General features: G+C 70.8%; 45 protein-coding genes (1 of these 45 running past the window's edge). 12 read left to right on the plus strand and 33 right to left on the minus strand.

What is annotated here, in order from left to right; translation table 11 throughout:
* Positions 1-181: 181 nt before the first annotated feature.
* The gene (locus QSK26_RS21985; protein ID WP_285777102.1) at positions 182-550 is read right to left on the minus strand and encodes a nuclear transport factor 2 family protein; all 369 of its coding nucleotides are present in this window, start codon (positions 548-550) and stop codon (positions 182-184) included.
* A gap of 332 nt (positions 551-882) precedes the next feature.
* Here QSK26_RS21985 and QSK26_RS21990 point away from each other — a divergent pair, with 332 nt between their 5' ends.
* Positions 883-1,254, plus strand: a complete 372-nt coding sequence (locus QSK26_RS21990) for a RidA family protein (RefSeq protein WP_285777103.1) — start codon at positions 883-885, stop codon at positions 1,252-1,254.
* A gap of 114 nt (positions 1,255-1,368) precedes the next feature.
* On the opposite strand, the gene QSK26_RS21995 is transcribed toward QSK26_RS21990, so the two are convergent.
* The 8 genes from QSK26_RS21995 to QSK26_RS22030 form a co-directional block, all read right to left on the minus strand.
* Positions 1,369-1,965, minus strand: a complete 597-nt coding sequence (locus tag QSK26_RS21995) for a hypothetical protein (protein WP_285777104.1) — start codon at positions 1,963-1,965, stop codon at positions 1,369-1,371.
* 67 nt (positions 1,966-2,032) lie between these two features.
* Positions 2,033-2,449: a hypothetical protein gene (locus QSK26_RS22000; RefSeq protein ID WP_285777105.1), complete on the minus strand. Its 417-nt coding sequence runs from the start codon at positions 2,447-2,449 to the stop codon at positions 2,033-2,035.
* 59 nt (positions 2,450-2,508) lie between these two features.
* Positions 2,509-3,486 carry a phosphotransferase gene (locus QSK26_RS22005; RefSeq protein WP_285777106.1) on the minus strand — a complete coding sequence of 326 codons (978 nt, stop codon included), beginning with the start codon at positions 3,484-3,486 and terminating at the stop codon, positions 2,509-2,511.
* 330 nt (positions 3,487-3,816) lie between these two features.
* Positions 3,817-4,608 carry an SDR family NAD(P)-dependent oxidoreductase gene (locus QSK26_RS22010; protein ID WP_285777107.1) on the minus strand — a complete coding sequence of 264 codons (792 nt, stop codon included), beginning with the start codon at positions 4,606-4,608 and terminating at the stop codon, positions 3,817-3,819.
* A gap of 121 nt (positions 4,609-4,729) precedes the next feature.
* A complete protein-coding gene (locus QSK26_RS22015) occupies positions 4,730-5,962 on the minus strand; it encodes an MFS transporter (RefSeq protein ID WP_285777108.1) in 1,233 nt (410 codons plus the stop codon).
* A gap of 155 nt (positions 5,963-6,117) precedes the next feature.
* Positions 6,118-6,474, minus strand: a complete 357-nt coding sequence (locus QSK26_RS22020) for an ArsR/SmtB family transcription factor (protein ID WP_285777109.1) — start codon at positions 6,472-6,474, stop codon at positions 6,118-6,120.
* Entirely contained in the window at positions 6,471-6,917 is a 447-nt protein-coding gene (locus tag QSK26_RS22025; protein ID WP_285777110.1) for an SRPBCC domain-containing protein, read from the minus strand. The genes QSK26_RS22020 and QSK26_RS22025 overlap by 4 nt, the downstream gene beginning before the upstream one ends.
* A 147-nt stretch (positions 6,918-7,064) precedes the next feature.
* Positions 7,065-7,679 carry a TetR/AcrR family transcriptional regulator gene (locus QSK26_RS22030; RefSeq protein ID WP_285777111.1) on the minus strand — a complete coding sequence of 205 codons (615 nt, stop codon included), beginning with the start codon at positions 7,677-7,679 and terminating at the stop codon, positions 7,065-7,067.
* 117 nt (positions 7,680-7,796) lie between these two features.
* Between QSK26_RS22030 and QSK26_RS22035 the strand changes: the two genes are divergently transcribed.
* Both QSK26_RS22035 and QSK26_RS22040 read left to right on the plus strand, forming a co-directional pair.
* Entirely contained in the window at positions 7,797-8,711 is a 915-nt protein-coding gene (locus QSK26_RS22035; protein ID WP_285777112.1) for an NmrA/HSCARG family protein, read from the plus strand.
* A complete protein-coding gene (locus QSK26_RS22040; protein WP_285777113.1) occupies positions 8,708-9,028 on the plus strand; it encodes an LLM class oxidoreductase in 321 nt (106 codons plus the stop codon). Before QSK26_RS22035 ends, QSK26_RS22040 begins: the two co-directional genes overlap by 4 nt.
* Positions 9,029-9,348: 320 nt before the next feature.
* Here QSK26_RS22040 and QSK26_RS22045 read toward each other — a convergent pair whose 3' ends face one another.
* The 6 genes from QSK26_RS22045 to QSK26_RS22070 form a co-directional block, all read right to left on the minus strand.
* The gene (locus tag QSK26_RS22045) at positions 9,349-9,978 is read right to left on the minus strand and encodes a GNAT family N-acetyltransferase (protein WP_285777114.1); all 630 of its coding nucleotides are present in this window, start codon (positions 9,976-9,978) and stop codon (positions 9,349-9,351) included.
* Positions 9,975-10,112 (minus strand): DUF664 domain-containing protein, encoded by a 138-nt coding sequence (locus QSK26_RS22050; protein ID WP_285777115.1) that lies wholly within the window; start codon positions 10,110-10,112, stop codon positions 9,975-9,977. Before QSK26_RS22050 ends, QSK26_RS22045 begins: the two co-directional genes overlap by 4 nt.
* Before the next feature lie 1,213 nt (positions 10,113-11,325).
* Positions 11,326-12,522 carry an NAD(P)/FAD-dependent oxidoreductase gene (locus QSK26_RS22055; protein WP_285777116.1) on the minus strand — a complete coding sequence of 399 codons (1,197 nt, stop codon included), beginning with the start codon at positions 12,520-12,522 and terminating at the stop codon, positions 11,326-11,328.
* Positions 12,523-12,615: 93 nt separating this feature from the next.
* Complete coding sequence (locus tag QSK26_RS22060; protein ID WP_285777117.1) at positions 12,616-13,560, minus strand: RNA polymerase sigma-70 factor; 945 nt, start codon at positions 13,558-13,560, stop codon at positions 12,616-12,618.
* 138 nt (positions 13,561-13,698) lie between these two features.
* Entirely contained in the window at positions 13,699-15,714 is a 2,016-nt protein-coding gene (locus QSK26_RS22065; protein ID WP_285777118.1) for a hypothetical protein, read from the minus strand.
* 34 nt (positions 15,715-15,748) lie between these two features.
* Positions 15,749-22,075: a Tc toxin subunit A-related protein gene (locus QSK26_RS22070; RefSeq protein ID WP_285777119.1), complete on the minus strand. Its 6,327-nt coding sequence runs from the start codon at positions 22,073-22,075 to the stop codon at positions 15,749-15,751.
* 181 nt (positions 22,076-22,256) lie between these two features.
* Here QSK26_RS22070 and QSK26_RS22075 point away from each other — a divergent pair, with 181 nt between their 5' ends.
* Entirely contained in the window at positions 22,257-22,817 is a 561-nt protein-coding gene (locus tag QSK26_RS22075) for a hypothetical protein (protein ID WP_285777120.1), read from the plus strand.
* A 107-nt stretch (positions 22,818-22,924) separates the two neighbouring features.
* Here QSK26_RS22075 and QSK26_RS22080 read toward each other — a convergent pair whose 3' ends face one another.
* From QSK26_RS22080 to QSK26_RS22100, 5 genes are all read right to left on the minus strand, one after another.
* Complete coding sequence (locus QSK26_RS22080) at positions 22,925-24,100, minus strand: pentapeptide repeat-containing protein (RefSeq protein ID WP_285777121.1); 1,176 nt, start codon at positions 24,098-24,100, stop codon at positions 22,925-22,927.
* A gap of 308 nt (positions 24,101-24,408) precedes the next feature.
* Positions 24,409-28,293, minus strand: a complete 3,885-nt coding sequence (locus QSK26_RS22085; protein ID WP_285777122.1) for a Tc toxin subunit A — start codon at positions 28,291-28,293, stop codon at positions 24,409-24,411.
* Between the two features lie 372 nt (positions 28,294-28,665).
* Positions 28,666-29,655 carry an alpha/beta fold hydrolase gene (locus tag QSK26_RS22090; protein WP_285777123.1) on the minus strand — a complete coding sequence of 330 codons (990 nt, stop codon included), beginning with the start codon at positions 29,653-29,655 and terminating at the stop codon, positions 28,666-28,668.
* A 258-nt stretch (positions 29,656-29,913) separates the two neighbouring features.
* Positions 29,914-31,167 carry an SGNH/GDSL hydrolase family protein gene (locus QSK26_RS22095; RefSeq protein ID WP_285777124.1) on the minus strand — a complete coding sequence of 418 codons (1,254 nt, stop codon included), beginning with the start codon at positions 31,165-31,167 and terminating at the stop codon, positions 29,914-29,916.
* A 157-nt stretch (positions 31,168-31,324) separates the two neighbouring features.
* A complete protein-coding gene (locus tag QSK26_RS22100; RefSeq protein ID WP_285777125.1) occupies positions 31,325-31,564 on the minus strand; it encodes a hypothetical protein in 240 nt (79 codons plus the stop codon).
* A 465-nt stretch (positions 31,565-32,029) separates the two neighbouring features.
* Between QSK26_RS22100 and QSK26_RS22105 the strand changes: the two genes are divergently transcribed.
* Both QSK26_RS22105 and QSK26_RS22110 read left to right on the plus strand, forming a co-directional pair.
* On the plus strand, positions 32,030-32,944 hold the full coding sequence (locus QSK26_RS22105) for a hypothetical protein (RefSeq protein WP_285777126.1): 915 nt from the start codon (positions 32,030-32,032) through the stop codon (positions 32,942-32,944).
* A complete protein-coding gene (locus tag QSK26_RS22110; protein WP_352244372.1) occupies positions 32,896-33,621 on the plus strand; it encodes an HAD family hydrolase in 726 nt (241 codons plus the stop codon). Before QSK26_RS22105 ends, QSK26_RS22110 begins: the two co-directional genes overlap by 49 nt.
* A 27-nt stretch (positions 33,622-33,648) precedes the next feature.
* Here the strand turns inward: QSK26_RS22110 and QSK26_RS22115 are convergent, their stop codons facing one another.
* Positions 33,649-33,831 (minus strand): hypothetical protein, encoded by a 183-nt coding sequence (locus QSK26_RS22115; protein WP_285777128.1) that lies wholly within the window; start codon positions 33,829-33,831, stop codon positions 33,649-33,651.
* Positions 33,832-33,953: 122 nt separating this feature from the next.
* A complete protein-coding gene (locus tag QSK26_RS22120) occupies positions 33,954-35,204 on the minus strand; it encodes an ROK family protein (protein WP_285777129.1) in 1,251 nt (416 codons plus the stop codon).
* Positions 35,205-35,594: 390 nt separating this feature from the next.
* On the opposite strand from QSK26_RS22120, the gene QSK26_RS22125 reads away from it, so the two are divergent.
* The 3 genes from QSK26_RS22125 (at position 35,595) to QSK26_RS22135 (ending at position 42,197) form a co-directional block, all read left to right on the plus strand.
* Positions 35,595-36,455, plus strand: a complete 861-nt coding sequence (locus QSK26_RS22125) for a copper resistance CopC family protein (RefSeq protein WP_285777130.1) — start codon at positions 35,595-35,597, stop codon at positions 36,453-36,455.
* A gap of 1,262 nt (positions 36,456-37,717) precedes the next feature.
* Positions 37,718-41,584: a ThuA domain-containing protein gene (locus tag QSK26_RS22130; protein ID WP_285777131.1), complete on the plus strand. Its 3,867-nt coding sequence runs from the start codon at positions 37,718-37,720 to the stop codon at positions 41,582-41,584.
* 67 nt (positions 41,585-41,651) lie between these two features.
* Positions 41,652-42,197, plus strand: a complete 546-nt coding sequence (locus tag QSK26_RS22135; protein WP_285777132.1) for a carboxymuconolactone decarboxylase family protein — start codon at positions 41,652-41,654, stop codon at positions 42,195-42,197.
* 28 nt (positions 42,198-42,225) lie between these two features.
* On the opposite strand, the gene QSK26_RS22140 is transcribed toward QSK26_RS22135, so the two are convergent.
* From QSK26_RS22140 to QSK26_RS22175, 8 genes are all read right to left on the minus strand, one after another.
* Entirely contained in the window at positions 42,226-42,897 is a 672-nt protein-coding gene (locus QSK26_RS22140) for a response regulator (protein ID WP_285777133.1), read from the minus strand.
* Positions 42,894-43,433 carry a sensor histidine kinase gene (locus QSK26_RS22145; RefSeq protein ID WP_285777134.1) on the minus strand — a complete coding sequence of 180 codons (540 nt, stop codon included), beginning with the start codon at positions 43,431-43,433 and terminating at the stop codon, positions 42,894-42,896. Before QSK26_RS22145 ends, QSK26_RS22140 begins: the two co-directional genes overlap by 4 nt.
* Positions 43,430-44,053: a hypothetical protein gene (locus tag QSK26_RS22150; RefSeq protein WP_285777135.1), complete on the minus strand. Its 624-nt coding sequence runs from the start codon at positions 44,051-44,053 to the stop codon at positions 43,430-43,432. The genes QSK26_RS22145 and QSK26_RS22150 overlap by 4 nt, the downstream gene beginning before the upstream one ends.
* Complete coding sequence (locus tag QSK26_RS22155; RefSeq protein WP_285777136.1) at positions 44,050-45,168, minus strand: hypothetical protein; 1,119 nt, start codon at positions 45,166-45,168, stop codon at positions 44,050-44,052. The genes QSK26_RS22150 and QSK26_RS22155 overlap by 4 nt, the downstream gene beginning before the upstream one ends.
* A gap of 5 nt (positions 45,169-45,173) precedes the next feature.
* Entirely contained in the window at positions 45,174-45,572 is a 399-nt protein-coding gene (locus QSK26_RS22160; RefSeq protein ID WP_285777137.1) for a hypothetical protein, read from the minus strand.
* On the minus strand, positions 45,569-46,951 hold the full coding sequence (locus tag QSK26_RS22165; protein ID WP_285777138.1) for a DUF8832 domain-containing protein: 1,383 nt from the start codon (positions 46,949-46,951) through the stop codon (positions 45,569-45,571). The genes QSK26_RS22160 and QSK26_RS22165 overlap by 4 nt, the downstream gene beginning before the upstream one ends.
* Before the next feature lie 133 nt (positions 46,952-47,084).
* Positions 47,085-48,284 (minus strand): cytochrome P450, encoded by a 1,200-nt coding sequence (locus QSK26_RS22170; protein ID WP_285777139.1) that lies wholly within the window; start codon positions 48,282-48,284, stop codon positions 47,085-47,087.
* Positions 48,285-48,712: 428 nt separating this feature from the next.
* On the minus strand, positions 48,713-49,795 hold the full coding sequence (locus tag QSK26_RS22175; protein WP_285777140.1) for a hypothetical protein: 1,083 nt from the start codon (positions 49,793-49,795) through the stop codon (positions 48,713-48,715).
* A gap of 151 nt (positions 49,796-49,946) precedes the next feature.
* On the opposite strand from QSK26_RS22175, the gene QSK26_RS22180 reads away from it, so the two are divergent.
* The 3 genes from QSK26_RS22180 (at position 49,947) to QSK26_RS22190 (ending at position 52,457) form a co-directional block, all read left to right on the plus strand.
* Positions 49,947-50,489, plus strand: coding sequence for a sigma-70 family RNA polymerase sigma factor (locus QSK26_RS22180; protein WP_285777141.1), 543 nt, complete (start codon positions 49,947-49,949; stop codon positions 50,487-50,489).
* On the plus strand, positions 50,486-51,127 hold the full coding sequence (locus QSK26_RS22185) for a permease-like cell division protein FtsX (RefSeq protein ID WP_285777142.1): 642 nt from the start codon (positions 50,486-50,488) through the stop codon (positions 51,125-51,127). Before QSK26_RS22180 ends, QSK26_RS22185 begins: the two co-directional genes overlap by 4 nt.
* 367 nt (positions 51,128-51,494) lie before the next feature.
* Positions 51,495-52,457, plus strand: a complete 963-nt coding sequence (locus tag QSK26_RS22190) for a UbiA family prenyltransferase (RefSeq protein ID WP_285777143.1) — start codon at positions 51,495-51,497, stop codon at positions 52,455-52,457.
* A gap of 44 nt (positions 52,458-52,501) precedes the next feature.
* On the opposite strand, the gene QSK26_RS22195 is transcribed toward QSK26_RS22190, so the two are convergent.
* From QSK26_RS22195 to QSK26_RS22205, 3 genes are all read right to left on the minus strand, one after another.
* Positions 52,502-54,790 carry an ATP-binding protein gene (locus QSK26_RS22195; RefSeq protein ID WP_285777144.1) on the minus strand — a complete coding sequence of 763 codons (2,289 nt, stop codon included), beginning with the start codon at positions 54,788-54,790 and terminating at the stop codon, positions 52,502-52,504.
* Between the two features lie 622 nt (positions 54,791-55,412).
* Positions 55,413-56,606 carry a flavodoxin-dependent (E)-4-hydroxy-3-methylbut-2-enyl-diphosphate synthase gene (gene ispG, locus QSK26_RS22200; protein ID WP_285777145.1) on the minus strand — a complete coding sequence of 398 codons (1,194 nt, stop codon included), beginning with the start codon at positions 56,604-56,606 and terminating at the stop codon, positions 55,413-55,415.
* Positions 56,603-57,671, minus strand: the 3' portion of a protein-coding gene (locus tag QSK26_RS22205; protein WP_285777146.1) for a 1-deoxy-D-xylulose-5-phosphate synthase. The gene runs 773 nt beyond the window's last position; 1,069 of the gene's 1,842 nt are visible here — the last part of the coding sequence; its start codon lies beyond the right edge, outside the window; it ends in the stop codon at positions 56,603-56,605. Before QSK26_RS22205 ends, ispG begins: the two co-directional genes overlap by 4 nt.

Below are 57,671 nucleotides of genomic sequence, written 5' to 3' on the forward strand. Positions count from 1 at the left end.
GACCAGTACTCACGCCCCCGGAGGGCGGGCACGACATCCCATTAGTGATCAAGGCCCCTGACCACGAGTGAGGGCACTGTCTGACCCCAGGACTCACGATCGGTCCAGCGGTGGGAAGTGCTCACTCCCTCGCGGCTACCAGGCACCGAGTCTGCCCGATCAGCCGACCCGGTAGCTCCCATTAGCGGTGGTCGTTCTCCTTCAGTTCGATGACCCAGGCCCGGCGCTCGGCGATCTTGCCGTCGCGCATGACGAACACCTCCGCCATGGACATGCGCATCTCGCCGCCCGCGGCTCGCTTCACCGTCCCGGTGAGTTCCGCCATGACGACATCGCCCTGCTCGACCATGCGCACGACCTCCAGGTGAGGAGGGCTGATGAGTTCGGGCGGGCCGTCGATGGCCTTGTCGTAGGCATCTTTGCCGGTCAGGTGGAAGGCGCCGAAAACGGTCCACTCGATGTCGTCGGTCAGGCAGGAGAGGATCTGCTCGTGATCGTTGTTACGGAAACCGTCCAGGTAGGTGTTGACGGTCGCGATATTCCGTGACATGTCTGCTCCTTCAGATCAGGGCCTCGTCCAGGGGGCGCCCGGTTCCTTCGCAGGTAGTCGGAGCGGTCAGAGCGTTCTCGACATCACTCCGACAGTGCCGCAAGACGCCTACCCCGACGTGGTCTCCGGTGGGGTTCACCCACCCGCCTTACCAGGCTGGTCTTGTCGGCGAGAACCAACACCGCTTGTCGATGTGACCCGACAGCGCCTGCCCGCGGCCACCGGTCCTTATCGCTGAGTACCGCCTGACGGCGCCCGTGCAACCGCCCGGCGGGGTCGTCAGGAGGTATATCGGTTGCTACGGATTCGCCCTTGCTGTCACGATCTTGCGCATGATCACTCCTGGCCCGGTCGTCCCTGATGGTGGCGGCTACCGTCATACGTACGAGATCACCGCTCCGGCACGCATGATCCATGTCTCCGGACAGATTCCGGTGGCGCCGGACGGCAGCCTCCCAGACGGATTCGCCGCGCAGTGCCGACAGGTCTGGGCGAACCTGGCGGCTGCGCTGGCTCATCACGGGATGGACCTGTCGAACCTGGTCAAGGTGACCACGTTCCTGTCAGACAGGGCGTATCGGGAGGAGAACTCCGCCATCCGCCGCGAGGTTCTCGGCGACCACGCTCCGGCTCTGACGGTCATCATCACCGGCATCTACGACGAAGCGTGGCTGTTGGAAGTTGAGGCTGTCGCTGCACGATAGGGGCCACTGACCTGCGCTCACGCCCGCCCAGGCACCCAGGCCCGCGCCCGCTCGTCACGGCACCTCACCGCCGTTATCTACCTCCCGGTATGCCGGTACTGTCCCTGGCGCGTGTCAGAACTCGCCCATCTGTGCCTCGATGCGGTGCCCCAGTTGCCTGCTCAGTTCCGCCTGGAAGCTGACGCTGAGAGGTGGCCATCCCCAGAAGTCGAACGCGAGCGCGCCGAGGGCGAAACCGGACCCGAACTGCCACTCGGTGACTGGGACGGAGGCTCCACATGAGGAACAGCTGACACTCCCTGCACCAGTCTCCTTCCAGGTGTCGATGCCGTCGCTGAACGGCTGCCAGACCTTCTGGTCCGCCTCGAACTCCTCCGGGTAGTCGATGATCACGGTTTTCGTGTCACATCGCGGGCAGGTCGCGGAGTCCGCCTCGGCCATCCCCTGTCCCCCGACGTGGTGATCCCGCCCGACGATGACCGCCACCGGGCCCGGTACCCACGACGGGTCCGAGGAGTCAGCCACGGCCCGTTCCCAGTTGGGGCCGGCCTCGTACCCAGCGTCCACTTGCAGGCTGAACACCCCGTCGCCGGACATCTCGCGCGTGATCAGCCCCTCGGCAACCATCCAGCCGACCATACGCTCTGCGAGCGATCCGGCCTCTTCGCCGGTCACCTCGACATCGACGATCCGCTCGAAGTAGTCACCCATCGTCCTTCAACCCCTCCTCGGTTACCGGTGCCCACTGTGCCACCACCTCCGAGAGCCAGTTGGAGCTTCAGCGTCCCGTCGGAGGTTCGCCGTTCTGTACGGGCTCGGCTGTGGCGAGGCGGTCGTAGATCCCGACGGCCCACCCGCCTGGTCGTTCGCCGACCTGGGTCAGTAGACGTTCGCGCACTTCAGGGCGCATCAGCGCGTGGGACTGGGCCGTCTCGTCACACTTTTTCGGCTTCCGGACCGGCTTGCAGTCCGTGACGGCTTTCGCCACCTCCCTGACCGGGGCATCCGCCGGAAAGACCCAGACCTGCAGGGACTGCGGACGCTTCAGCCAGTTGGAGGGCGCCGAAAGCCGGTCGTGGTGTCCGCCCACCGAATCCTCGCACCGTCCGGCCGAACCGCCCGATTCGCCGCTCCTGAGCTGCTGTTGGATGACAACCCAAGCCCGGGGATCGTCGCAGACCACCTTGGGTGTCACGCACCAAGATGAGACGGGAGGATCCGGACGGGAGGGGCGTGTGCGTCCGGGCAGCCAGGTCAGTCCCGACTGGATTCGAGATAGCCGGTGAGATAGGTCAACGACGCGGCGATGTCCTCACCGCTGCCGTGCGGCCGGCGCAGCTCGTCGACGAAGACGGCGATGTCGGCGAGGCGCCACCAGAGAGGATAGAGAGCGAGGCCGGCCGGGGTGACGGTCCGGCCGGTGGCCCGGGTGTAACGAACGAATACGTCGTCGGCGTCGGCAACCGGGTCATCGCCGAGCATGCGGGCGAGGGCGGGAGTGAGCATCCACAGGTCCCGCTCCGGCGGAGCGATCTGCACGGTATCCCAGTCGATGAGCCGCAGACCAGCCGGGGTACGCATGACGTTCCCGGGATGCGGTTCGCCGTGCGTGACCACCCAGGCCGCCGAGGTGTTCCGTACCTGGTCGATCCGCCGGTCGAAGTCGGCGAGCAATCCTTGGACTTGCCCGGCATGGACGGACAGCAGCTTACGGGCCGGCTCGGCATGGGGTCCGCCGGTCCACTCCCGATCGAGGTCCAACAGCGCCTCCTCCAGCTTGTCCCGACCGGGCAGCACCAGGTCAGCCCGCGATGCGGTGTCCGCCACGATCGGGGTTGCCTCGTGCAGCTCGGCCAGCAGGTCGATCACCTCGACGCGGTCCTCGGGCCGGTGCGCGCCGAAGTGTCCGGCGGCCCCCTCCACCATGGGAAACACCGACAGCGCGTACCGCGAGGTCAGCCGCCAGACCGCAGCGTCGGTCACGGTCCGGGTCGGCGCGAGGACGAAGTCGAGCCCCGCGTCCCGGCGCAGCGCCAGGGCGGCACCGAACGATCGGCCGAGCCGGTCGAACGCATCATCACGTCCGGCGTCCTCGATGCCGAGGTCATCGACCTTGACGAACCACGCCGTCTCACGCTGATCCACAACCGACCAGTGGTAGCTGCCTGCGCCCACCGGGAGGTACTCAACCGAGTGAGGCTCGACGCCCCAGCCCTCGGTCAGTGCCGCCACCAGTTCGGCCTCCGCCAGACCCGCCGGTCTATCCCTCATGCGCCGGTATTCTGCCTCACTCGCCGCAGGGCCGCAGGGCCGCAGATCAAGACATGTCTGCGCGATTTTCGGCCAGTTCTACGGCGACTCCGATATCGCCCGCCTGGCTCGCGAGCACCGGTACACGGCCGTCGGGCACGCCCGGGACCTCGCCACCACCGGTGAGACACACCGTTCATGAGATCCCGGCGGCCGGTCTCCGTTTCACGTCGCGCGCCGGCGTCGGCGCAGGCAGACCGTAACGGCCTACGCCGAACACCGGGAGCGGGCGCTGCTCCGGCTCGCGGAGGGTCACACGTTCTTGATCATGCCCCCGTCGATGAGGTACTCGTTGCCGGTGATGTTGCTGGGCGACGCCAGGAACGCGATGAGCCGCGCCACCTCCTCCGGTGTGGTGATGCGGCCGGTGGTCACGCCGAGCCCGCCTATCGCCTGCTCCACGAACGATTCGTGGGAGACGCCCTGCTCCTTGGCGATGCGGCCGACGTAGCCGTCCGGGTCGGCCCACACCCCGGTGCGGACCGGTCCCGGTGACACGGTGACGGCGCGCACGCCCTTCCCGCCGAACTGCTCGGCGATCACCTTGGTGAGGGCGTTGAGCGCGGCCTTGGAGACGTTGTAGTCGGCGGGTCCGGCGGCGACGCTGCGCGCCCCGACCGAGGAGACGTTGATGATCGTGCCCCTGCGCTCGATCAGGCTGGGAAGCGCGGCGCGGCTGACCCGTAGCGCGCTGTAGAAGTGCAGGTTGAAGGTGTGCTCCCAGGCGTCCTCCGGCAGTTCGAGCAGGTTGAGCAGGGCTCCCTTGGCGAAGTCGTCGGTATCGCCGACTCCCACGTTGTTGACGAGCACGTCGATGCCGCCGAGTTCGACGAGGGCCCTTTCGACCAGCTCGACCGGCCCCTCGGCCGTGGAGAGATCGACGGTCACGGGTACGGCTCCGGTCTGACTCAGCTCCGCTGTGATGGTGCGTGATCCGGTGACCACGCGCATTCCCTCGGCGAGCAGGGTGCGGACGAGAGCCAGACCTATTCCCTTGCTGCCGCCGGTGACGACCGCCGTCTTGCCGGTCAGTTGCAGATCCATCGGATGTTCTCCTCTTTCGTTGCCGCAGCGGAACTGCGGTGTAGGTGGGGTGCGGGGGTCCAGCGATCGCCGGGCTGATCACGACGCCTCCGGGACGTCGCGCGTCTGTCCGGCGACGGGCTCAGCCAGAGGACGCGGCCAGGGGCTTGCCCGGCTTCTGCGGCTCGGGTACGGGCGCCGCCGTACGGCCTGGGCGTAGCCCGAACCAGATGACGACCACGCTGACGAGCGTTACGGCCACGTTCACGCTCAGCGCGAGATGGATGCCGGTCAGCTCCACGTTCTGCGTCGCGGCGACCGCGCTCAGGGTCGGGATGCCGACGGTGATGGCCACCTGCTGGGTCATCGAGGTCAGGCCCGTGGCCAGGACATCGCGATAGCCGAAACGCCCGATGAAGCGACCGGCGATCACCCCGGCGGCCACTGCCGCCAGCCCCGGGACGCCGAAGATCAGGCCGGTGACCAGCGGGGAGAAGCCCAAGACCTTCTGCAGGTAGAGCGTCGTGAGGAAGATCATGGCCGTCTCCATGGCGAAGACCACCACCCCCGCGTAGTTGCCCCACTTCACCGTGGGCCGCCGCAGGATGCGCACCGGTGCGAGCGGGGCGGGCGAGCGCAGCTCAATCATCCAGAACGCGGCCAGCAGCAGCACGCCGGCCACGGCCGAGAGAATGTTCTTCTCGACGACCGCGTAACCCACGGCCAGCAGCCCGCCGGTCACGGTCACCGCTCCCGGCAGGTCCGCCTTCGCCCGGCCGGGCAGCCTGCTCTCGCTGATCACGAAGGGTGTGAGCAGCAGGATGGCCACGGCGACCGGGACGTTGATGAAGAACGTGGCCCGCCAGCTCAGCAGGCTGACGAGCGTGCCGCCGACCAGCGCGCCGACGGTGAAGCCGCCGGAGAGCAGCGCGCCGTTGAGACCGAGGGCGCGTTCGCGCATCGCGCCTTCCGCGAACGTGGTGGTGAGCAGGGACAACGTCGCAGGGAGCGCCATCGCGGTGGCGAGGCCCTGCAGCACTCGGGCGGTCAGCAGCACCTCGGGGCTGGAAGCGAGGCCACCGAGCAACGAGGCTCCGGTCAGCAGAACCATGCTGAACATGAACAGTCTGCGGCGGCCGAAGAGGTCCGCGAACCGGCCGAACAGCAAGGCGAAGCCCGCCGAAGGCAGCGCGTAGGCGGCGGTGATCCAGGGCAGTTCGGCCACCTCCATCCCGACGCCCGCACCGGTCTCCGGCAGCGCGACGTTCAGAATCGAGAAGTCGGCGGACACCATGAACCCGGCACCGAGCAGAACGAACAGGATCAACCGCTGCCTGCCGCTCAACCGGGGAGGCGAGATCGCGTCGGCGGTCATACGTACGGGTCCCTTCTTCGAAACGCCGCATCGGCGGCCGTTTCGTGGCATGCCGCGCTGCCCCGGCGCGCCGTCGGGGTGATGCGCGGGGTCGCAAAGATGCCCTGATGAGGGGAAATGGGAATCGCGACGGGGAGCGGTGCGATCCGGGATCGTTAGAGTGAGTCCCGCTCCGCCGCTTCGGCGGCGCGTTTGAGGTCCGCCAGCCGCCGGTCCCAGTCGGCGGCGAGTGCGGCCATCCACTGCGCGGTCGCGTCCAGCGCCGCGGGCAGGACCGCGTATCTCACCTCGCGTCCCACCCGGCCGCCGGAGACCAGCCCGGCGGCTTCGAGGACGGCCAGGTGCTTGACCACCGCCTGCCGTGAGACGGGCAGCCGTCCGGCGAGCGTCGTCGCGGTGGCCTCGCCGTACGCGGCGAGCAGATCGAGCAGCCGGCGTCGGGTCGGGTCGGCCAGCGCGACCAGGACGCTGTCGGCCGCCCCCGCGGCGGCGCCGCTGTGCTCGTTGGTCACACGGGTGACTGCTCGGCGCGTGCCCTGAACGCGTCGAGCGCCTGGGGCCAGCCGACGGTGTTGAACCGCAGTGCCTGGTCGCGCAGTTCCTGCGACGTGCTCAGCGCCGCGAATCCGCTCTCGACCACGCGCAGCCGCGTCTTGCCGGCTTCCGGGCTCAACGTGAACTCCACGAGGGTGCTGTTGTCCTCACGCAGGTCCTCTCCGGGGAAGGCACTCGTCCAGCGGTAGGCCACGTACGTCGGCGGCTCGACCTTCTCCACCCGTACCCGGACCTCCCCGAGGTTGGGGTTCTTCGCGACCAGCGATGCTCCCTCCCTGGCCACGGTGCCCGCCACGCTCGCCTCGTCGGCCACCCAGAACCCGGGCTCGGCCACCAGCGACCATACCCGTTCCGCAGAGGCCGCGATCAGGATTTCCCGTTCGATCCGATCCTCACTCATGAGGACAACTCCTTCACTGCCACCATTGACGTGCAACCCCAGACTTGCACATCGACTCTTCTTTGTGCAACCCGAGAGTTGCGCTTCGATGGCCTGAGTAAGTCGGGCCGATGGCAGCCGTGAGCGGCGAGCTGGGCCAGGTGTGTGTCACATCCTTCGCCGCGCTGTTTCTCCTGCGGGGTGCACTCCGGTCAGCGCGAGGGTGAGCAGCCGGTCGGCCTGGGCGGCGCCGTCGGGTTCCTGCTCGACGGCCAGGCAGATGGCGTTGACGAGTTTGAGCAGGTCCGCGATGGAGACGTCGGGGCGTGCGGCGTTCGCGCGGCGGGCGCGGGCCAGCAGGTCCGCTCCGGCATTGGTGATCATCGTGTGGCAGGTGGCGCCCAGGGTGGGATCGCCGTCGTGGGCGCCCCGCATCAGCGAGGCGGCCAGGCCCCGGTTGGACATGGCGTGCCTGGCGACGGCTCCCAGCCAGGTCGCCAGCGCGTGTCCGGGATCGGGGTCGGCGGCCAGGTCGGCTGCGGTGGCGCACAGGGCCTCGACCTTGTCACGGAAGACCGCCTCCAGCAGCCGCTGCCGGGAGGGGAAGTGCCGGTGCAGCGTGGCCGAGCCCACGCCGGCGCGCCGGGCGATCTCCTCCAGGGATGCCTCGGCCCCGTGTTCGGCGATGGCCTCGGCGGCCGCCGTCACGATGCGGTCGTAGTTGCGGCGTGCGTCCGCGCGCATCGGCCGGGCGGGCGGGGTCGTACGGCTGTGCTGCGGCATGCGATCTCCGGCGGGCTTGCAAAACGGGGTGGCCCTCCATATCGTACTCACCCAGAACCGGAGGGCCACCCCAGTTGTGGGGGCGGCCTCCGCATGCCTACCGTCTGGAGACACATCGTGAAGACCATCGTGGTGGTGGGGGCGACCGGCCTGCAGGGCCGGGCCGTGACGACGCATCTGCTCGCCGACGGCTGGCGGGTACGAGCGGTGACGCGCGATCCGGACTCCCCCGCGGCCCGGACGCTGGCGCAGGCGGGCGCCGAGCTCGTCCGCGCCGAGATGGACGACGTCGCCTCACTCGTCGCCGCGGCCGACGGCGCCCACGGCCTGTTCAGCGTGCAGCCCACCGTCGGCTCCCCGGGCACCCCGGTCGGCTTCTCCGCCGAGGACGAGGTCCGCTGGGGCAGCAACGTCGCCGACGCGGCGCACGCCGCCGGTGTGCGGCACCTGGTCTACGCCTCCCTCGCCGGCGCCGGCCGCCACAACACCGAGAGACTGCCGCAGAACGCGATCGACAAGTGGCGGATCGAACAGCACATCACCCGGCTGGGCCTGCCCGCGACCTTCCTGCGCCCGGTCTCCTTCATGGAGAACTACACCGGCGCCTACCACCTGCACGACGGCACCGTGGCGACCGCGTTCGCCGCCGACGTACCGCAGCAGATCATGGCCGTCGACGACGTCGGCGTCTTCGCCGCACTGGCCTTCGCCCAGCCGGGCGAGTGGATCGGCCGCGCGGTCGACCTGGCCGGGGACGAACTGACCCCGGTGCAGATCGCCGCGGCCGTCTCCGAGGCCATCGACCGGCCGCTGCCGTACGTCCAGATCCCGATCGAGGCGATCGCGCGGATCGGCGAGGAGTTCGCCTACGCCTACACCTGGCTCAACGAACGCGGCTACCGCGCCGACGTCACCTTCAGCCGCGCCCTGCACCCGGGCCTGATGGACCTGCGTACCTGGCTGGAACGGACCGGAGCCGCCCAGATCACCGGCTTCCTGGCCGCACAGGACGCCGCCGAGCAGGACCGATGAGCGCGCTCGCCCTCGGAAGGGTCGGCATCTGGGCGGGCGAGACGGACCGCTATCCCGCCCCCGCCCTGCGCCGGGCGGCCGCCGCCCTGCCCAACCGCCTCACGCTGCTACGCGACCTGGGCTTCGACGACGCCGAATCCCCCGACGACCGGCTGGTCGACGCCCTGGTGGCCACCGGCAGCCCCGAAGACATCGCCCGGCGGGTCGAGCAACATCTCGCCGCCGGCGCCGATCACGTCAGCCTGCACGTGCTCACGACCACACCAGAGGAGCCTCCACTACGCCAATGGCAGGAGCTCGCCACACAGTTGCTGTGAGCGGGCCCGCGTTCCGAGCCGGCACGCGGCGCACGTCCACGACGCCGTCAGCGCCCGCAGACTGCTCGGCCGTCGCCACGCCGGGACGTACCCGTGAGGCCCAGCCCTTTACACAGGACCCGCACCCACGCTCACGCTCGGTCCAGCCTTGCCTGGCAGGCGTCTGAAGCGCCCGGACCGGGGCCATCCGGCCCACCGCGCGTCTCCGAGGCGACCAGGTGAAACTACGAGATGGCGGGTTTGTGTCTCAGGTTGCACTGAGGTCCGGAAGGCGTGTTTTTCGTGTCTACTTCACGCCACCCCGCCCTCCCTAGGGTGGATCAGATTGGCGCGAAATCGATCCGCATCACGACCCGCCGGACGGTGGGGCGGGACACCTCCTCGAATCCCGCGTCCTCGAAGACCTGATGAGCCCCCACGTGCAGTTCACCCCAGGGGATGTTCTTGCCGGGCGGGGTGATCATCGGATACGCCTCGATCGCCCGGGCGCCGCTCCGGCGGGCGAAGTCGATCGCGGCCCGGGCCAGCGGGTAGGTGAGCCCGCGGCCGCGGTAGCCCTTCCTGATCACGAAACAGGTCACCGCCCAGACGTCGCCGTCGTCCTTGTCCTCGTGACGGCCGGTCCACGGGACACGAGAGGTGCGCAGCTTCGGGTACGCCATCCGAGGCTCGACCGCGACCCAGCCCGCCGGCTCCTCGTCGACGTAGGCCACCAGCCCACTCGTGGTCACGGCGTCCGGGTCGCCGCAGGCGGTCTGGGCCTGGAGCATCGCGGTCCGCCCCACCTGCGTGGAGTCACGCCAGATCCAGCCGACGACCTTGAACCTCTGACACATGCACCGGCCCGCGTCGGCGGTACCGAAAATCGCGGCGATGTCGTCCCACGATGCCTCGTTCGCCGGAACGATGGTCACCCGCTCGGCCGGGATCGGAGCCCGCACGACGCTCATCGCGGCCTCGCCGGGTTCTCGCCGACCAGACCGTCGACCGACTCGCGGAGAGCGTGCGCGTGGCCAAGGTGCCGGGCGTGCTCCTCGCTCATGTCGATGTCGCCGTCCCGGTCCAAGTCATAGGTTTCGGTCATGCCCCACACGTTAGGGTCAATCCGGACGTTTGCGGCAGAGCTGTGGGGCTGACGCCGTGAACCCACACCAGCCCGCACTGCTGGCCCTCGAACTACTCCAGGCGGTACGGGAACCACCGCGGGCACGGCGATGTACAGCACCGCGCTCTCGCTGCACGACAAGGTACTCCTTCGGGACACCACGCTTCCGCACGAACCTGGACTCATAGGCTCCTTGCCCCACGGTCGGGTGAAGGTGGTCATCCGCAGACTTCGGCGGGTCCATAATCGCTGATCCGGACTGCGCCTTTCTCCAGATCGACGTTCCTGTGCTTGAGGTTGGTCTCGTGTGCGGCTGTGAGCGGGACGCAGGTTGGGGTGATTGTCGCTATGGTCACGGTTGAAGCCGGCGGGCGGATTCAGCTCATGTCCGGTCTTTGCCGTACAAAGCTTTGCCCCCGGAGTGACGATGTACCGTACCTGAAAGGACCTGGCATGCCCCGCACTTACCGGCGCATACTTGAACGCACCGGTGTGGCCCTTGGTGTTGCGCTTGCGTCGACCGTGTTCGTGGCATCTCCCGCCTCGGCCCACAGCCTGGGCTCCGTCGTCGTTTCGGAGCGGGGGTGCGGTTGGCCGAACGGCGACTATTCGGTGCTTGACTGGGCCGATATCCCCGATGAGAGAAACAACATCACTCTGGCGACCGCCTATCTGTTGTGGAACGGCCAGTATCAGGAAAACTGTGTGGTCACCAGGAGGGTCGGGCAGGCGCATGGCGTCACCGGTTTCACGGAGGCCATATTGGAGCGCCAGGGTAGGGCCACTGTATCTGACAGCGGGCAATACGCCCATTACGCGGCAGCCAGTGGCTACGCTGCGAACACGTGTGTCAGGTGGTGGGCATCAGTCCAAACGCTCGGCGGCGGACCCATCTGGGGTACCGGTCGCTCCACGTGGGGCAACTGCGGCTAGCGAAACTCACCCTGCCTTTCACGAGACCGGGTGACGCGTTCTCGTGAAGTGGCGGACCTGGTGCGGGCCTTCGGGCTGCTGATCGGCGCCGTCATCGCGTTCACGGCGGACGTCGTCCGGCTGGAGTCCCCGGGCGAGCAACCGGAGGTGGACATCGCTCCTCGTCGTCGGTCCTGCGCGCATGGCCGCCGTTCTGTGAGGGGAGGACTTCCGCCTTGGGCGGGCGCCCTCGTGTCGAGGGCGTCCGCTTTTGCGTGCTCTACGCCCGTGCCTTGACCGCCGGGCCCGACACGGCCGGCTCCCAGGTGACGCGGCGGCGGCGGGTCGGCAGCCTGAGCGTCGGGTTGGCGACGCCCCAGGCGGCGCCCTTGCAGACCAGTTCCTTGTAGACGGCGGCGAGCCGTCCGGTCAGGACCGCCTGCACGGCACGGTCGTCGGCGGTGACGTACTGGATCAAGCCCTCCTTGCGGCCCAGGGAGATGCACTGGTTGAAGTAGCGGATCGGCGCGTTCGGGAGCTTTCCGCCGGTCAGGCGCGCCGCGATCGTGCTGGCGGCCTGCCACGCGGTCGGTATCCCCGAGGCGCACGACATGCGCAGCGGCTTGTCCCCGGGGCCCATCACCATGGCCGCGTCGCCGATGGCGTACACGTCCGGGTGTGAGACCGAGCGCATGGTCCCGTCGACCACGATCTGGCCGGTGCCGGTGACCTCCAGGGTGGTCGCCTTCGCGATCGGGTGGACCGCGAAGCCGGCGGTCCACACGGTGACCGCGGCCGGGATGGCCTTGCCGCCGGCGGTGGCGACGTGGTCGGCTTCGACGCCGGTGACCGCGGCGTGCTCGTGCACGGTGATGCCGAGCCCGGCGAAGACCTTCCGCAGGTGCGCGCGGCCCTTGGGGGAGAGCCAGTCGCCGAAGCCGCCGCGGGCGGCGAGGGCGACGTCGAGGTCCGGGCGGGCCTCGGCGATCTCGGTCGCGGCCTCCACGCCGGTGAGGCCGCCGCCGACGACGACCACGGTCTGCCCGGCGTCGAGGCGGGCCAGGCGTTCGCGCAGCCGGAGCGCTCCGGGGCGGCCGGTGATCTCGTAGGCGTGCTCGGCGGTCCCGGGGACGCCCTGGGCGTTCCAGCCGCTGCCGAGGGCGTAGACGAGCGTGTCGTAGGCGAGTTCTCCGGCGCCGTTCGCGTCGGTCACGGCGACGGTCCTGCGGTCGACGTCGACGCCGGTGACCTTCGCGAGCCTCAGTTCGACGCCGGTGCCCGCGAACATCTCGCTGAACGGCCGGGGCACGAGGTCCTGGCCGGCGGCCAACTGGTGCAAGCGGACGCGTTCGACGAAGTCGGGCTCGGCGTTGACGAGGGTGATGGCGACGTCCTCCCGGCGAAGCCGCTTGGCGAGGCGGCCGGCGGCGATGGCTCCGGTGTATCCGGCTCCGAGGACGATGATGCGGTGCTGCATTTCCTCGCTCCTGTCCTGCGCGGGTTTGCCCCTTGAACCGGGCGGCCCGCCGTTTCCTGACAGATACGCGATGTGAAGCACCTCACACAGCGCTCAGAAGGCGTGGAACAGCGGCTCTCCGTGGTCCATGGCCGCCCAGTGCGCGGTCGCGCGTTCGAGCTTGTCCGGGTTGACCTGGTTGCGGAGCGCGGCGATGCCCTCGGCGGTGACCTCCAGGCACATGATGCCGATGACCCGGCCGTTCAGGACGACCACGACGGCGGGTTCGCCGTTGGCGGTCCAGGCTTGGACCTCGGGCGTGCCGCCGACCAGGGCGCGCTTGGCCTCGCCGGGCCGGAACAGGCCGCGCAGGAACTTCGCGACCGCCACGGCGCCCTCGAACGCCTTGGCGCGGGCCGGGACCTTCCCGCCGCCGTCGCCGATCGAGGTGGCGTCCTCGGTGAGCAGGCGTACGAGCTGCTCGGTCCGGCCGCTGGTGGCCGCCGCCAGGAACTCCTCGACGATCCGCCGAGCGGCGGCCTCGTCGATCGCGGCGCGGGCCCTGCCGTCCGCGACATGCTTCTTGGCGCGGTGGAAGATCTGCTGACTGGCGGCCTCGGAGATGTCGAGGATCTCGGCGATCTCCCGATGCGGATAGTCGAAGGCCTCCCGCAGCATGTACACCGCCCGCTCGCTCGGGGAAAGGCGCTCCATGAGGGTGAGGACCGCGTACGAGACCGATTCGCGCTGCTCGGCGGTGTCGGCCGGGCCGAGCATCGGGTCCCCGCCGAGCAACGGCTCGGGAAGCCACTGGCCCACGTACGTCTCGCGGCGCGCCCGCGCCGAGGTGAGCTGGTTGAGGCACAGGTTGGTGAGGACCTTCGTCAGCCATGCCTCGGGCACCTCGACGCGTTCGACGTCGGCGGCCTGCCAGCGCAGGAACGTCTCCTGCACGGCGTCCTCGGCCTCCGCGGAGGAACCGAGAAGGCGGTAGGCGATGGCCTCCAGGCGCGGCCTGGATGCCTCGAACCGGTCGACGTCCTTCGCGGTCAAGGGCATGCCCCGATCCTAAGCGCCGCCTTCGTCGCCTCCCTGGGGGCCACGTCACCGTACACGGGCCGCTGGAGGGGCTCGCGGCGCGGCGGCCGGCCGGACCTGGCCTGACGAGGCCGGACGACCGGCCGCCGGTTCGGGTGCTCAGAGGTTATAGATCTTCACCCATGACGCGAGCTCCTGGTATGCCTGGTCGTTCGCGTCGGCCAGGGCCTTGAGGTAGGCCGGTTCGAGAAGCGCCCTGTAGGAGTCTGCCTGTGGAGAGGTGAGCAGGTCCGCCGTCTTCCGCACGAGCGGGGTCGCCCAGTGGTCCGCCAGGTCCCGGTTCGCGGACTCGACCAGGGTGGTGAGCGGCCGGAGGTCGGTTTCGGTCTTCGCGTCGTCGGCCCGGTTGAGGGCTTTCAGGAGTTCGATCCTGGTCCCGGCACTCAGCCGGCGGTCCTTGACCAGCGCGCCGGCCGTGTCCCGGGTCGCCTTCAGCGTCTTCTCGAAGCCGGTGGCCTCGGCGGGCGCGTCGGCGCCGGGCTGGGGCCCGCAGGCCGTGATGAGGACCTCCCGCGCCTCGTCCGCGTGGCGGTCCTCCAGCAGGGCCGCGTAGGCGTCAAGGCTGAACGGCTCCGCCGGGCTGAACGGCGGGTGGACGGCGGCCTTCGCGACCTGCTCGTAGAGCGGCCGGAGGTCGCCCGTGAAGTAGGCCGCGGCCAGCTGGTCCTCGGTGACGCCCGCGTACCTGACGAGCGCGTCGATCGCCTGGACCTGCGGTTCGTACGCGTCCCGCGGGGGCATCTCCCCGGCTCCGACGAGCTGTGCCACGAGCGGCCTGGTGAAGTACTCGGTCAGGCCCTCGTTGAACGAGGATCCGAAGACGTGCTTCACGGCGGCGTGCGACAGCCGGTGGGTCGCCTCGTGGTACTCCACGCCGGTGCCGCGGCGGGACTTCTTGACGTAGAGGTGGCCCTTGCTGTGGTACCCGTTCGTGTCTACGCCCAGCTCGAACGCGGCGGCGTTCTGCCGCTTCGCCGCCTCGATCTCGACCGGGTCGGTGGTGAACCTCTCCAGGACGAGGGCCGCGCCGAGCTGTTCCTGGGTGACGTAGTGGATCTGGTCGTCGCGCAGCCACTCCGGCCCCGGGAGGTGGGGCCGGAAGCGGGGGGAGGCGGCGAAGAGGTCGATGATCTTCTTCGCGGTCAGCTCGCGGCCGGCGCCCTTCTCCTCGTCCTCGGGGGCGTCGTCGCTCCGGATCGTCCACATCGGATCGGGGGAGATCGCCACGTAGCCGTCCCCGTACTTCACGATCGGGCTGAACGGGGCCAGCTGCCCGACGGCGATCTTGTCATCGAAGAAGCTCCGGCTCTTGAGCAGCGGGTAGTCCCCCGGCGGGACCTTGACGGTTTTCTCCGCCGTGGTGACGCCGTCCGTCGGGTAGGGGATGAGGACGTGCCCCAGCTGCTGGATCTCGTTCTTCCGCTTGTCCCAGAAGTCCGCCTCCCGCTCGTCACCCTTCGCGATCTCCGCGTCTATCGCGTCCTTGGTCTTCGGGTAGGTCGACTCGACGAGGTCGGCGCGGTCGAAGTAGAACAGGGGGCCGGGAGCCTGGCCGGACTCGTCCGGTGCCGCCTGCGGGGTGCGTCCCCTGGCGGCGACCAGCGGCAGGCCCCGGCTGTCGCGGGCCCACGTCGTCTCGTCGACCTGGTAGTTCTCGTACTCGCTCCACATGATCGAGTCCGGGGCGTCCGCGCTGACGGTGCCGTCCTCGTGGCTCCGGTACCGCGTCAGCGTCGCGTCGAGGCCGGTGTCGGGGCGGAGGGTCAGCGTGATCCGCACCGGTGCCGTCCGCGGGCCCGGCCCGACGTCGTCCCGCTGGTGGACGGTCCGCCTCGTCAGGGTGAGGTCCACCGTCTCACCGGGTGCGTCCGGGGCACGCTGTCCGGTGTCCGAGGGTTCCGGCGGGTCGTCCAGGAGGAAGGACAGGTCGTCCAGCCCGGCTCCGATCGTCCCCAGCTCGCTCGTCAGGGACGTCATGTCCAGATCGTCGGCTCCTTCGAGGAAGTCGTCGATGTCGTTGTAGCCGGTCTCGCTGTCATCCGTGTCTGATTGGGCGGTTAAGGGCTCCTTGTTCGGTTTGCGGCGCAACGACTTTCTTCTGCTGCTTTCGCTCATCTCGCCTCCTCCGACTGGACAGCGGCTTCGCGGGTCATCGCACGGCGGCCTGGTACGTGAGCACCAGCGTGACGTTGGCCAGGGCGCTGCGGTCGCCCTCGACGGTGAAGGCCCAGGTGGACGGGCCGCCGCCGTTCAGGCTCAGGCCGGGGGTGGACAGCGGGACGCCGTCGGCGAGCGGGAGCCGCCGCCCGGTCTCCAGCACCAGTCGCGCCGTGCCCTCGCCGGCGTACGCGTACTTCGGGTACAGGCCGGTGATCCGCCGGCTGCTCATCCCGGGGAACAGGCCGGTGGTGAGCGGCAGCACCAGGCGGTCGCCGCCGAGGAACGCCGCCCACTCCTTCGGGAAGTCGCGGGCCACGTCGACCAGGTGGGCCGCCGCGTAGGGACGCAGCATGCCCTTGACCGACTCGGTGAACACGTCGCCGCCGTGCTCGGCGGTGTACCGCACGGTGAGCACCACGTCGGTCAGGGCGTCGGCCGCGGCGGCGCCCCGCGGCCCGCCGCCGAGCTCCAGCCGCCAGGTGGACACCGCGCCGGTGCCCTCGAACGGCAGGTAGCGGTCGTCGTCGTAACGCAGCTCGAACAGGCCGTTGTTCTCCAGCGGGTACTCGACCTGGGACAGCGCGATCCGCTGGCTGGGCCGCCAGTCGCCGCGCAGGGTGGCGGGGGCGTCACCCTGCGGGTCGAGCAGGTACTTGACCGCCTTCGGGTCCGCCTCCAGCACGGTCTTGCTGTTCAGCTGGGTCAGCGTCGCGTTCAGCCCGAGCTGCTCGCCCGCGGCGTCGGCGAAGGTGACCGACACCGTGCGGAGCTGCCGCAGGAAGTGGCCGGGGAAGTCCCGGTCGAACAGGTCCTCCCCCAAGGTGAACTCGCACCGGCCGCCGGAGCGCAGCCTCAGCAGCGCCACCGGGTCCAGCTCCAGCAGGGACACCTTCTTCGTGATCTCCAGCCCGCGCACGTTGCCGGTGGCGTAAGCCTGGCCGAGCCGCTCCAGGTCCATGCCGAGGCTCTCGGCCGCCTGCAGGCCGCTGCGCCGGCTCTCCCAGTACGCCGGCCGGATCAGCTCGGCCTCGCCGTCACGCACGCCGCGCTCGAACCGGTACGCCGCCTCGGCCGACCGCGCCGCGTCGTGGGCGAGCTGGTACGCCTGGAAGCACAGGCCGGACAACCGCGCCGACAACCACCCGTACAGCTCGGCACCGGTGAACTTGTCCCGCATGAACGCCGCCGTGGACGCGTTGTGCGCGATCTCCCGCTCCAGCGTCCTCAGCTCCTGCCTGGCGGACTCCAGCCGGTGCTGCGCGGCGGTGATCCGGTGCCCGATCTGGACCACGTCGCTGTCGGCCATGGCGAGCTGCAGCCGCCAGTCCTCGACGGACCGTTCGTGCTGGGCGCGCACGCCCAGCGCCTCGCCGATCATGCTGAGGCCCTCGGCGGCGGACTCCGACACCTCGCCGGCCTTGTCCAGGCCCTGGCCGACCTGCTCGCCGCCCCACTCGGTGCCCATGATGAACGGCCCGGCCTTGACCTGCGGCGCGGGATAGGCGAACGCCGCGGCGGTCTTGAGGATGGCGGAGATGACGTGCAGGGAAGCGCCGGTGGACATCATCGCGAGCTGGCCGTGCTCCAGCGGCGACAGCCCGGTCTCGATGAGGTCGCCGTAGTGGTCGGAGCGCCGCTGCGCCGACGACAGGCTCTCCCGCAGCTCGGCCAGGTCCTCATCGGCGATCCGCACCTGCGCCTGCCGGACGCCGAGCGTCAGGCCGAGGATCGTCCCCTCCTGCTTGACCTGGAGCACGCTCAGCTCCTCGGCGTCACGCCGCTCCAGCACGCCCAGCAGGTCGGCGCCGAACTGGCGGACCCGGTCGACCAGCTCCTGAGCCCGGCGGAAGGCCACCGGGAAGCGCTGCGGCGGCACCGCCGCGGCCGTCGCCGACGCGGCGGCCTCGCCGAGCGGGGTGCCCGCGGCGGCGGCGCGCACCAGCAGCGTCGGGTCCAGCGGCGGCTCGAACAGCGGCAGCGGCTGGCTGATCCCCAAAATGTTCAGCGACTCGCGGATCTTGCGCAGCCGGTCCGCGACCCGGTCCCAGTACTCGGCGAAGACGCTGTTGTCCGGGATGTGGAAGTAGGAGCGGGCCACGCCCGCGTGCACCTCGCCGGCCTGCTCCAGCAGGGAGCCGCCGCCGGTCAGGTAACGGAGCAGGTCGAGGTCGCCCGTCTCCTCCGCCAGCTCGGTCAAGGTCTGCGCGGCGGACGGCAGCCCGGTGCCCAGCCGCTCCGGAGCCTCGCCGAGCAGGTCGTAGGCGAGGATGTACAGCATCCGCGCCTCGTCGAGGCTTTCCGGCGTGTGCTGCCGGAACAGCATGTCGCCCCAGTCGAGCAGGTTGTCGACGTATCCCATCACCACGGCGCGGCGGTAGGCCACCGGGCGCAGCCGGGCGATGGCGTGCGGGTCGAACGGGTCGTCCCGGTAGGCCCGCAGCAGGTCCGCCCGGCCGCCCAGGTCGCGTAGCTGCTTCTCCAGGTCGGCGAGGACGGCGGTGCGCTCGCCGAGGGCGGCCACGGCGGCGGCCTGCCCGGCGGTCAGCCCCGCCGTGGCGGCCAGCGCGGCGACGGCGTCCGCGACGGCCTCGTGGGTGTCTTCGGAGGTGACCGTGAGCAGGTCGGCCTGGCGGGGCCGGCCGTCGCCGAGGTCGGCGGCGGCGAGCCGGCGCAGCGCGGGCAGCACCTCCGACAGCCCGGCGTCCTCGACGGTGGTGACGCTGACGCCGACTTCGCGCAGCACGTCCAGGTCACGCGCGCAGCCGTCGGCGAGCGCCTGGAGGTCCGCGCCGAGGAACGGCAGGAACCGCCAGTGCCCGTGCGGGTGCGTCGGGTCGAAGACGTACTCGTACCACCGCTTGGCGTCCTCGAACCGCTGCGCCTCGTTGAGCGCCTGCGCGATGAGCAGCGGCGCGTGGAAGAAGATCTCCCAGTAGTAGATGCCGTTGGCGCTCCGGAAGTCCAGGTGCGAGCCGGTCGGCAGCCGTCCCTCGTCTACGGTGCCCTCACTGACCCGGACCGCCGACGTGGCCTCGGCGTCCGTGGTGACCGGCACCTCGTCGGTCTCCTGGGTGGCGGTGTCCAGCAGCGCGGCCACGCCGCCCGACAGCAGCCGCTGGTTGAGCACGGCGGCGGTGCCCGTGGTCAGCCGGATGATCTCGAAGGGCAGCGTGGTGCGCTCGTACGGGCGGGGCACGTCCGCGGTCTTGGCGCGGCGCAGGTAGGAGCCGCCGACGAACAGGAACAGGCCCTCGTCCGCGTCCATCGCGGCGTCGAACGGGGTGGGCGACTCGCGGGGCAGCCCGCCCCAGGCGCCGGCGACCGGCAGGTACTCACCGGCCTCGTCGGGCCCCCGGCCGGTCGTGCCGCGGGCGTAGGCGGCGCCGGAGAACAGGTAGACATGGCCGTCCCGGGTGAACGCGGTGTCGATCTCCCTGGTCAGCGGCCTGGGGTAGCCCGCGTCCACGAGGCGGCCGGGCAGGCCGTCGCCGCCCAGGGTGTAGCGGACGTACTCGGTGCCGCTGGTCAGGTACAGCTCGTCGTCGCTGACATAGGCCGCGCCGACCTTCCCGGTCGAGGCCAGCACGGTGGTGGCGCTGATCCGGTGCTCGGTGGTGGCCCCGTTGGGCATGATCTTGCGGTAATGGCCGCTGCCGGTGCCGCCGGTGGTGCCGTTGTCGCCGTTGTCGAAGAAGTAGGTGACGTTGTCGCGCCACGCCGCGGCGTTGACCCGGGTCTCCGGCAGGCCCGTCCTGTTGCCGGCGAGGGGCCGCGGGTACTTGCCGTCCCTGCCGAGATCGTCGAGGACGAACCTGCTCTCCTTCCGTCCGCCGTGCCCGTTCGACTCGGTCGTCCAGGTGAAGCGGGCGTACCACTCCCCGGCGAAGGCGACGGCGAAGCGGTCGTCGACCAGCACCGCGTCCAGCGGCTTGAAGCTGTCCGGCAGTTGCCTGAGTACCCACAGGTCATCCAGCGGGTGGTCGGCCGGGGGCTCGGGAGGGTTCCCGGCCGCCGCCGCGGCGATGTCCCTGGACGTCATGTAACGCCCCAGGCTGTGGGAGACGAAGTACTCGACGCCGTCGGGTGTGGTGAACGCGACGTCCACCTTCGTCCACGGCGGGAGACCCTCCTTGTTGGTCTTGATGTTCTTCGGGTAGCCCTCGTCGATGACCTGGAACGGGGTGCCGGTGAACCGGACGTAGCGCTGGCTGGAGAAGACGTACGTGTACTGGCCGCGGCTGAGCACCGTGTCGACCTTGTCGGCCTTGGGCAGGACCGTCGGCACCAGGCCCCACCGGGAGGCGGTGGTCAGCCGTCCGCTCAGCGCTCCCCCGGATGTTCCGGCCGGCGCCCCGACGGGGACCTTCCCCGGCACCGACTCCGCGTACTGGCCCGCGGTGTTGTCGAAGAAGTACCGGGCGCCGCCGGGCAGTTCGACCGCGGCGTCCACCTTGCCCCACGCCGGCAGCCGGTCGTCGTTGCCGGCCAGCGGCAGCGGCGTCGCCGACTCGTCCGGCCCGGCCTCGGTCGGACGGCACAGGAAGCTGCCGCCCTTGACGTCCACGCTGAACCACGACCCGGACTCGGCCGCCACCGGGGTGTCGAACCGGACGACGTCCGCCGGCCGTACCGGGTCGACGAAAACCTCGGCGACCCGCTCGGCCGCCGCGGCGAGGGCCTGGGCGACCTTGTCGTCGGTCTCGCCGGCCACCCACGCCCCGGCCAGCACCTCAAGGACGGGGCCGTGGAAGATCCCGAAGGGCAGGTCGGAGATGCCGGGGATGTCGGCCAGGGCCCGCTCGGTGAGGTCCTCGGCGACCAGTTCGGGGCTGAGCGAGAACATCAGCCCGGTGCGCCGCACGGTCGGCGCCTGTGGCCCGCCGTCCTCGGCCGGCGGGTTCGGCGTGGTCACCGTGTAGGCGCAGGCGACCACGATGGAGGTGCCCTCGTCGGCGGCCACCGGCTGGATGAACAGGGTGACGCCGTCGACGGTGCCGCTGCGCGGGGCGCCCACGCCGAGCGTCTGCGCCGCCACCCACTCCTTGTTCAGGTTCTCGAACGAGTAGAAGATCTTGATCTGCCGGGTCGGCGGCTTGCCGCTGACCTGCTGCCCGTCGCCGCTGGACTCGGTCACCACGGTGGTCGTCGCCCCGTCGTCGGCGACCGGTTCCACCGCCGCCCAGAACACGAACATCCGGCCGAAGGCGTGCACCGGGTGCACCTCGTCGGCGTCGATCTGCAGGTTGACCTTCTGCCACGGCTCCCAGGACGCCGACAGCCGGTCCCGGCCGGCGAACTCCGCCCGGCGGTGGTAGTAGCGCCGCGGGTCGGTCTTGGTGCGCCCGAACAGCGCCAGCCGGTACGGGCCGCCGGTCGTCCGGTCCTTGGTGTAGACGTACCCGCCGGCGATGGTGAGCCGGGAGACCTCGGTGTACTCGTCGAGGTAGCGCTTGTATGCCTGCTCCACCGCCGCGGGGGTGATCTCGTTCTGCAGCAGGTCGCCCTCCAGCGCGCGGAAGGCGGGGGTGCGGTCGGCCCGCAGCTCCGGCCGGATGTAGTTCTCCGGGTAGAGGAAGACCTTGCGGTTGGCCTCCCACAGCCGGTAGCCGCGCATCCACTGCCACCAGTCGAGGATCCGGCGGCGGACGTCCTCGGCGGACTCGGCGGCGGCCCGGGGGGACTCCAGGCCGAGCAGGTAACGGTGCACGTAGAGCTGGACGGCGGCGACGGCCTCCCGGACCCGGGAGGTGTTGCCGCGGGGGCCCATCTCGACATCGATCAGGAACCGGTCGAACAGGTCCCTGGGGGTGCGCAGCCCGTCGCCGGGACTGCGCGTGAGCAGGGCCCCGACCAGCGCGTCACGCCGCAGCACGTTCAGCTCGTCGTGCAGGGTGCGCTTCAGCGCCGGCCGGTCCGCCGGGTCGTTGCGGCGGATCAGCAGCTCCTGCAGCGCCTCGGCGGCGGCGTCCAGCGCCGGGTCCGCGCCGTCGGCGTGCAGCCGGGACCACACGTCGGCGTGCAGCGCGGACGGCACGGTGCCCAGCCGAGCGGTGAACGCGAACAGCCCGGCGATCCGGATCAGGAACTCCAGCTCGAACAGCGACTCGTCGGCCGCGCCGTCGGTCAGCAGGCCGACCCGCCGCCGGCACCACCGGATCTCGTCCGCGTCCCAGCCGAACAGGTCGGCCAGGTACCGGTACGGGTCCTCGACGGCGGCCTCGCCGGGCAGCAGGAAGGCGGCCAGGTCGCGCCGCCGACGCCGGAAGCCCCTGGAGCCGCTACGCACCAGGCGACGACCACGGCCAGTGACACTCATGGGGCCTGCAACAGCGCCTACACAGCAGCTGACTACACGTGATCCCCAGCGTCACATCCCTTGAGACGAAAATGGCGTTATGACAGCATCCTGCGGGCCACGCTCCTCTACCGAGATTCGCGACTACCTCGTTGGCCAGCTCAACTCGGCACTTCGCCGTCCTGGGATGTTCGGCGGAGAGATGGCTTTGCGACTGCTATTCGACCACCTCGTTTATGCCGAACACCAGGATGAGGCGTGGGCGCAGGAGCGTCGAGCGATGGAGTCACGCGGGGCCTTCACCTCGATCGGCGTGAAAGGAGCGTTCAGAGCCCTGGTGCCAGGTGATTACGAAGGGGGCGTGGCCTCGGTTTATGCAGAGTTCGCCCATGGTCGCGGGTGGCTGGAAGCAGACAGAGTCCTTACGGCCGAGGAACATGAATCCATGCGCCAGGAGCTGAGGACCTGGGCCGCCCAGGACCGCGTGCTCAGCGAGGTACTTGAGACCTTCGGCCCGCCTTCCGTGCTCTTCGGCGGCAGCAACCCCCTTTACGGGAAGACTCTCGGTTACCTGGCCGAGCAGGTGAAAGAACCGATGATCTTCTTCCATCTCTGGAACGGGACCGATCCCGACGCCGAGTCGACCTGGCCGCCGATCTACGGCGAGCCCGTCCTCCTCGCCGTCCGCTGCGGGACGGGACCGTTCAGGGACACCTTCACCTTCACTCCGGAAGGCAAGAAGCGCCGCCCCGACACGGAATGACTCACGGCCAAAAGCCCGTCGACGGCTACATTCGGTGATGTCAGCAGGCCTCACGGCATCGAATACGCGAGGGTTGATTACGCGAGGTCGCCACTGTGGCACCCTTATCAGTCAAACTTCGTGGCCTGATCGACTTCGGCCGACTTCCGCACTTCTTGCTCGGTCATGCCACGGATTTCGCGCAGGTCCGCGCCTTGCAGGTACGTGCCGCGCAAGTCCGCGCCTTGCAGGTCCGCGCCGCGCAAGTCCGCGCCTTGCAGGTCCGCGCCGCGCAAGGTTGCGCCGCTAAAGGTCGCGGCGCGCAGGTCCGCGCCGCGCAGGTACGCGCCGCGCAGGTACGCGCCTACCAGCCACGTGCTGCGTAGGTCCGCGCCTTTCAGCTCCGCGTCTTTCAGACGTGCGCCTTCCAGACGTGCGCCTTCCAGACGCGCGCCTTCCAGCCACGCGCCGCGTAGGTCCGCGCCGCCCAGGTACGTGCTGTCCAGACGCGCGTCGAGCAGGTACGCGCCGCGTAGGTTCGCGCCGCCCAGGTACGCGCCGCGCAAGTCCGGGCCGCGCAAGTCCGGGCCGCGCAGGTCCGTTTTGGGGAAACGCACTTGGGAAAAGTCCAGTGGAGAGGTGATGTCCCCGTTGGCGTTGCGGGTGACCAGAGTGGGTGCGATGGTCAAGGCGGCGAGCACATCGGCGCCAGCCCGGACGCCCGGGATGTCCCTGAGGGCCTTGCGGCTGGCGGCGGTGGTGGTGCACTGCTTGGGCAGAGCTTTCTTGCCGTCAGCCGGGGTGCAGGTGTCGTGGCTGCGGACGAACGCGGACAGCACGTTGCGGATGGTGTCGCGGTCACGAGGAGAGTCGATGGCCAGGCGCTGCAAGGCGTAGATGCCGGCCAGCCGCACATCCTGCTTGCCGGAGCCGAGCTGCTCGGCGGCCCTGATGTACCGGTCGGTGATCTGCCCTTCCTGCGACACCTCCAGGGTGCGGGAGGTATACAGCAAACCGGCGCCGGTGAACACCAGGCCGCCGATCACCACCAGGCCGGTGGCGGCCTGGAGCAGCGTGTGCCGGGCGTTGTTGACCGCCTCGATCCGCTCGGTCGCGGTCAGCCCCTTGCGCTCCTCCGCGCTCAGCGGCGTGCTCTCCCCGGCCAGGCGCCGCGCGACCGGGCCCATCAGGACGGTGAGCATCCCGCCCGTGGCGACCGCCAGCGCGGTCCCGCCCAGCGCCCACCGCGCCCACTCCGGAACCGGCACCACTGCGGCAGCCCACCCGCAGGCTGCGATCAACATCACGGCCAGGGCCGCGCCGAGTAATCGCAGCGTTCGGCCTCGATGCCGTGGAGATGGGGCGGAGGGAGGCTCCAGGTCGGCAGGGGACTCGGAGATGGGAGGCGGGGCTGCGTCGCGGGCTGCTCGGCGGGCCCGCGCGGCGGCGGCTGATGCGATGATCGTGCGCGGGGGCACGCGGGGGGATCGACTGGCCATAGGCCAATTCCACCGCACTGCGGCCCCGGCTGCTGGTTGTCGAGCTGTCGGGATTGCGACGATCCGCACCTGGATTCCCCAGATGGTCGGAGTGTCGGCAGACGGTCGTTTGCCTAACCACCGAACGGGAGATCTGGACGGTTCATCGTTACCTCTCTAGTCGCCGGCGGTCGGTCTCCGGGGTCATGGCAACGCCTACGCCTTGGCGGCTGTTGAGCACGTGGATAACGTCTCGGGTCCGGTACAGACGGCGCTTGCCTCGCTCGACGCTGTCGGCCTGCTGGTCGATCGCGCCGCGGTACTGCGCCGCCGCGCTGCCGGGTGAACGTGCGCGGGACGCCGCCGGTGTCCCGGCCGATGATCCAGTCGGTGCCGGTGGCGTCGCTGAACGCGGCGTCCACGCCGGTGAGGTCGGCGAACCGGGGGGACAGCCCGGTCAGCGGCACCGGCCCGTCCCCGGTACGGACGTAGCCGGGGCCGTACACCCAGCACTCCTGGCCCCGGAACAGGTAGACGTTGCCGTCGGAGCTCTCCAGCAGGGCGTCGATCCGGTCGACGCCGTGCGGCGCGGCCAGCGGCTCGGGGAACTTGCCGGTCAGGTCCTGGTCGCGGAAGGCGAGGGCGATCTGGTTCGCGTCGAGGCCGAACTTCCCGGCGAGCAGCGCGACGGCGCGGATCCGCCGGAGGGCGGCGCGCGAGTCGGGGGGCAGGTCGCCTCCGCGTCCGGCGCCGGCCAGCGCGGGCGCGGCCAGCAGTTCCACCGCCTCGGCCGGGCCGCCGGCGACCGCCGTGCACGCCGCGGCGGCGACCGGCGCGGTCACCCCCAGCTCGTCCTGGAGCACGGCGAGCAGCGTGGCGCGCTGCCGGGCGGCCAGTTCCTCCAGCCTGTCGACGATCTCGGCGATCGCCGCGTTCGTCCGCACCGCGACGGCGTGCAGCAGGAAGAAGACGTCCTTGGCGAAGTCCTCCAGGCGCGGGAGGACGAAGTCCAGCGCGTTGTACACCTCGGCGAAGTAGCCGAGCCGGTGCTCGGGGACGCCCAGCTCCGGGGTGAGGTGTCCGGCCTGGACCAGCCTGACCACGAGCTGGGCCTGCTCGTCCGGGTCGAGGCCGAACTCGGCCGACGCCGCCGGGTCGAGCCGGTAGGGGCGGTGGTCGGCCAGCGAGGTGGCGATCCGCCGGAAGATCGCGGAGTTCTCGGCCGCGGTGAACCCGGTCAGCTCCAGCCGGCCCGCCGGGTCGGCGAAGAACGCCAGGCTGCTCCGCGGGACGCGGTCGTCGGCCAGGTGGACGCCGTCCAGCAGGTCGGCCGCCCGCTGCGCGGCGACCGGGTCGGTGATGTCCAGGAAGTCCGCCGGGGTGACGGTGAGCAGTTCGGCCCTGGCCTTGGTGAGCAGGCCGCGCAGGGCGTCCAGGACGTGCCGGCGGTACGGGTAGAACTCCAGGGCCAGCGCCGGCTCGCCGAGCCCGGGGTCGAGCAGCGCCGCCGGGTCGGCGAAGAAGCCGTCGGCGTCGATGTGGCCGTTGAACCGCAGGCTCTCGACCAGGGCGGTGACCTGCTGCGGGGACAGCGGCAGCGCGGCGAGGGCCGCCGGGTCGAAGGCGACGGCGCCGCCGGTGAACCGGGCGGCCAGCTCGCGCAGCCGGGCGTGCACGCCGGCCCTGACACCGCTCAGGTCGGCGTTCACCGCGAACGCGGCGCGGTTCTCCGGGAGGGCGAAGAAGCCGGGCCGCAGCACGGTCCCCTCGTCGTCGAGGTACCCGTTGAAGATCAGGTTGTCGTACAGCTCGGCGCGCTCGGCGTCGCCCAGGTCCGCCGGCTTCGCCAGCTTGGCCAGGTCGGAGGGGAAGAAGACGGCCGGCTCCGGCAGCGGCTCCCCGGGGGCGGACACCGGGCACAGGCCGCTGATCAGGTCGAACAGCGCGTCGCGGTGCGTGCCGAAGTCACCGGCCAGCCGCAGCCCGGCGGGCGTCTCCGGCAGGCGGTCCGCCACCAGGGCGCCGCCCGGCTCCAGATGGCCGGCGATGACCAGGTTGGTGTAGACCTTGACGGCGAGGCGGTCGCCGAGCCCGATCCCCTCCAGGTCGCCGCCCACCACCATGCCCAGTTCGGTGAGGGCGGTGTAGGCGGCGGTCGCCGCGCGGGCCGGGTCGAGGCACAGCAACCGGGCGTCCCTGCGGGACACCACGCCGGCCGGGTGGGCGACGGCGATGTCGTGGATCACCGCGGCGGCGCGCGGGCCGAACCGGGGAGAGGTGAACAGCTCGGGAGAGGGGGCGAGCCCGGCGAACCGCCGGTGCAGCTCCGCCAGCAGGGCCGCGTCGGCGTCCGGCTCCTGCCCGTTCATGCCTGCCTGCCCGTTCAGGCCGTTCAGGCCGGCCTGCGCCCGCGCCGCCGCGGCGCCCAGCACGGTGGCCAGCTCCCGGCCGTTCAGGTCGGCGGACCGCATCCACGGCACCACGGCCAGCAGGGTCTGCACCAGCCACAGGCCGGAGGCGACGTCCCCGCCGGCCAGTGCCGCGTGGTAGTCGTGGCTGCCCGCCCCGGTGTCGATCAGCAGCGGGAAGGTGGAGTGCCGTTGCAGCGCCGGGTCGCTCTCCAGCGCGTCGACCACGTCGAGCAGCTCCCCTGCCGAGACGCCGAGCGCAGCGGAGAGCCGCTGGATCCGGTGCAGCAGCGACAGCTCGGCCGGGCCGGTCGCGCGGTCGAACGGGGGCGGCTCCGCCGTGCCGGTCGAGGTGGAACGTTCCCGGAAACGGGTGACGAGGGCGGCCAGCTCGTCCTCGGTCAGGGACAGCGCCGCGGTGACCCGCCGCCGGTACTCCTTGTTGCGGGTGGCGAGGATGTCGCCCGTGCAGGCGAGCACCGGCCGCTCGGCGTAGCCGTACGGCACCCGCGCCGATCCGAGGATCACCGGGGAGCCCGCCGCGAAGGGCACGTTGAACACCCGGTCGAACAGGTCGCGTGGCGCCTCGCCGTCGCCCGCGCCGAGCGTGTTCAGCGGGGCGACCAGACTGACGGCGACGTCGATCGGCACGTCCAGGCCGCGGTGCAGGTGGAGCAGCACGGCGAGGTGCCGCAGCGCCCTGGCGTCGATCCGGTTGTCGCAGCAGTCGCGCAGCACCAGGTCGAGGTCGGTGAAGGCCAGCCCGGTACGGCGGGCCAGCCGGACGAACCGGGAGACCCGGTCGAACCAGGCCGCGGGGATCGGCTCGTCGTCGTAGGGGTTGGCGGGGTCGTCGGCGCAGACGAGCCGCTTCTCCTCGGCGTCCAGGCCGACCACCGGGCCGCCGTGGTGGACGAAGAACACGGACGCGGCCGAGCGCTCCGGGGGCGCCCCGCCGGTCGAGCCCGCGCCGAGACCGCCGTACAGCAGTTCCCGCAGCTCGGCGCCGGTGATCGAGGCGGCCTGCCGGAACCGGGGGACCGCCTCCAGGGTGCGCAGGGTCTCCCCCGCCCCGGGGTCCAGCCCCCAGTGCCCGCGCAGTACGGGGCCGTCGCCGAGCGGGGTGGTGAGCACGTCGACGTCGTCCTGGGTGAGCCCCAGGTACTCCCGGGCGACGACGTCGGGGGCGGGGACGTCGGCGAGGTGGCGGTAGAGCTCGGCGGGCTCGACCTCCAGGTGGTGCAGCAGCCGGCGCAGCCGTTCGTGCCGCAGCGAGAACGGCATGGTGAACGGGTGCCGCAGCGCCCGCAGCACCTGGTCGGCGCCGACCACCTGGCCGCGGACGACTTCCGCCTCCAGAACCTCGTTGACCACGTCGAGATAGGGCAGCTCGGTGTAGGTGTTCGCGCCGTCGAGTGGAACGTTCCCGATGGCGGGGCGGCGGGAGAGCAGGTCGTCGAGCAGTCCGGCCGGGGCGTCTTCACCGAGGAGCTGGATCAGTTCGGCGAGGTAGGCGGCGGGAGAGTAGACGGAGCGCGACTCGTCGCGTTCGCGGAAGTCGAGATCGCCGAACAGCTGCTCGTAGCTCGGGAGGGAGTCGGCCGGCTGCATAGATCCTCCTGGACGGGCCGCGACGAGACCGCGGGCGGGCAATCCGAATATGAAATTGCTTGGTATTTCCGGCAGGACGTATCGACACGCCGTCCTTGTGGGTGATCCCCGTGGTGAGAAATACCGCAGCCGACCTCAGGTCCCCGAGCGAAAGATCATGCATGCGTAAGCTGGGCGGACGAATAGTATCAACCCCATACGGGGATAGCCATAGCCTCCCACCTGGGCAATCTATTCAGCTCAACCAATGACCATAAATTATACTTTTTGGGGAAATGTCGCTATTTGGGTGGCTTTTATTGGTCGACGCCGGGCCCGGGTTCCTTTCGCGCAGGGCTTCGTCATCTCCGAATGGTTGGTCACGCGGTGGTGCTAGGGAGCGCAGTCGCCGAGCCCGGGGCCGGGGGGCGTGCCCGCGGGGCCGAAGAAGAGGAGCGCGCAGCCGGTCAGGAATCCGGGGTTCTCCTCGGGGACGAAATGTCCCGCGTCGGGGGCGACCACGGTACGCACGTCGTCGGCCACCCGGCTGAAGGAACCGGCGACGCCCGGGCCGAAGGAGTACTGGCCGCCGATGGCCGCCACCGGCATGGCCAGCCGCCTGGCCGCGCCGGCCTGGTTGTCCGCGGCGTCCGCGGCCAGGGCCCGGTAGTACTCGTACCCGGCCGTGCGCCTGGCGGGGCTCGCATACGCGCGGTAGTAGGTGTCCCGGCGGATGGCGTCCTTGCGGTGGCTGTATTCGAAGACCGCGCCGAGGTACGTGGACACGTCCTCGTTGTCGATGATCCGTTCCGGGATGGGGGCCGGGGAGGCGTTGAACCTGAAGTGGAAGGCCACGCCGTACAGGTCTTCGAGCCCGAAGCCGGGCAGCGGGCTCTCGATCACCGCGAGCCTGCTCACCTCGGCGGGGAAGTCCCGCGCGTACGGGTACGCCACGAGGACGCCCAGGTCGTGGCCGATGATCCCGACCCTGGTGTGGCCCAGCGCGTGGACGGCCTGGCGGACCCGGTGCGCGGTGGTGACCTTGTCGTAGCCGCCGGCCGGGATGGACGAGGCGCCCAGGCCGGGCAGGTCCAGGGCGATGACCGTGTGCTCGCGCGCCAGCTTCGGCATGACGCCGCGCCACGTCTCCCAGGTCTCCGGCCAGCCGTGCAGGAGCAGCAGGGCCGGGCCCGATCCGCCCTTGACGTAGTGGATGCCGCCGCCTTCGACGGGGACGTTCCCCTGGGTGAAGCCGGGCAGGCCGTCGACCCGGGCACCCTCGCCCGGCGACGCGGCGGCGGCCGTGGCGAGCATCACCACGGCCAGGGCGGCGGACGCCGCGACGCGTACCACCCTGCGGCCCCACGTTCCTGCTGGCGTCATGTCGCGCTTTCCTTTCGACGGCACGGAAGAAGGCATGCGGGGACCGGTCCCGCTGGACGTGCTCACAGCGGACCTGGGGTGGCGATCTGCGCCCTCCCGCGGGCGCGGAAGACCCCGGCGCCCGGCGGGCTTTCTTGCGGCCTCATCATCACCGCGGGCGACGACCGCGCGCATCTCCTGGATTGCTCTCGCGGCCTCTCCCCGCTGACACCGGGACGGCCGCCCGAGGTACCGGACGGCACGCGCCGGGAGGAGATGTCAGGAGATGGTGAGCGTGCCGTTCGGGTTACGGGCGCAGGTGACGATCGTGCGGGGCGAGGCGGTGAGGGCGCCGGTCAGGCACTGGCCGAGGACGGTGTGCCCGGCGGCGTTGGGGTGCCACGACTCCTGGCAGGTCTGGAAGTAGGTGACGCACGTGTTCGCGGCCCGCTGGATGCCGATCTTGTCCCAACCGGACAGGCTGGTGATGAACGTGCCGGACGGCCCGTCCTGCACCCGTACCGGCGTGGCGAGCGCGCCCGTCGGGCTGCCGGGGTTCTCGCACAGCCGGGCCCCGTCGAAGGCCCGCTGGACGTCCACCACGCGCAGGTCGGCCGTCGGACGCTCAGCCGCCAGTGTGGTGTAGGCGTTCGTGACCAGGGAGCCGAGGTTCTCGGAGAACACGTGCCCGGGGGCGAGGCTCGCGCGGTGGATCGGACAGCCGGCGGCGTACCGCTCCGCCCCGAGGGCGCGGAACTTGTCGCGGGTGTCGGTGCGGTTGTCCTCGTCCCGGTACTGCGGGGCGACGTCGAGCGGCAGCGGGTTGGTGTAGGTCTGCAGGACCACCCGGTGGACGCCGTCGGCGTCGATCTGCGCGAGGGTGTCGAGGACCTGGCGCAGGGCGGCGGTGGTCTCGGTGGTGGCGGCGGCGACCTCGGCGTCGCCGGCCAGGTCCGAGACCGTGCAGGGCTCCTGCGGCACCTCGCCGCCCAGGTACGCCCAGAACTCCCACCAGCCCGTCCAGGCGTCGGCGATGAAGCGGTTGGCGCACAGTGTGGCCACGTCGCCGAAGGTGAACTGGGTGTTGTTGGAGCCGAGACCGATGAGGACGACGTCGATGTCGTGGGTCTGCGCGACGGCGCGTAACTGGTCGAGCTGCGAGGCGACGGCGCGGCCGTTGGCGCGGGCGCTGGAGGGGTTGGCGATGTCGGCGGGCTGCCCGCCGGAGCACGCGAGGTTGAAGCGGTCCTGGATGCCGGGGAGCGACGCCTTGAACAACGAGGCGTTCGCCGACCGGTGGCAGAAGTAGGCGTTGCTGTTGGCCGCCGACCAGCCGGGGAACGCCTGCGCCGTCCCGGAGGCGTCGACGACGGGCTGGTAGTCCCCCGCCCCCTCCCCGCTGACGAAGCTGTCGCCGAGCGCGACGGCGGCGGTGGGCAGGGCCGCCTGCGCCGCTCCGCCCTGGACGACTTGGATGCCGACCGCGCCCACCAGGAGCGCGATCATCGCGGCCGCACGCCGGAGAACCCTCACAACCGCCCCATTTCCTACTAAACAAGCATGAAATAACGGATGCCTGGATAACAACATCTCGCGTCTGAGGCGTCAAGAACTCCACGACCCCAGCCGCTGCACCTAAGAGATCGCGTATCACCCTGATCGTCAAGCATGCGTTTGCTCGCTCAAGCCCTCATCGCGCCTGCCCCCGCAGCACGGCGGTCCAGGTCTGGTACGCCCGCTTCATCCACACCCGCTGCGTCTCCGAGACCTCGGACCCGCCGGAGTGCTTCACCGTACGCCGCACGTAGACGAGGCCGCCGGACTGACAGAGTTCGTAGTACGTCGGCTGGCATGCACAGGTCCATTCCAGGACCAGAACCCGCCCCATGGACATCGGCGCCAGCCACTCCAGCGACGCGAACTCGGACACATCCGCAGGCACATGCGGGCTGACACCCGGACACGGCACCCTCATGACCCGCCATCCGGCGCGTACGGAAAGGCAGGGAAGGGGGCAGGCTCAGCCGTCACCGCGACACCCGGCCGAATCGGACCGGCGAAGAACACATCCAAGGAGTCCATTGTTTGTTCCTCGGACCCGCTGTCCCGCACCCTGATATTCAAGGCAGTTTTCGGGCATACGGTCGGCGCCGACGCCATCATTCGCGCTCGACACCAGAGAGCGCGACGCGGACTGCCGTACTTCCAACCACGACCATCACAAGAACTGCACCGCTGAGCCATGTATCGAGCATGGCCAGGAGTCATGTCGCATCGCCGTGATCACATTGTCGCGCCTACGTCATGCGCGTTTCTTCTTGTCTCGCCATCGTCTCGCCTTGCCTGTTCTGGATCGGTAGCCTTTAGGGGCCGAGTCAGAGCCGAAGGGCCGAGAATGAGCGATCGACCGATCCTGTTGAAGGTCTTACTACACCAGCGCCGTTGGCAGGCATACGGCACCTTTCAGCGCGAATACGACAGGGTCGCAAAGAGCGTCGATCCCGTCCTGGTCCGGACGTGGCCCAGCCGCGCCCAACTCCACCGCTGGCTGTCAGGCACCGTCAAAGGTCTGCCCTATCCCGACCACTGCCGCATCCTTGAGGCGATGTTCCCGGACTGGACGGCCCACCAGTTGTTCGCCCCCGCGCCCGGGGACATCCCGAATCTCCGGCAGCAGCCGCCCGGTACCCCGGAGACCGTGCCTGCCGTGGTCCCACCCGTGGGGCTACGGCCGTACCTGGAACGGGCATTCGAGCGAAGACACGTCTCCATCGACTTCGCCGGCTTCTCCGGCGAGACGCTGCAAGGCGCTGTCCAAGAGCCCTTGGACAAGATCCGCTATGGACAACTCAAGCCCGAGAGCGTCACCATCCGGCTTCTCCTGCCCGACACGTCCAGGCCGATGACCCTGCCCTGCAAGGCCGACGACCTGGCCGACGATCCCGACTTCCGCGCCCGAGCCAACACGATCATGCGCCGTCACGCCACCGCCATAACTGACTCCGTCAATGAGTTGGCCGCGCGCGGAGCGGTCAAAGCAGCGACGGCGGAAATCCGACTCCACCAGGTCGCTCCATTGTTCAAGCTCTACATCGTCAACGACCGGGACGCCTTTTTCGGCTTCTACCCCATCCAGGAATACGACCTGAGGGTGGACGACCAGAGCCGCACCGTTTACGACCTCATGGGAAAAGACGCCGTGGTGTTCCATCACTCGACCGACAACGACGCCGGGCGCGAGTACATCAAGCAGTCACGGCTATGGTTCGAATCGATCTGGAACACCATCAGTCGGGAGTTCAACGGGTGACCCACTGCCCGGCAGACGTTCAGCGTCTCCTTGCCGATGCCACACACGTACTGTTCGACTTCGACGGCCCCATATGCAGCATCTTCGCCGGGTTGCCCGCCCCCACGGTCGCCGCCGCCCTGCGCGACTACATCGGCCCCTTGGGGATCGACCTGCCCGGGCACATCATGAGCGAGAGCGACCCGTTGGAGATCCTCCGCCACGCGGCGAGCGCCGGCCCCATGGTCGCCGAGACCGTTGAGGCAGGACTACGTGGCCTGGAACTGCAAGCCGCGCTCAGAGCCGCGCCCACCCCTCACGCGGACGCGGCCATCCACCAGCTCCACACATCCGGCCGCCGCCTGGCCGTGGTCAGCAACAACTCCGACGCCGCAATCAAGGTCTACATCGACCATCGCGACCTGTCGGGCTATTTCGCCGCCATCTCAGCCCGCACCCTGTTCCAGGACCCCGCCCTGCTGAAACCGCACGTCCACCTCATCATCGAGGCCATCAAGCGACTCGACGCCGCCCCCTCCCGCTGCGTCCTCATCGGCGACTCGGTCACCGACATCCAGGCCGCCATCAAGGCCGGGGTCCCTGGCATCGGCTACGCCAACACCCCCGCCAAGGAATACTCCCTCGCCGAAGCCGGAGCCCACGCCGTCATCAACGACATGGCCCAACTCATCCCGTAGCCGTTGGAGACGGCTCGCCTCGAACACCTATGGCAGGGCCCCGCCCGCGACCAGCGCGGCGACGACGTCGCGCATGGCCTCCTCGTCCTGCGTCCACACCGTCGGCAGCCCCCCGGGGGTGACCGGGTCGCCGATGACCACGGTCGGCATGCCCAACTCGCCGACCAGCGCGACCCGCTCGTCGGCCGGCGGCAGGTCGATCAGGATCATCCCCTGCACCTCGTCCTGCGGGGATCCGTCGCCCCCGGCCACGGCCCCCAGGTCACCGCCCCGCGGACGTAGGACGGCTCGCGCTGCTCACCGTGGGGAGGGCGCCGGGGTACGGGTGACGCTCAGGCGGAGTAGACGTGGTCGCTGATGAAGCGGGCCGCGCCCACGACGCCGGCGGCGTCCTCCAGTTCGGAGAGGACGATGGGGAGGTTGCCGGTCGCGAGAGGGAGGGAGCGGCGGTAAACGACGCTTCTGATCTCGGCGAGCAACAGGTGGCCCAGGCGGGCGACCCCGCCGGCGATGATCACCAGTCTCGGGTTGAAGAAGCTGACCAGACCGGCGAGGACGATGCCCACATGGCGGCCGCCGTCCCTGATGAGTTTGATCGCCGCCGCGTCACCCTGGGCGGCGGCCGCGGCGACGTCCTCGGCGGACAGCGTCCCGGTGACGGCCAGGCGCTCGGCCAGGTAGGGGGAGTGTCCCGAGCGGGCCACGGTCTGCGCCTGTTCGGCCAGGGCGGCGCCGCCGAAGTATGCCTCCAGGCAGCCGGTGTTGCCGCACGCGCACACCGGGCCGAACGCGTCGACCCTGATGTGCCCGATGTCGCCCGCGCTGCCGGACACACCGCGGTAGATCTTGCCGTCGACCACGATGCCGCAGCCGATCCCGGTGCCGATCTTGACGAGCAGGAAGTCGTCCACCTGGCGGGCCACTCCGGCGTGCAGTTCGCCGAGGGCCATGATGTTGACGTCGTTGTCCAGCATGGCGGGGCAGCCGAGCTCCTGGCTGACCGTCTCGCGCATCGGGTACCGGTCCCAGCCGGGCATGATCGGCGGCATGACCGGGACCCCGGCGGCGAAGCTCACCGGCCCGGGCACCCCGATCCCGGCGCCGTGGAGCTGGGTGAACAGGTTCTGGTCGCGGAGCTTCCCGACGAGGACGAGCACCCGGTCGAGCACGTGGGCCGGGCCGAGCCGGATGTCGCACGGCTCGCTCACGTGCCCCAGCACGCGCAGCTCGCCGTCGGTGACGGCCACGTCGACCGAGGTCGCCCCGATGTCGATCCCCGCGAAGCGGGTGTTGCGCGACAGCCGTACCCGGCCGGAACGGCGGCCGCCCCGGGATTCCGCGAAGCCGTCGGACTCGGCGAGGCCCAGCTCGACGAGCCGGTCGAGCTCGACGTTGAGTTTCGACCGGGACATCCGCCCGGGGTGGTCGTACGCCCCGCCGGTCGGCAGCGCGCTGGTGGCCGACGCCGCCAGGGCGGCGGGGTCGGCGGCGCGGTCCGCGAGCTCGGCCCGGGACCGGGGGCCGTCCCTGAGCAGCCGCAGCAGCGCCGCCTGGTGCGAGTTCTCCGGCCGGTTCGACTTCACCCACCACTCCCTCGATGCGGCGTCCGGTCGATGCGGCCGCCCGGCGGGACGTACCCGGCTTCGGCGTGCCGGGCCGCTCTCCCCCGCCTCGGCCCATGCGCGTCGTCACCGTGGAAAGCGCGCGCCGCCGGAAAACATTCTGGTTATTCGCCCGCTGTTTTTGATGAAATCACGAAAAGTGGGAGGCGTCGATCGGAACTGCGGATCCGGCCGCCCGGCGACGCTGCGCCGCAGGTGGGCGGGCTCCTTGGTGGTGTCGGCGGACGAGGCCGGGCCGGTGGACGAGCCGGGGTTTCGCCGGCCGGAGCGGAAGTTCTGTTCAGAATGGGCGGGAGAGGTTAGCCTCGCGGGAAAACTCTCCGCCGAGAGCCGAGGTGCACGATGGGTCGTGTGGTACCGCGTCTGCTCGCCCTGGTCGCCTTGAGCGTGGTCGCCCTCTCCCTGTTCGCGGCTCCCCTGCCGGCCTTCGCCCATGGGCGCCTCGTCGTCTCCACCCCGGCCGACGGCGGCACCCTGGCCGAGCCGGTCGGCGCGCTGTCGCTGGCGTTCACCGAGAAGCCCGCGCCGTTCGCGTACTTCGCCGTGACCGCGCCGAGCGGCGCCCGGGTCGATCGCCGCTGGTCGCACGGCGAGCCGTTCCGCCTGGACGAGCCGGTGCGCGAATACCAGCTGGTGGACGGTGTGTGGGAGCCGCGGCTGTTCCACACCGGGTTCCCGGTGCGGGTGCCGGTGGCTCATTGGCCGGAGCAGGGGCTGTACGTGGCGCGGTACCAGACCGTGGCCTCCGACGGCGAGGAGGTCGAGGGGGAGGTCCGGTTCACCTACTCGGGCGCCGTGACCTCGGCGCCGGCGGGCTGGCGGGCCCCCACCGACCAGCCCGGCCCCGAGCTGCTCGCCGCGGTCGGGCACGCGCGGCCCACCGCCGCGGCCACCGCCGGAGTCGCCACCGGAGGCACCGCCGAAGTCGCCGCCGAAGTCACCGCCGGGGCCACACAGCCCGCCGCGGAGCCGGCGGCCGGGGCCGCGCCGTCGAGCGGGGAGGGCCTCTCCGTCTGGCTCGTGCCCGCGCTGATCGTCGTAGGGGCCGCCGTCATGGTCGCCCGGGTCGCCCGGCGCCCGGCGGGCCGCCCGGCCACGGCGGCGGCCGGGCGCACAGCCCCGGCGGCCGGTGACACCTCGCCCGGCGCTCCGGTGCGGCGCCGGGCCGGTCACGCTCCGGCCGCGAAGCGCCGCAGGCGCCGCCGCCGCTGACCGCTTCCGGACACTCCGCGCGCCCCGGCGGCACCCCGCCCGCGCGCGGCCTGATGCCGCGGCCACACCCCCACGGCCGGTGATGCCATCCGTACCGGCGCCGACCTGGCGTTTCTCTTCACCGCGGAAAAATCGCGGGCTCCGGCCTCTGGCCAATGTCTCCGAACTTTCGTGTCACCACACCAAAAGTCCGGCGTAACTCAACGTAACATCTAGACAGTGTGAATGTAACATTCTAGCCTTATGTCAAAATCCGTCGTATGTCTGCCGAAAACGTGCAGGAGGTGCAGCGATTTGGAAGCGCAGCACCACATTTCCCGTCTCCCGCTCGACGAGCCGTCCCGCCCCGGGGCCGGCGTCCCGGGCGGACCGCACCGGCGGAGCCCCCTCCGCCCGGCGGCGGAGCCGTACCGACTGGCACCAACGGGGTCTCCCGGCCCCGCGGCGTTTCATATCCGCGTCACCAGCACCTGACGCTGCCCACCCGATCGCCGGCCTTAGCAGCGGGCGGCGGTCGACCAGTCCCCGCACCCTCGAACGGCCTGGAGGTCGTCACGCAGATCGCTGATCCGTCCCGCCGCACCCGCTGACGGGTGGCGCGGCGCCCGGAGGCGCCGCGTCACCGGCCGGTGCGCACACTGACGCGCCGAAACGCGGCGCGAACACCCGGGCGGCGCCAGGCGCGGCGCCCGGAACCACCGCAGACCCGGCCGGAGTCCAGCCGCCACCAGCGCTCCGGGCCGAGCCGTATCCCTCCCGCGAACCGGGCACGGAACGGCACGGCGTGGAAGCACGGCGACGGGCACCTCGGAACCGGCCGGCTGCGCGAGGGGAACGCGGGGGCGACAGGGCGGACGCCGACCACCCTGCCGGCCCGGCTCACCCTCGTCACGCCGGCGGAGCCCGGTGGGCGCCGACGGTACCGGCGCCCACCGGGTACCGGCTCCGCCAGGTCGCCGAACACACCCCCGCGGTCAGCGGTCGCGCCCTGGCCGCATGCCCCTGACCAGCGGATCTGAGCCCTCCCCAGCCCGTCGGACCACTCCGCGGAAGCCGACCGTGCGCCCGATCGCCGGTCGCCGCGGTTCACGACGAAGACCCGTTGACTCCCGGCTCACATGGGTTCACAGTGAGCCGGAACGATGTCGCCGGCGGACTCCGGACCGTCGCGGCATCGTCGGCGTGATCGGCGCACGCCTGTCTCGACCCGTACGACAGGAAAGCGAGACCACCCGATCATGTTACGAAGAATCGCCTTATGCGTGGCCGTCATCATGGCCACCCTGGGCTTCGCGGTACCCGCGCAGGCGGCGCCGGACTTCTCGGTGCTGATCTTCAGCAAGACCGCCGGGTTCCGGCACGACTCGATCCCCGCGGGCATCACCGCGATCCAGCAACTGGCGGAAGCGAACAACTTCACCGTAGAGGCCACCGAGGACGCCGCGCAGTTCAACGCGACGAACCTGGCCAGGTTCAAGGCGGTCATCTGGCTGTCCACCACCGCTGACGTGCTCAACGCCACCCAGCAGACGGCGTTCGAGAACTACATCCGCGCCGGCGGCGGCTACGTGGGCGTGCACGCGGCGGCCGACACCGAGTACGACTGGCCCTGGTACGGCGGGCTGGTCGGGGCGTACTTCGCCGGCCACCCGGCGATCCAGAACGCCACCGTCCGCATCGCCGATCCCAACCACCCGTCGAACGCCGGCCTGCCCGCGGCCTGGAACCGTTCGGACGAGTGGTACAACTACCGGACCAACCCGCGCTCGCAGGCGCACGTCCTCGCGACGCTGGACGAGTCGACCTACAGCGGCGGCACGATGGGCGCCGACCACCCGATCACGTGGTGCCGGCCCTACGAGGGCGGTCGTTCGTGGTACACCGGCCTGGGACACACCGCCGCGAGCTACACCGAGGCCAACTTCCGCACCCACCTGCTGGGCGGCATCCGCTACGCGGCCCAGGGCGCGGGAAGCTGCACCAGCGGCCCGCCGAACCCGCAGGCCGGCTACACCCAGGTGACGCTGGCCAAGGGCGAGGCCGAGACCGGCGAGCCGATGGGCCTGACGGTCCTGCCCAACCGGGGCGTGCTGCACACGTCGCGCAACGGCGTGATCCGGTACACCGACTCGCTCGGCAACACCAAGGTGGCGCTCACCATCCCGGTGTACACCTCTGACGAGGAGGGTCTGCAGAGCATCAAGGCCGACCCGAACTTCGCGTCGAACCGGTGGGTGTACGTCTACTACTCCCCGCCCCTGTCCACCCCGGGCGGCGGCGCCCCCGCGACCGGCACGCCCGCCCAGTTCGCCCCGTTCAACGGGGTCACCCGGCTGGCCAGGTACACGGTGAACGCGGACCACACCATCGACCCGTCGTCGGCGGTCACCGTCCTGGACGTGCCGAGCAGCCGCGGCATCTGCTGCCACGTCGGCGGCGACATCGACTTCGACGCGGCGGGCAACCTCTACCTGTCCACCGGTGACGACACCAACCCGTTCGACTCCAGCGGCTACACGCCGATCGACGAGCGGGCCGACCGCAACCCGGCCTTCGACGCGCAGCGCACCTCCGGCAACACCAACGACCTGCGGGGCAAGGTGCTGCGGATCAAGCCGAGCGCGGCCGGCGGCTACACCGTCCCGGCGGGCAACATGTTCCCGCCCGGCACCGCGAACACCCGGCCCGAGATCTACGCGATGGGCTTCCGCAACCCGTTCCGGATGAGCGTGGACAAGGAGACCGGCGCGGTCTATCTCGGCGACTACGGGCCTGACTCGGGCACCGCAAGCCCCACCCGGGGACCGGCGGCCTCGGTCTCGTTCGAGCGCATCACCGAGCCCGGTTTCTACGGCTGGCCGTACTGTTCGCAGTTCAACGTGCCCTACGTCGACTTCACCTTCCCGTCCGGGCCCTCGGGCGCGGCGTTCAACTGCGCGGGCGGGCCGACGAACAGTTCGCCCAACAACACCGGCCTCACGCAGCTGCCCCCGTCCCGGGCGGCCTGGCTGCCGTACGGTGCCGGGCAGGACCGGGCCGAGCTGTGCTGCGGCAGCCTGTCGCCGATGGGCGGGAACGTCTACAACTACAACCCGGCTCTCGTCTCGGACACGAAGTTCCCCGCCGAGATGGACGGCAGGGTGTTCCTCGGCGAGTTCGGCCGGCGGTGGATCAAGACGGCCACCGTGAGCGGCACCGGCGGGGTGGGCGCGATCCAGCCCTTCCCGGCGTTCACCGGCACCCAGGTGATGGACATGGAGTTCGGGCCGGACGGCGCGCTGTACGTGCTCGACTACGGCACCGGCTGGTTCGGCGGCGACGCCAACTCGGCGGTGTACCGGATCGACTACAACTCGGGCACCGGCCGGGCGCCGATCCCGGTGGCCGCGGCCAACCCGAGGGGCGGGGCCGCACCGCTCACCGTGCAGTTCAGCTCCGCCGGGACCACCGACCCCGACGGTGACCCGGTCACGTACGCCTGGGACTTCCAGACGAACGGCAGCGTCGACTCGACCGCGGCCAACCCGTCGTTCACCTACACGGCCAACGGCTCGTACACGGCGACGCTGACGGTCACCGACAACACCGGCCGCAGCGGCACGGCGAGCGTCGTCATCGGCGTCGGCCAGCCGACGGTCACCCTCAACCTGCCGCTCAACGGGCGGGTGTTCAACTTCGGCGACGCGATCCCGTTCCAGGTGAGCGTCACCGATCCGGGCTCCCCGACCATCGACTGCAGCCGGGTGACGGTCAACTACATCCTGGGCCACGACAGCCACGGCCACGGGATGGCCAGTGCCAACGGGTGCTCGGGCACCATCCAGACGACCGTGGACGGTGAGCACGACGCCAACGCGAACATCTTCGGAGTCTTCGACGCCGAGTACACCCCGCCCGGTTCGACCACGGCCATCCACGCGCCGCAGGCCGTCCTGCAGCCGCGTACCCGCCAGGCCGAGCACTACAGCGCGCAGCAGGGCGTGACGGTCACCCCGCGCGCGTCGGCCAACGGCGGCAACGTGGTCGGGTCCATCGCGAACGGCGACTGGATCTCGTTCACGCCGTACAACCTGACCGGGGTCACGTCGTTCTCGGCCCGGGTCGCCTCGGCCGGCGCCGGCGGCACGCTGACGCTGCGCACCGGTTCGGCGACCGGAGCGGTGATCGGCACGGCGACGGTCGCGCCGACCGGCGGCTGGGAGGACTACGTCACCGTGACCGGCACCGTGACGCCGCCCACCGGGACGCAGAACCTGTTCCTGGTCTTCACCGGCGGCACCGGGACGCTGTTCGAGGTCGACGCGTTCACCCTGAACAGCGGCACGCAGCCGCCGACGGCCAACCTCGCCCTCAACAAGCCGGCGACCGCCTCCAGCCTGGAGGCCCCCGAGTTCCCGGCCTCCGCCGCGGTGGACGGCTCACCGACCACCCGGTGGGCCAGCGCCTTCGCCGACCCGCAGTGGATCCAGGTCGACCTCGGCGCCACCTACACCATCGACCGGGTACGCCTCGTCTGGGAGGCCGCGTACGGCTCCGCCTACCAGATCCAGACGTCACCCAACGGCACCACCTGGACCACCGTCCGGACCATCACCGGTGCCAACGGCGGCGAGGACGACCACACCGCCCTCAACGCCTCCGCCCGATACGTCCGCATCTACGGCACGACCCGCGCCACCGGATGGGGATACTCGCTGTTCACCTTCGAGGTCTTCGGCGCCACCGGCCCTCCGCCCACGGCGACGAACGTCGCCCTGAACAAGCCGGCGACCGCCTCCAGCCTGGAAGCCCCCGAGTTCCCGGCCTCCGCCGCGGTTGACGCGTCACCGACCACCCGGTGGTCGAGCGCCTTCGCCGACCCGCAGTGGATCCAGGTCGACCTCGGCGCCACCTACACCATCGACCGGGTACGCCTCCTGTGGGAAGGCGCGTACGGCACGGCCTACCAGATCCAAACCTCACCCAACGGCACCACCTGGACCACCGTCCGGACCATCACCGGCGCGAACGGCGGTGAGGACGACCACACCGCCCTGAACGCCTCCGGCAGATATGTCCGCATCTACGGCACCGCACGCGGCACCGGATACGGATACTCGCTGTACACCTTCGAGGTGTACGGCAGATGATCGAACGGCGGGCCGGCAGCCACGCGGCTGCCGGCCCGCCCCTTTCGCACAGATCAGGGAGCCTGATATGCCGCACATCGCGTTACCCGACGAGACGCCGGGCATCGCCGGCCTGTTCGCCTTCCGTCCGGAGACCGCCGGCCCGCTCACCGCGCTGGCCGAGACGCTGCTGCGCGGGCCGAACAGCCTGAGCCGCGGCGAGCGCGAGCTCATCGCCGCCTACGTGTCCTCGCTCAACGCGTGCCGCTTCTGCGCCTCCTCGCACGCGGCCTTCGCCGCCGCCCAGCTTCCCGAGGGCCGGCAGCTCGTCGACCAGGTCTGCGCCGACCCGCACACCGCACCCGTGTCACCCAAGCTCGGCGCGCTGCTGCGCATCGCGGCCTCGGTCCAGCGCGACGGCCGCTCGGTGTCCGAGGACGAGGTCGCCGCCGCCAGGAAGGAGGGCGCGACCGATGTCGAGATCCACGACACCGTGCTCATCGCCGCCGCCTTCTGCATGTTCAACCGCTACGTGGACGGGCTGGCGGCCACCGTGCCCGAGGATCCCGCGGCCTACGCGGCGATGGCCGAGCGGATCGTGACCCACGGGTACGGCAGCACGGTTTCCGGCTGACACCTCCCGCTCCGGCGGGACCGGCGGGTCACAGCAGGCGCAGGTCGCGCAGCCGGGTCCACGCCATCAGCACGTGCACCCGGTCCGGCAGGCCGAGCTTGGCGAGGACGCTCGACACGTGCACCTTGACGGTGTAGCGGCTGATGACGAGCCGGTGCGCGATCTCGTCGTTGGACAGGCCCTGCGCGATCAGCTCGCACACCTCGCGTTCACGACCGGTCAGCCGGGCCGCCGTCTCCCTCAGCGCCCGGTCCTCGTCGGTCGGCGCCATCGGCCGCAGCGCCTCGATCATCCGGGTGGTCGCCTCGGGAGCCAGCACCGACTGCCCGGCCGCGACGATCCGGATGCCGTCGCGGATCCGCTCGCCCGGCGCGTCCTTGAGCAGAAACCCGCTCGCCCCTGCCTGCAACCCGGCGTAGACGTAACTGTCCAGGTCGTACGTGGTCAGGATCAGGACGCGGGGCGGACCGCCCGCGTTCCGCGCGGTGATGCGGCGGGTCGCCTCGATGCCGTCCATGCCCGGCAGGCGGATGTCCATCAGCACCACGTCGGGCCGCTGCTCGGCCGCGACCGCCACCGCCGTCGCGCCGTCGCCCACCGCGCCCACCACGGTCAGGTCGGCAGCCGCTCCGACCAGGCGGACCAGCGCCTCGCGGAGCAGCTGCTCGTCGTCGCAGACCAGCACCCGGATGCCGGTCACGACGTGCTCCGCAGCGGCAGGGTGGCGCACACCTCGAACGTGCCGGCGTGGTCGCTCACCCGCACCGAGCCGCCCAGCAGCTCGACGCGCTCCCTCATGCCGATCAGCCCCACCCCGGCCCCGTCGCCGATCGTCCCGGTCCGGCCGGGCACCGGATTGGTGACGCGCACCGTGAGCCGCGCCGGCTCGTAGGCGAGCAGGACGCGGACGTCGACGCGGCCCGCGTGCCTGGCGGCGTTGGTGAGCGCCTCCTGTACGACGCGGTAGGCGGCGAGTTCGATGCTGGCGTCGACCTGGCGCACGTCTCCTTCGCGTTCCAGCAGCACGCGCGGCCCGCCGGGCGGCGCCGCGGCCACCAGCTCGTCGAGCTGTGCCAGCTTCGGCGGCGGCGCCAGCGGATCGTGCCCCGGCACGGTCTCCCTGAGCACCTCCCCGCGCCCGATGTCCCCGTGCCCGATGTCGCCGCGCCCGATGTCGCCGCGCCCGATCAACCAGCCGACCAGCGGCGGCAGGAGGGCCAGCAGGCCGTCGCTCATCCACTCCAGGTGGCTTCCGCGCCGTGTCTCCGCCGGCCCCGGCGCCAGCCGTGCGCCAGGAGCAGCGCGACCGGCGCCCACGGGGCCAGCGCGATCGTCCAGCTCAGCGTGAGCGGTGGCCCCGGCGGCTCGATCGCGCGGATCGGCAGGACTCCGGTCGAGGTCCCTCCCGGTCCCCGCACGGCGAACTCGAACCGCCATGTGCCCTCCTCCGGCAGCGAGACGACGTCCAGCCCCCAGACCTGGCGCGCCCTCGGATGCCGGGGCAGCACAACGCTGTCGCCACGGCGCTGCAGGACGATGCCCTTGAGCCCGCGGCGGTCGCCGGTCGGTGAGACGGTCGTGACCCACCCGGTGCGCCCTTCGATGCCGCCGGTGGGCTCGAAGACGAAGTCCAGCGACTGCAGCGCGCGGATCGGCCACTCTGTGAACGATACGTTGATCGCCGACCGGTCGCTCATCCGTACGGTCTCGGTGTGCACGATCTCACCCGGCAGGGGAGGCGCGGCCACGGCGGGGGTCGCGCCCATGTGCAGCGTCGCAGCCGCCGCCGCGGCCACCGCCGCGAGCGCCCGTCTCCGCGGGCCGCGGACACGGTGCCGTCGCGTACCGGGGCTCATGCCGGCACCGTCCCGGGTGCGCGCACGCCGAAGCGGCGTAACAGGACGGCGCACCGCCAGCCCAGCACCCCCATGCCCATCCCGACGGCGGTCACCGCCGGCAGCGTGGCCGCCAGGCTCATGTCCAGCCCCACGGCTCCGTAGAACAGCGCGGTGTTGATCCCGGCCAGCGCGCCGATCGCCGCCGTGACACCCAGCGGGCCCGCGCCGCGCCGCACGGCCCACGCGGCCACCCCGCCTGCCAGCAGCGCGACCAGCGGGAACGTGGCAGGGAAGCCGATCAGCACCTGCGGCAGGTTGGCCGCGTAGTCGCGCATCGGCTGACCGATCGCCTCGGCGTACCAGCGCGTGGCGGCGGGCGCGAACAGCGCGAGCGTGCCCTGCACCACCAGGAAGGTCAGGCCCAGCGCCGCCGGCCAGTGCCAGCCGCGGGTGAGGCCGACGATGAGGCTCAGGGTGAGCGCGCCCACCGCGCCGAGCCCGAGCACGCGGGGCGCCACGCCGGGCACCCAGCCGAGGACCAGCTCGGACAGCATGCCGAACGCCGACGTCGACCCGATGGTGGCCAGCCCGATCGCCAACGCCAGCCCCCACCGCTCGGCGCGGGTACGGCGCAGCACGGCGAAGGCCATCACCATGGCGCAGATCTCCACCTGGATGGACAGCCCCAGCCCGAAGTGGGACGGCGTCGCCCCGGCCGCGATGTCGAAGCCGTACACCTCGTGCCACCACAGGTCGGAACCGGCGTACAGGAGGTTGCCCGCCGCGCCGAGCCCGCCCACGAGGAAGGGCCAGGGCGCGCGGAAGGTGCGCAGCACCGTGACCGACGGGGTGCCGGTCGACGGCCCGCGCGCCCAGGTGGACAGCAGGACCACGGTCAGGCAGGTCAGGCCGACGATTCCGGTGCCCGAGTAGAGGAGCAGGTGCGGGGCGGTCCAGAAATTGTCGGGGCCGACGTCTCCGTGCCACTGCCCGTCCCAGATCATGCCGACCAGCAGAGTCGCGTAGCCGAACATCAGGAACCAGGCGCCGGTGACCTCCCTTCGTGGCACGTCCCGGACCGCCGGGGCCGTGTCCGCGCGCTGGGGCGGATCCGTTGTCTGACGGGTAGCCATGTGATCTACTCCTGTTCTCCGACGAGTGTGTTGACCTTGATGACCTCGGTGCCCGAGGGGCCGCGCACCCGGATCCCGATCTCCCAGGCGCCCGGCATGGTGAACAGTTCGCCGCGGGCCACGTAGTGACCGGCGCCGTCGCGACGGGCGGCGATCTCGGGGGTCGTGTGTCCCATGTGCGGCATCACGGCGAACAGCGACACCTCCGCGGGCGCCGCCGGGGCGATCTCGACGCGGGCCTCCACAGTGCCGGTGCCCGGCCGGAGCGCCACGACGACCGCGTAGTGCGCGCCCCGGCCCGGCAACTCCACCGGTCCCGGCCCGGCACCGCCGACCAGGAGCCAGCCGATGCCGGCCGTGAGCAGCAGGACGGGCAGCACGAGGTACGCCGCGCGCCGCCTCATCTCGGGTGCCCTTCCGCCGCGACGTCGATGACGTGCGGCACCGTGACGATCTCGTAGTTCCTGGCGTACTGGGTCCAGGCCAGGTAGCGGCCGGGCCGGGGGAAGCTGAAGGCGAACTCCAGCCTCGGCCCGTAGCCCGTGACGGACTCGTCCGGCACGTTCCGCGCGTCCGTGGCCATCGAGCGGGACTCGTGGACGTGGCCGAGGTAGCCGCCGTCCCGGCTGCGCACGATCAGGTGACCGGCCATGCCGAGCCACGGCTGCAGGTCGGCATGGCCGGTGTCCAGGGTGAGGCGTACGGGCCGTCCGGCCACCGGCCGCGCGGGCTCGGTGACCAGGGCGTTCCCGCCCGGACCAGCCGCGACAGGCGCCGGGCCCGCCGCGTCCGACGGGTCCGACGGGTCCGACGGGTCCCCCGGTCGCCCGTCGTCGCCGACGGTGAACGCGCCGGTGACGAGCTGCCCGCCCGCGCCGGTCCGCTCGAACTCCGCGTACACCCGGTGCCGGCCGTGCGCCTGCGCGCCCAGCCGGACCTCGTAGACGCCGGGCGCCGGGCGGATCGGATGCACATGGCGGAAGTACGAGCCGTCCTCGCTGGTCACCACGACGTGCGACAGCGCGGCGTGATGCTCGGCCAGGTCGTCCACCGGATGGCCGGACGAGCCGTCGAACAGCGCCAGGCGCAGCACGAACTCCGACCCGCGCACGGGCCGCTCCGGGGCCACCTCGACCACCGGCTGCGCGTTCGGCCGTCCCGGCGTCACCTCCTGCGGCGGCGCCGGCGGCATTCCGTCCGGCGCCGCCGGCGCGAACCACGGCGACAGCACTCCCACGGTGAACGCCACGACCGTCGCCACCACGAACCCGCCCGCGAACCCGCCCGCGACCGCCCGCCCGAACCACAGCGCGCCCGCCAGCGCGCCGACCAGCGCCACCGCCGCGCAGGCGAAGGCCGCGTACATCACCACTTCCCACAGCGGCGCCCGCGGTACCAGCACGGCGAGCGGCAGCAGCGATCTCTCCTCGCCCGCGCGGACCTCCAGCTCGTGCGGGCCCACCCGGTCCACCGACAGCAGCGCGGGATACATTCCGGCCCTGCCCGGCTCGATCCGCACGGAACCGGCCGACGAACCGCCGCCCTCGGCGGACCTGATCGTCAGATCGACCCGGCCGCCCCGGCCCGGATCGTGCGCGACCACGTCCACCTGCAACGGGGCGGGCACCCGCACGCTCGCCCGCACCACGACGGTGATCTCCATGCCGGCGATCGTCTGGGCGAAGCGCGCGTCGGCGTCTCCACCGCGCCCGTGCGCCGCGGCCGGCCCCGCCCAGGCGAGCAGGGCCACCGACGCGAGAAGAAGCGGGATGAGGCGTTTCACGAGCCCGAGCGTAGGAAGCGGCCCTCCCCCGCGACATCGGCCACGGGCACTGACCTGCCTAGTTCCGCGGAACTACCCGGCGGCGGCCGACCGGCCCGCGGACGGGAGCCGGTGCGGTCACGGAACAGCCGGATCAGATCAGCGGGAGGCGGCGTACCCCGGTCATGGTCGGTGTGGGGATGAAGGTCACGGGGTCCTCGGGATCGGTGCGCAGGGTGCCGAAACGGTCGAGCAGGATGTCCAGTGCGACCCGTCCCTCCAGCCGGGCCAGCGGCGCGCCCAGGCAGAAGTGGATGCCGCGGCCGAAGCCGAGATGGGGGTTGGGGTCGCGGGTGGGGTCGAAGACGCCGGGGGCGGGGAACTGCCGGGGGTCCCTGTTCGCCGCGGCCAGCCAGACCATGAGCAGCCGGTCGGCCGGTATCGTCACACCGCCGAGCTCGACCTCACGCGTGGTGGACCGGGCGACGGCTGCGAACGGGGTGAAGAGGCGCAGGGACTCCTCGATGACGGCCGGGATCGACGCGCGGTCGGCCCGGACCCTGGCCTGCTGTTCGGGGAAGGCGTCCAGGCACAGCACCGTGTTGCCGAGCAGCATCGTCGTGGTGACGTGCCCGGCGAGCAGCAGGATGATCGCGAAGTTGACCACCTGGTAGTCGGGAAGCCGTTCCCCGTCCACCTCGGCCTCGACCAGCCTGGTGAGCAGGTCGGCACGCGGCTGCCTTCTGCGCTCGGCGGCGTGGCCGGCGAGATAGTCCGCCATCTCCTTCCACGGTCGCAGCGTGGCCTGGATGTCCACGTTCTGGTCCTCGATGGGCTCGGCCAGCGAGATCTTGGTGTCGCGCTGGAAGAGCGCGTCCGCCCACTGCTTGAACAGGGCGCGATCCCCGCTGGGCACCCCCAGGAGTTCGGCGATGACGATGACCGGCAGCGGATAGGCGAGGTCGGCCACCAACTCCAGCCGGCCGCGATCCCGCGCCGCGTCGAGCAGCTCGTGGGTGAGGGCGGCGATCCTCGGTTCGAGGTCCGCGACGACCTTGCGGGTGAAGGCGCTGCTGACCAGTTTGCGGAGTTTCCCGTGCTCCGGCGGGTCGATCTGGGTGATGAAGCCCTCCAGCGAGAAGCCCTCGCCCTCCGGTATCAGGCCCTTGGGGATCACGCGCATGGTGTCGGAGGAGAACGTCGCGGGGTCAGCGAGGACCTGCTGCGCCTCCGGGTGACCGTAGACGCTCCACATGCCGGCCGCCGTGTCGAACTCGACCGGCTCGCCCTCTCGCGGGCCGTGCAGCCAGAAGTGCTGCTGAGAGATGTTGTACCGCTCGACGATGTCGGTCATCGCCTCTCCTTCAGTCGCGGATCCACTTGCTGTGACAGCCGGGTCACGTCGTGGGCGGCCCCGCGAAGGCACGGCGGCCTTCGGCGCAGGCGGCGAAGGCACGGCGGCCTTCGGCGCAGGCCGGACTCGCGCTCGAAGCACGGAGATGTGATCGGCTGGGCCCCGGATCGCCGACGGGCGGCACGTGTGGCGTCATCGCGGTGATCGGCGGGCACGGGCGCCTCCCCGGAGTCGGTCGGATATCACGTTGCCGACCAGACTTCCCGGCGCTCCGTCATCGACGCTAACAGCGCCCGGCCCGCTTGACCAGACGTTCGCCGGGCCTCTTCCCGTCCAGTATCCAGGCCGCCACCGCCCCGTCGGCGACCTCCGGCGACGCCACGGTGGCGCCCGTACTTCTCAGGCGGCGACCGGCGACCGGCCCGTGATCAGATGGGCAGGGTCGCGGCCAGCGGGGCGCCGATCTGGATGTCGAAGTACGCCGCGAAATCGCGCGCGCCGGTGCCGCCCCGGCGCGCGTCGATGATCAAAACCGTCCCGGCCACGATGCCGGCGAAGCCGGTGCCGGACCGCCGGCACTCCTCGATGCGCGCGGTGATCGGGCCGCGGACCGCCTCGGTGAGGAAGGTGAGCCCGCGCGGGAACTCCTCGCCGAGCAGGTGCCGTTGCCGCCCCGACTCGATCAGGGTGCCGATGCCGAACCGCGCCGAGACGATCTGGTCGCCGCGGAGGGTGACCCGGAAATAGCCGTTCGACTGGGGGCGGTTGCAGCTCTCCTGGGGCGGATAGAAGCAGTCGTAACCACCGGCCCGCAGATCGTGCACGGCCGAGCTCATCGTGGTCGCGTAGTGCTCGGCGCCGAACGGCCAGCGCCGCACGGAGTCGTCCCGGGCGGTGACCACCAGTCCGTTGAGCACCGAATAGTTGTAGTCCGCGTGCCCGTCCCGCCACGAGGTCCGGGGAATCTCGTCGTGCCGCACCGTCCCGCCTCGCAGGTCCCGATCGAACTCGTCGATCTCCCGCCGCACGCGATCGCCGGCGCCGGACCAGATCGCGGCCAGCGACGGCGCCGCGGCGGCGGCGACCTGGGCGTCCGCCGGGCCGCCCGCCGGGCCGTCGACGGACGAGAACCACGCCCAGGCGAGCCGGTCGTCGCGGTCGAGCAGGAACTGCGCCACCTGCGCGTGGACCGTGCCCACCTGGTCGGGACGGCCGATCCGGCACCACAGGGCGCGGCCGTCCGCGTTGGCCCGGACCTGCGCGCAGAACCAGCCTGCCTCCCGCAGCGACCGGGTGACGGCCCCGGCCGTACCGCCGGCCGGGACGGGCCCGGCCCAGGAGTTCTCACCCGCCGGGGCGTGGTCGTAAACGCCCGCGGGCGGCAGCGGCGGCGGCTCGGCCGACGGGCCGCAGCCGGCCAGCGGGCCGAGGATCATGACTATCAGGCCGGCCGCGATCGCGCGGACGACCGGCCGGCAACGGCGGGCGGCCATGGAGTGCGGACGGGACACGGCATTCATCGAAGCCGCTCGACCACCGGTTCGGCAACTCCGGCCCTCGGGCGACATCGGAAGCGCCGTTCGCGGCGGGGACGGCACGGTGACCGGCAGCTCACGTCCGGAAGAAAAGCAGCGGATCGGGGAGGGTGAGCGTTCTCAGGGCATGGACGGTGAAATCTTGCGGTTGGCGGAGCGGGCTCCTGCGGTGCCGGCTCCGCCGACCGCCCACCCAGACGCCGAACTGGTCGCCCTTTATCGCGACCATCGGCTCAGCCTGGTGCGGCTCGCACTGCTGCTCGTCGGCGACCGGGAGACGGCCGAGGACATCGTGCAGGACGTGTTCGCCCGGTTGCACGACAAATGGCGGCCGGGGATCACCACGCTGTCGTACGTCCGGACCTGCGTGCTCAACGGTTCCCGGTCGGTACTGCGCCGCCGGGCCATGATGCTGCGCCGTACCACGTGGGTGTCCGAGGCCGAGTCCTCGGCGGAGGCCGCGGCGCTGGCCGGGGAGTCACGGCGGGAGATCCTCGTCGCGCTGGGGCGGCTGCCGCGGCGCCAGCGCGAGGCCCTGGCCCTGCGCTACTACCTCGACCTGCACGACGCCGAGATCGCGGAGGTCATGCGCATCCGGCCGGGCACCGTCAGATCCACGATCACCCGAGCACTGACCAGACTGCTGCACGAACTGGGAGACAAGGCATGAACGACATCGAGAACCGACTCCGTGCCGCCATGGCGGCCCATACCCGGACCGTGCCGGACGACGACCGCCCGCTGCCCGGGCCACGCGCGCGCCATGCCACCGGAAAAGGCGCGGTGAAGGTCACCGCCGTCGCCCTGGCCGTCACCGCGACGGTGCTGGGAGTCGTACGGCTCACCGCGCCCGCCGCGGACCCGTCGAAGGAGCACATCCTCGCCATGGCCATGAGCGGTGCGGCGTCCTCCGTGATCCCCGGAGTCGCGGTCTTCCTGTGCAGGGACGACGACATCTACCGCAGCTGCGCGGGCGGGAAGGTCACCGAGGGCGAGCGCGCCGGCATTCTGCGCACGCTGGAGGCCATGCCCGACGTGGAGGCCGTCACCTTCGAGAGCCGGGAACAGGCATGGGAGAAATTCCGGACACAGTACGCGGACAACGACGAGCTCCTGAAGGCCGTGAACTTCAGCGACATGCCCGAGTCGTTCCAGGCGCGGATCAGGGCGGGCGGGGACGCCTCGGCCGTGGCCAGGGCCGCCGGCGAACTGCCGGGCGTGTCCAACAGCATCAACAAGGCATGCCTCTTCGCATCGGGTGAAGAGTGCTCTTTCTCCGGTAACGGGCGCGAATCGCAAAGGCCCTGACCGTCGCTCTCCGCTGAAGGGCCTGCGCCGGGGCCCGGCTTTCGTCATCGGCAATGAGCAGTCGCGCCGCCTTTGGATTTATCGCCGGCGCCCGGGGCCGGTCGTCTTCATACCGGCCCCGGGCCGCCGCCGGTGAAACAGGACCCGCGGACGCCCGAGATCCGGGACCGGCGGCGGGCTCTCCTGCCATGCCAAACCCTTCCCGGCCTGCCGGTCCCGGGTGCGCTCACCCAGTTACTTGTGCGCCTATAGCAGTGTCATTGCTATTCCTCATTCGGCGGCCTGTCATCTAACTTTGCTGGAGGTATCCAATAAGAGAGTGGGAACCGACCAGGGCTACCTCCCTCCCCCGATTCAGGGAGTCAAGATGGCTGCATCGAGTACCGGCACCGCGTCGCCCGGCCTCAGGACGACCTTCGTCAATTACGCGAGACTGGTGAAGTACCAGTTCGTTCTCGACTTCTGCCTGGCGCTGATCGTCGCTTGGACGGCACTGGATGCGGGCGCGAAATACTCCGGGGAGACTTTCCTTGTCCTGCTGACGTTCATCCTGGGACAGATCGGGGTTCTGTCCGCCGTCATGTCGCTTGACGACGTCACCGGGATCAGGGACGGGAGCGACAGCGCGAACTATCTGCACGGCGACCAGACCCGCCTGCGCCCGCTCAGCCGCAAGCCGCTGCTGACCGGCGCGCTGAGCGTCTCGCACGCGGCCAGGTTCGGCTATCTGAGCATCGCGTGGGGCGTGGTGTGGTGGACGGTCACGGTGTTCCTGGCACCGCACGCGGCGCTGTGGACGATCCTCGTCACCGTGCTGCTGCTGACGGCCAGCGTCCAGTACTCCTGGGGTCTCAAGCTCAGCTACCGGGGTTTCGGGGAGATCCTTCTCCTGCTCTGCCCGGCGGCCTTCGTGGTGGCGCCCTACGGATTCCTCACCGGGACCCTCCCTCCCGTCGTGGCGGTGGCGGCGCTGGTGTTCGGGTTCGGCCAGCTCATGATCGGCGCCTACTCCAACACCAACGACATCGAAGGCGACGCCGCCGTGGGACGCCGGACCGTCGCGGTGGTCACCTCGCCGCGCGGCAACCGCGTCTTCCTGGGCTGCGCGACGGCCGCCAACCTGCTGGTGATCCTCGTCCCCGCGGTGGCGGGCTGGGTGCCGTGGTGGCTGCCGGTGGTACTCGCCCCGGTCATGGTGCTGCGGGTGCGTCAGTACGGCTCCTTCCTGCAGAACGGGAACGCGCTGCTGGCCCGCAGCCGGGGCGTGGTGGCCTTCCGCACCACCGTGGTGTGCGTCATCGTGGCGAACCTCATCCACTTCGGCCTGTGACCATGGCCACCACCACCCGGCAGGCGCGGCACCGGCACGACCGGTCACAGGTCGAGTCCGTTGCCGTTCTGCAGTTTGATCATCCAGTTGGCGACGGACACGCGCGAGGAGCAGTCGAGCTTGCGCATGATCTTCCTGAGGTGGTTGACCACCGTCCACTCCGCGATTCCGAGGCGCCGGGCGATCTTGCGGTTGGTCAGGCCGAGGGCGACCAGCTCGGCGATCTCCAGCTCCCGGCTGGTCAGCGGGTTGTCGTCGCCGTAGCGCTGCATCCGGACGACGAGCAGCGTCTGCATGGGGGTGAGCGCGTCGCCGGTGGTCTCCTGCAGGTCCATGGCGAGCCCCGCCGACCACGCCTCGTCGAATATCTCCGCGTCCAGGCGCTCGCGGGCCTCGGCCAGCACCGTGTCGACATCCGTGCCGGCGGCCCAGGGCACCGAGCACTCGACGGCGCCCCGGAGCGCGGCGGCGGCGCCCAGGCTGCGCACCGCCCGCCGCCAGCTTTCGGTGTGCCGCCCGTGACGTCTGGTGAAGAGGGCGGCCAGCCGTTCGAGACACGCTATGCAGCCGGGCAGGTCCTCCATCGCGCTGAGGACCTGAAGCGCCTCCTGGTAGCAGCGCTCCGCTCTCTCGTAGTCCTCCGTGGCCGCGGCGATGTCGGCGATGACGCACTGCACCAGCGCCGCGTTGCGCCGATCCTGGCGAGCGGTGAACGTCCGGTAGGCGCTGTCGGCCAGCTTCTCGGCCTCCGCGTACTCGCCCAGGGCGATCTTGCAGACGGCGAGGTCCCGGTCGGCGGCGGCGGGCTCGTTGTCCGGGTCGGCGGCGCGGAACGCCGCGATGCTTCTCTCCAGCAGCCGTTCGGCCTCGGCGAGGTCCCCTCGGTGGTAGGCGATCAGGCCGAGCAGCCGGCGGCAGTCGGCCATGTCCACGCACTCGGGGAGACCGGCACAGCCGCGCTGGGCGGCGCGCAGCCAGTTCTCTGCCCGGTCGTACTGGCCCATCGCGATCAGGAGCTCGCCGAGCACCAGCTCGGCGCTGGCCTTGAGTTGCAGGGGCAGGTCCGTGCTGGCCAGGCCCTGCTCCATTCTGGTCACGCACTCGTTGGTCAGGCCGCATATCTGCCAGAACTGCCGGAGCGAAACGCCGATGTATATGACCTGGGCGTAGTTCGCCGTGTCGGCCAGGAAGCGCAGGACCGCTCCGATGTCGTAGCAGTAGTGCCGTAACTCGTCGAGGCACAGCGCCTGGTCGCTGCCGGTGATCCGGGTGTCGGCGGCGGCGGCCATCTCCTGCAGGTATTTGGCGTGCCCGGTCATCACCTGGTGGTAGCCGCCGCTGTCGCGCAGCCAGTCCAGCATGTGCTGGCGGACCAGCCCGAGCATCTGGAAGGTGACCGCTCCCTCCTGACATTCGGTCAGTTGAACGACATTACGGTCGACGAGCTTCTCCAGGAAGTTCTGCACCTCCGCGGGGGACCGCCGGCTGCAGCCCACGGCGGCCGCGACGTCGAAGAGATCGTGGAACGGCGCCAGGCAGGCGAGGAAGGTCTTCTCCTCGGGGCTCAGCCGGCCCAGGCTCCACTCGATCGCCGAGCGCATGCTGTGGTGCCGGGACAGGGTGTCCGACCGGGTCCCGGACAGCACGTCGAGATCGTCGTCGAGCCCGGTCAGCAGCGCCTGCGGCGAGGACAGCTTTATCCGCGCCGCCGCCAGCTCGACGGCCAGCGGCAGCCCGTCGGTGCGGGCGCACAGCTTGGCGACCGCCTCGTAGTTCTCGGCGGTCAGCGCGAACCCGGGCCGGATGGCCCGGGTTCGATGGACGAACAGCTGCACGGTCGGTATGCGTTCCAGCTCGGCCAGGTCGAGGCGCTGGCCGAGGTCCGGTACGGGAAGTGGCGCGAGCCGGATCAGGCTCTCTCCGTACATGGCGAGCGGCTCGTCGCTGACCGCCAGCACGGTCAGCCCGGGACAGGCCGCCACGAGGGCGGTGAGCAGCGGGCGCAGGACCTCCAGGAGGCGCTCGCAACCGTCCAGGGCCAGCAGGTAGTGCCGCTCCCTCAGGTGGTTGATCATGTGCTGGTGCGTCCGCGGCGAGGTGTCCCCCGCCGCGAGGAAGAGCTCGGCGAGGACGCTTTCCCCCGCTCCCGCAGGCTCGACGGCGTGCAGGTCGAGGTATCTCCCGCCGTGCTCGAACTCGCCTGAGACGGCCTCGAAGGCCGCCGCCGCCAGCCTGCTCTTGCCTACCCCGGCCGGCCCGGTGACCGTGACCAACCGCGCCCTGGGATCGAGCAGCCTGCCCCGTAAGTCGGCGAATTCGGATTCCCGCCCCACGAGGGGGGTGGGAGCGTGGGCCGGCGATGCGCTGACGCTGTCACCACCGGGGAAAGCCACACTCTCTATCTTGTTCCGGTCCATCACATTCCCCCTGCCCCAGATGAACACTCAACGTTGCCGCAATTGATGCATCACGAGGATCTGGGAACACTATATGCACATGAGGGAACTATCCACTATGCCCGGTAATGGCATGAATATGGCAATATGATGCCATCATATTGCCTCAGTCAGGGACAACACACCCATCGACTACCGAGCGTTACAGGTTGTCATCTCGACCACAATCCCGCAAGCTATATCACATCAGCCGTCACGACGGGCGGTTCCGCCACATCGGTCCCGATTCATCGCATGGCCGGATCGCCGGTGAAGTGCGCATATATCCGATCCGGCGGTCCGGCCACATAAGGATCATGAACGGCGATTCCACCTGCTCCCGCCGAGCAGAGAGATCATCCGACGCTATCGCGGAATTTGGCACGGTCCTCAATAGCGAAATAGCGAAATATACCAGGGATCAGGACATGACGCTCGGGCCGCGGCCCGCCGGCGAGAGGACCGCCGGCCGCCGCGGCGCCGGGCTCACCGTACGGCTCGCGCGACGTGGATCCGCACGTCAGTCACCGGACCCGACGACCCGCACCTCCGGGGTCGCGTCGTCGTCGAGGTCGTCCAGGCCGACGGACACCCCCATGTCCTCGGCCAGCCGCAGCGCCTCCTCGACCAGGGTCTCGACGATCTGCGACTCTGGAACGGTCTTGATGACCTCGCCCCTGACGAAGATCTGCCCCTTGCCGTTGCCCGACGCCACGCCCAGATCGGCCTCCCGAGCCTCCCCGGGACCGTTGACCACGCACCCCATCACCGCCACCCGAAGCGGCACGGGCAACCCGGCCAGGGCGGCGCTGACCTGGTCCGCCAGCGTGTAGACGTCCACCTGCGCCCGGCCGCACGACGGGCAGGAGACGATCTCCAGACCTCGCTCGCGCAGCGCCAGCGACTCCAGGATCGCGATGCCGACCTTGACCTCCTCGACCGGCGGCGCGGACAGCGACACCCGGATCGTGTCCCCGATGCCCTCGGCCAGCAGCGCCCCGAACGCCACGGCGGACTTCACCGTGCCCTGGAACGCCGGACCCGCCTCGGTCACCCCGAGGTGCAGCGGATAGTCGCACTGCTGGGCCAGTTGCCGGTAAGCCTCGACCATCACCACCGGATCGTGGTGCTTCACCGAGATCTTGATGTCCCTGAAGTCGTGCTCCTCGAACAGGGAGCACTCCCACAGGGCCGAGGCCACGAGAGCCTCCGACGTGGGCTTGCCGTACTTGTCCAGCAGGCGTTTGTCCAGCGACCCGGCGTTGACCCCGATCCGGATCGGCACGCCCGCGTCCCGCGCCGCCTTGGCGATGGCGCCCACCTGGTCGTCGAACTTCTTGATGTTGCCCGGGTTCACCCGCACCGCCGCGCAGCCGGCCTCGATCGCGGCGAACACGTACCGGGGCTGGAAGTGGATGTCGGCGATCACCGGGATCCGGGACTTGGCGGCGATCTCGCGCAGCGCCTCGGCGTCGTCGGCCGACGGCACCGCCACCCGGACGATCTGGCACCCGGCCGCGGTCAGCTCCGCGATCTGCTGCAGTGTGGCGTTCACGTTCGCGGTCACCGTGGTGGTCATCGACTGCACCGACACCGGCGCGCCGCCGCCGACCGGCACCGACCCCACCATGACCTGGCGGGACTTGCGCCGCTCGGCCAGGGCCTTCTGACCGCCGGAGCCGCGGACCCCCGGCATGCCCAACTGGACGCTCATCGTCCGCCCTCGATCCGCTCCGGTGACACCAGCAGCCCGCTGAGTTCCTCGTCCAGGACGGTGCCGCGCGCTCCGGCGCCCGAGCCCTTGGCGAGTTCCTCGGCGGCTGCCAGCGCGATGTCGGGCGCGGTGAGCCCGCATCCGGACAGCAGGTCGGCCCGTTTCCCGTGTTCCAGGAAGCGTCGCGGGATCCCGAAGGTGCGCAGCGGCGTGGTCACGTCCGCGTCCTGCAACGCCTGGGCGATCGTCGAACCCACCCCGCTGGTGCGGCTGTTGTCCTCGATGGTGATCACGAGGCGGTGCCGGCGGGCCACGTCGCCCAGGACGGGGTTGACCGGGGTCACCCAGCGCGGATCGATCACCGTGGTGCCGATCCCCTGCGCACGCAGCGTTTCCGCGACGCCCAGGGCCACTCCGGCGAGCGCGCCCACCGACACGATGAGCACGTCCAGCGAACCGGCGCGCTGCAACACGTCCATCCCGCCGAACGTCGCCACCGCCGGCAGGTCCGCACCGGCCGCCCCCTTCGCGAAGCGCACCAGAGTCGGCCCCTGCTCCCACGCGACCGCCTCGCCGAGCAGCTCGGCCAGCCGGGCGCCGTCCCTCGGGGCGGCGATCCGCAGTCCGGGGACGACCTGCAGGATCGACAGGTCCCACATCCCGTTGTGGCTCGGGCCGTCGTCGCCGGTGATCCCCGAGCGGTCCAGCACGAAGGTCACCGGGCGGCGGTGCAGCGCCACGTCCATCAGCAACTGGTCGAAGGCCCGGTTGACGAACGTGGCGTAGATGGCCACCACCGGATGCATCCCGCCCATCGACAGGCCGGCCGCCATCGTGACGGCGTGCTGCTCGGCGATGCCGACGTCGATCACCCGGTCGGGGAAGCGCCGCTTCATCTCCAGCAGCCCCGTCGGCTCCAGCATCGACGCGGTGATCGCCACGAGGTCCGGCCGCCGCTCCGCGAGTGCGGCGATCTCCCTGCCGAACACCGCCGTGTAGGAGGGCGGCGGGACGCGCAGCGCCTTGCCGCTGACCGGGTCCATCGGGCCGACGACGTGCCCGCGG

Source organism: Microtetraspora sp. NBRC 13810 (genome assembly GCF_030268685.1).
Taxonomy (GTDB): Bacteria; Actinomycetota; Actinomycetes; order Streptosporangiales; family Streptosporangiaceae; genus BSRQ01.

Bases quoted from the DNA above. Each gene is read 5' to 3' on its own strand.
- QSK26_RS22180 (WP_285777141.1), top strand. From the start codon at position 49,947: ATGGACGGTGAAATCTTGCGGTTGGCGGAGCGGGCTCCTGCGGTGCCG.
- QSK26_RS22040 (WP_285777113.1), top strand. From the start codon at position 8,708: ATGAGCGCGCTCGCCCTCGGAAGGGTCGGCATCTGGGCGGGCGAGACG.
- QSK26_RS21990 (WP_285777103.1), top strand. From the start codon at position 883: ATGATCACTCCTGGCCCGGTCGTCCCTGATGGTGGCGGCTACCGTCAT.
- QSK26_RS22145 (WP_285777134.1), bottom strand. From the start codon at position 43,433: ATGAGCGACGGCCTGCTGGCCCTCCTGCCGCCGCTGGTCGGCTGGTTG.
- QSK26_RS22085 (WP_285777122.1), bottom strand. From the start codon at position 28,293: ATGCAGCCGGCCGACTCCCTCCCGAGCTACGAGCAGCTGTTCGGCGAT.
- QSK26_RS22190 (WP_285777143.1), top strand. From the start codon at position 51,495: ATGGCTGCATCGAGTACCGGCACCGCGTCGCCCGGCCTCAGGACGACC.
- QSK26_RS22065 (WP_285777118.1), bottom strand. From the start codon at position 15,714: ATGAGCGAAAGCAGCAGAAGAAAGTCGTTGCGCCGCAAACCGAACAAG.
- QSK26_RS22030 (WP_285777111.1), bottom strand. From the start codon at position 7,679: ATGCCGCAGCACAGCCGTACGACCCCGCCCGCCCGGCCGATGCGCGCG.
- QSK26_RS22150 (WP_285777135.1), bottom strand. From the start codon at position 44,053: ATGAGCCCCGGTACGCGACGGCACCGTGTCCGCGGCCCGCGGAGACGG.
- QSK26_RS22110 (WP_352244372.1), top strand. From the start codon at position 32,896: ATGGTTCGAATCGATCTGGAACACCATCAGTCGGGAGTTCAACGGGTG.
- QSK26_RS22105 (WP_285777126.1), top strand. From the start codon at position 32,030: ATGAGCGATCGACCGATCCTGTTGAAGGTCTTACTACACCAGCGCCGT.
- QSK26_RS21995 (WP_285777104.1), bottom strand. From the start codon at position 1,965: ATGGGTGACTACTTCGAGCGGATCGTCGATGTCGAGGTGACCGGCGAA.
- QSK26_RS21985 (WP_285777102.1), bottom strand. From the start codon at position 550: ATGTCACGGAATATCGCGACCGTCAACACCTACCTGGACGGTTTCCGT.
- QSK26_RS22080 (WP_285777121.1), bottom strand. From the start codon at position 24,100: ATGTTGATCGCAGCCTGCGGGTGGGCTGCCGCAGTGGTGCCGGTTCCG.
- ispG (WP_285777145.1), bottom strand. From the start codon at position 56,606: ATGAGCGTCCAGTTGGGCATGCCGGGGGTCCGCGGCTCCGGCGGTCAG.
- QSK26_RS22025 (WP_285777110.1), bottom strand. From the start codon at position 6,917: ATGAGTGAGGATCGGATCGAACGGGAAATCCTGATCGCGGCCTCTGCG.
- QSK26_RS22160 (WP_285777137.1), bottom strand. From the start codon at position 45,572: ATGAGGCGGCGCGCGGCGTACCTCGTGCTGCCCGTCCTGCTGCTCACG.
- QSK26_RS22045 (WP_285777114.1), bottom strand. From the start codon at position 9,978: ATGAGCGTCGTGCGGGCTCCGATCCCGGCCGAGCGGGTGACCATCGTT.
- QSK26_RS22010 (WP_285777107.1), bottom strand. From the start codon at position 4,608: ATGGATCTGCAACTGACCGGCAAGACGGCGGTCGTCACCGGCGGCAGC.
- QSK26_RS22075 (WP_285777120.1), top strand. From the start codon at position 22,257: ATGGCTTTGCGACTGCTATTCGACCACCTCGTTTATGCCGAACACCAG.
- QSK26_RS22090 (WP_285777123.1), bottom strand. From the start codon at position 29,655: ATGACGCCAGCAGGAACGTGGGGCCGCAGGGTGGTACGCGTCGCGGCG.
- QSK26_RS22185 (WP_285777142.1), top strand. From the start codon at position 50,486: ATGAACGACATCGAGAACCGACTCCGTGCCGCCATGGCGGCCCATACC.
- QSK26_RS22115 (WP_285777128.1), bottom strand. From the start codon at position 33,831: ATGATCCTGATCGACCTGCCGCCGGCCGACGAGCGGGTCGCGCTGGTC.
- QSK26_RS22055 (WP_285777116.1), bottom strand. From the start codon at position 12,522: ATGCAGCACCGCATCATCGTCCTCGGAGCCGGATACACCGGAGCCATC.
- QSK26_RS22050 (WP_285777115.1), bottom strand. From the start codon at position 10,112: ATGACCGAAACCTATGACTTGGACCGGGACGGCGACATCGACATGAGC.
- QSK26_RS22060 (WP_285777117.1), bottom strand. From the start codon at position 13,560: ATGCCCTTGACCGCGAAGGACGTCGACCGGTTCGAGGCATCCAGGCCG.
- QSK26_RS22155 (WP_285777136.1), bottom strand. From the start codon at position 45,168: ATGGCTACCCGTCAGACAACGGATCCGCCCCAGCGCGCGGACACGGCC.
- QSK26_RS22170 (WP_285777139.1), bottom strand. From the start codon at position 48,284: ATGACCGACATCGTCGAGCGGTACAACATCTCTCAGCAGCACTTCTGG.
- QSK26_RS22070 (WP_285777119.1), bottom strand. From the start codon at position 22,075: ATGAGTGTCACTGGCCGTGGTCGTCGCCTGGTGCGTAGCGGCTCCAGG.
- QSK26_RS22015 (WP_285777108.1), bottom strand. From the start codon at position 5,962: ATGACCGCCGACGCGATCTCGCCTCCCCGGTTGAGCGGCAGGCAGCGG.
- QSK26_RS22135 (WP_285777132.1), top strand. From the start codon at position 41,652: ATGCCGCACATCGCGTTACCCGACGAGACGCCGGGCATCGCCGGCCTG.